51 protein-coding genes, 1 tRNA gene and 1 rRNA gene (1 of these 53 running past the window's edge) are annotated in these 57,671 nt (G+C 52.4%); 29 read left to right on the plus strand and 24 right to left on the minus strand.

Features of this window, described 5'->3' with window-relative positions; genetic code table 11:
* Nucleotides 1–58 precede the first annotated feature (58 nt).
* Together DDT52_RS16770 and rrf are read left to right on the plus strand one after the other, a co-directional pair.
* A tRNA-Thr gene (locus DDT52_RS16770) sits at nt 59–134 on the plus strand.
* Nucleotides 135–171: 37 nt separating this feature from the next.
* A 5S ribosomal RNA gene (gene rrf, locus DDT52_RS16775) occupies nt 172–287 on the plus strand.
* A gap of 167 nt (nt 288–454) precedes the next feature.
* Here the strand turns inward: rrf and pssA are convergent.
* From pssA to trxC, 4 genes are all read right to left on the minus strand, one after another.
* Nucleotides 455–1,810 (minus strand): CDP-diacylglycerol--serine O-phosphatidyltransferase, encoded by a 1,356-nt coding sequence (gene pssA / locus DDT52_RS16780; protein ID WP_136157376.1) that lies wholly within the window; start codon nt 1,808–1,810, stop codon nt 455–457.
* Between the two features lie 167 nt (nt 1,811–1,977).
* Nucleotides 1,978–4,626, minus strand: a complete 2,649-nt coding sequence (locus DDT52_RS16785; protein ID WP_136157377.1) for a bifunctional acetate--CoA ligase family protein/GNAT family N-acetyltransferase — start codon at nt 4,624–4,626, stop codon at nt 1,978–1,980.
* A 50-nt stretch (nt 4,627–4,676) separates the two neighbouring features.
* Entirely contained in the window at nt 4,677–5,375 is a 699-nt protein-coding gene (locus DDT52_RS16790; RefSeq protein WP_136157378.1) for a tRNA-uridine aminocarboxypropyltransferase, read from the minus strand.
* A gap of 150 nt (nt 5,376–5,525) precedes the next feature.
* Nucleotides 5,526–5,945 carry a thioredoxin TrxC gene (trxC, locus tag DDT52_RS16795; RefSeq protein WP_109055689.1) on the minus strand — a complete coding sequence of 140 codons (420 nt, stop codon included), beginning with the start codon at nt 5,943–5,945 and terminating at the stop codon, nt 5,526–5,528.
* 241 nt (nt 5,946–6,186) lie between these two features.
* On the opposite strand from trxC, the gene DDT52_RS16800 reads away from it, so the two are divergent.
* Complete coding sequence (locus tag DDT52_RS16800) at nt 6,187–7,347, plus strand: tRNA/rRNA methyltransferase (protein WP_136157379.1); 1,161 nt, start codon at nt 6,187–6,189, stop codon at nt 7,345–7,347.
* A 211-nt stretch (nt 7,348–7,558) separates the two neighbouring features.
* Here DDT52_RS16800 and emrB read toward each other — a convergent pair whose 3' ends face one another.
* The 13 genes from emrB to DDT52_RS16865 all read right to left on the minus strand — a co-directional run bounded on the left by emrB (nt 7,559) and on the right by DDT52_RS16865 (nt 21,757).
* A complete protein-coding gene (gene emrB, locus DDT52_RS16805) occupies nt 7,559–9,094 on the minus strand; it encodes a multidrug efflux MFS transporter permease subunit EmrB (protein WP_136157380.1) in 1,536 nt (511 codons plus the stop codon).
* 17 nt (nt 9,095–9,111) lie between these two features.
* Entirely contained in the window at nt 9,112–10,290 is a 1,179-nt protein-coding gene (emrA, locus tag DDT52_RS16810; RefSeq protein WP_136157381.1) for a multidrug efflux MFS transporter periplasmic adaptor subunit EmrA, read from the minus strand.
* 274 nt (nt 10,291–10,564) lie between these two features.
* Nucleotides 10,565–11,080, minus strand: coding sequence for a transcriptional repressor MprA (gene mprA / locus DDT52_RS16815; protein ID WP_136157382.1), 516 nt, complete (start codon nt 11,078–11,080; stop codon nt 10,565–10,567).
* 173 nt (nt 11,081–11,253) lie between these two features.
* Nucleotides 11,254–11,583, minus strand: a complete 330-nt coding sequence (ygaH, locus tag DDT52_RS16820) for an L-valine transporter subunit YgaH (protein WP_136157383.1) — start codon at nt 11,581–11,583, stop codon at nt 11,254–11,256.
* Nucleotides 11,580–12,380, minus strand: a complete 801-nt coding sequence (locus DDT52_RS16825; protein ID WP_247595576.1) for an AzlC family ABC transporter permease — start codon at nt 12,378–12,380, stop codon at nt 11,580–11,582. The genes ygaH and DDT52_RS16825 overlap by 4 nt, the downstream gene beginning before the upstream one ends.
* A 43-nt stretch (nt 12,381–12,423) precedes the next feature.
* Nucleotides 12,424–13,632, minus strand: a complete 1,209-nt coding sequence (locus DDT52_RS16830) for an MFS transporter (protein ID WP_136157384.1) — start codon at nt 13,630–13,632, stop codon at nt 12,424–12,426.
* Between the two features lie 165 nt (nt 13,633–13,797).
* On the minus strand, nt 13,798–14,799 hold the full coding sequence (proX, locus tag DDT52_RS16835) for a glycine betaine/L-proline ABC transporter substrate-binding protein ProX (RefSeq protein WP_136157385.1): 1,002 nt from the start codon (nt 14,797–14,799) through the stop codon (nt 13,798–13,800).
* Between the two features lie 185 nt (nt 14,800–14,984).
* Entirely contained in the window at nt 14,985–16,214 is a 1,230-nt protein-coding gene (gene proW, locus DDT52_RS16840; protein WP_136157386.1) for a glycine betaine/L-proline ABC transporter permease ProW, read from the minus strand.
* The gene (gene proV, locus DDT52_RS16845; RefSeq protein WP_109055699.1) at nt 16,207–17,409 is read right to left on the minus strand and encodes a glycine betaine/L-proline ABC transporter ATP-binding protein ProV; all 1,203 of its coding nucleotides are present in this window, start codon (nt 17,407–17,409) and stop codon (nt 16,207–16,209) included. The genes proW and proV overlap by 8 nt, the downstream gene beginning before the upstream one ends.
* A gap of 754 nt (nt 17,410–18,163) precedes the next feature.
* Nucleotides 18,164–18,550, minus strand: a complete 387-nt coding sequence (gene hpxZ, locus DDT52_RS16850) for an oxalurate catabolism protein HpxZ (protein WP_109055700.1) — start codon at nt 18,548–18,550, stop codon at nt 18,164–18,166.
* Nucleotides 18,550–19,953, minus strand: coding sequence for an AtzE family amidohydrolase (locus DDT52_RS16855; RefSeq protein ID WP_136157387.1), 1,404 nt, complete (start codon nt 19,951–19,953; stop codon nt 18,550–18,552). Before DDT52_RS16855 ends, hpxZ begins: the two co-directional genes overlap by 1 nt.
* Nucleotides 19,950–20,147, minus strand: coding sequence for an oxalurate catabolism protein HpxX (hpxX, locus tag DDT52_RS16860; protein WP_136157388.1), 198 nt, complete (start codon nt 20,145–20,147; stop codon nt 19,950–19,952). Before hpxX ends, DDT52_RS16855 begins: the two co-directional genes overlap by 4 nt.
* A gap of 23 nt (nt 20,148–20,170) precedes the next feature.
* Nucleotides 20,171–21,757: a gamma-glutamyltransferase family protein gene (locus DDT52_RS16865; protein ID WP_136157389.1), complete on the minus strand. Its 1,587-nt coding sequence runs from the start codon at nt 21,755–21,757 to the stop codon at nt 20,171–20,173.
* Between the two features lie 305 nt (nt 21,758–22,062).
* Between DDT52_RS16865 and DDT52_RS16870 the strand changes: the two genes are divergently transcribed.
* The 10 genes from DDT52_RS16870 (at nt 22,063) to DDT52_RS16915 (ending at nt 31,797) form a co-directional block, all read left to right on the plus strand.
* Nucleotides 22,063–22,902, plus strand: a complete 840-nt coding sequence (locus DDT52_RS16870; protein WP_136157390.1) for a MurR/RpiR family transcriptional regulator — start codon at nt 22,063–22,065, stop codon at nt 22,900–22,902.
* A gap of 320 nt (nt 22,903–23,222) precedes the next feature.
* On the plus strand, nt 23,223–24,008 hold the full coding sequence (locus DDT52_RS16875) for a transporter substrate-binding domain-containing protein (RefSeq protein WP_210732735.1): 786 nt from the start codon (nt 23,223–23,225) through the stop codon (nt 24,006–24,008).
* A gap of 11 nt (nt 24,009–24,019) precedes the next feature.
* A complete protein-coding gene (locus DDT52_RS16880; protein ID WP_136157392.1) occupies nt 24,020–24,688 on the plus strand; it encodes an amino acid ABC transporter permease in 669 nt (222 codons plus the stop codon).
* The gene (locus DDT52_RS16885; protein ID WP_136157470.1) at nt 24,688–25,341 is read left to right on the plus strand and encodes an amino acid ABC transporter permease; all 654 of its coding nucleotides are present in this window, start codon (nt 24,688–24,690) and stop codon (nt 25,339–25,341) included. The genes DDT52_RS16880 and DDT52_RS16885 overlap by 1 nt, the downstream gene beginning before the upstream one ends.
* A complete protein-coding gene (locus DDT52_RS16890; protein ID WP_136157393.1) occupies nt 25,322–26,065 on the plus strand; it encodes an amino acid ABC transporter ATP-binding protein in 744 nt (247 codons plus the stop codon). Before DDT52_RS16885 ends, DDT52_RS16890 begins: the two co-directional genes overlap by 20 nt.
* 121 nt (nt 26,066–26,186) lie before the next feature.
* Complete coding sequence (locus tag DDT52_RS16895; protein WP_136157394.1) at nt 26,187–27,431, plus strand: pyridoxal-phosphate-dependent aminotransferase family protein; 1,245 nt, start codon at nt 26,187–26,189, stop codon at nt 27,429–27,431.
* Nucleotides 27,428–28,687, plus strand: coding sequence for an allantoate amidohydrolase (gene hpxK, locus DDT52_RS16900; protein ID WP_136157395.1), 1,260 nt, complete (start codon nt 27,428–27,430; stop codon nt 28,685–28,687). The genes DDT52_RS16895 and hpxK overlap by 4 nt, the downstream gene beginning before the upstream one ends.
* 321 nt (nt 28,688–29,008) lie before the next feature.
* Nucleotides 29,009–29,365, plus strand: a complete 357-nt coding sequence (locus tag DDT52_RS16905; RefSeq protein ID WP_136157396.1) for a YdiL family protein — start codon at nt 29,009–29,011, stop codon at nt 29,363–29,365.
* A gap of 12 nt (nt 29,366–29,377) precedes the next feature.
* Nucleotides 29,378–29,941 (plus strand): shikimate kinase AroL, encoded by a 564-nt coding sequence (aroL, locus tag DDT52_RS16910; RefSeq protein WP_136157397.1) that lies wholly within the window; start codon nt 29,378–29,380, stop codon nt 29,939–29,941.
* Nucleotides 29,942–30,570: 629 nt separating this feature from the next.
* On the plus strand, nt 30,571–31,797 hold the full coding sequence (locus DDT52_RS16915; RefSeq protein WP_136157398.1) for an MFS transporter: 1,227 nt from the start codon (nt 30,571–30,573) through the stop codon (nt 31,795–31,797).
* Between the two features lie 15 nt (nt 31,798–31,812).
* Here DDT52_RS16915 and DDT52_RS16920 read toward each other — a convergent pair whose 3' ends face one another.
* Nucleotides 31,813–32,715, minus strand: a complete 903-nt coding sequence (locus DDT52_RS16920; protein ID WP_136157399.1) for a LysR family transcriptional regulator — start codon at nt 32,713–32,715, stop codon at nt 31,813–31,815.
* A gap of 754 nt (nt 32,716–33,469) precedes the next feature.
* Between DDT52_RS16920 and DDT52_RS16925 the strand changes: the two genes are divergently transcribed.
* From DDT52_RS16925 to DDT52_RS16945, 5 genes are all read left to right on the plus strand, one after another.
* The gene (locus tag DDT52_RS16925) at nt 33,470–34,705 is read left to right on the plus strand and encodes an MFS transporter (RefSeq protein ID WP_136157400.1); all 1,236 of its coding nucleotides are present in this window, start codon (nt 33,470–33,472) and stop codon (nt 34,703–34,705) included.
* A gap of 227 nt (nt 34,706–34,932) precedes the next feature.
* The gene (gene ydiB / locus DDT52_RS16930; protein ID WP_136157401.1) at nt 34,933–35,799 is read left to right on the plus strand and encodes a quinate/shikimate dehydrogenase; all 867 of its coding nucleotides are present in this window, start codon (nt 34,933–34,935) and stop codon (nt 35,797–35,799) included.
* 150 nt (nt 35,800–35,949) lie between these two features.
* A complete protein-coding gene (gene aroD / locus DDT52_RS16935; protein ID WP_136157402.1) occupies nt 35,950–36,705 on the plus strand; it encodes a type I 3-dehydroquinate dehydratase in 756 nt (251 codons plus the stop codon).
* A 265-nt stretch (nt 36,706–36,970) separates the two neighbouring features.
* The gene (locus DDT52_RS16940; protein WP_136157403.1) at nt 36,971–38,563 is read left to right on the plus strand and encodes an acyl CoA:acetate/3-ketoacid CoA transferase; all 1,593 of its coding nucleotides are present in this window, start codon (nt 36,971–36,973) and stop codon (nt 38,561–38,563) included.
* 21 nt (nt 38,564–38,584) lie between these two features.
* Entirely contained in the window at nt 38,585–39,736 is a 1,152-nt protein-coding gene (locus tag DDT52_RS16945; protein WP_136157404.1) for an acyl-CoA dehydrogenase, read from the plus strand.
* Between the two features lie 117 nt (nt 39,737–39,853).
* Here DDT52_RS16945 and DDT52_RS16950 read toward each other — a convergent pair whose 3' ends face one another.
* The gene (locus tag DDT52_RS16950) at nt 39,854–40,765 is read right to left on the minus strand and encodes an AraC family transcriptional regulator (protein ID WP_136157405.1); all 912 of its coding nucleotides are present in this window, start codon (nt 40,763–40,765) and stop codon (nt 39,854–39,856) included.
* 760 nt (nt 40,766–41,525) lie between these two features.
* Between DDT52_RS16950 and DDT52_RS16955 the strand changes: the two genes are divergently transcribed.
* From DDT52_RS16955 to fadK, 5 genes are all read left to right on the plus strand, one after another.
* The gene (locus DDT52_RS16955; RefSeq protein ID WP_136157406.1) at nt 41,526–42,290 is read left to right on the plus strand and encodes an electron transfer flavoprotein; all 765 of its coding nucleotides are present in this window, start codon (nt 41,526–41,528) and stop codon (nt 42,288–42,290) included.
* Nucleotides 42,291–42,312: 22 nt separating this feature from the next.
* Nucleotides 42,313–43,254, plus strand: a complete 942-nt coding sequence (locus DDT52_RS16960) for an electron transfer flavoprotein subunit alpha (RefSeq protein ID WP_136157407.1) — start codon at nt 42,313–42,315, stop codon at nt 43,252–43,254.
* Nucleotides 43,255–43,379: 125 nt separating this feature from the next.
* Nucleotides 43,380–44,669 (plus strand): FAD-dependent oxidoreductase, encoded by a 1,290-nt coding sequence (locus DDT52_RS16965; RefSeq protein ID WP_136157408.1) that lies wholly within the window; start codon nt 43,380–43,382, stop codon nt 44,667–44,669.
* Complete coding sequence (locus tag DDT52_RS16970; protein ID WP_109055720.1) at nt 44,666–44,959, plus strand: ferredoxin family protein; 294 nt, start codon at nt 44,666–44,668, stop codon at nt 44,957–44,959. Before DDT52_RS16965 ends, DDT52_RS16970 begins: the two co-directional genes overlap by 4 nt.
* Nucleotides 44,960–45,088: 129 nt before the next feature.
* Nucleotides 45,089–46,768 carry a medium-chain fatty-acid--CoA ligase gene (gene fadK / locus DDT52_RS16975; protein WP_136157409.1) on the plus strand — a complete coding sequence of 560 codons (1,680 nt, stop codon included), beginning with the start codon at nt 45,089–45,091 and terminating at the stop codon, nt 46,766–46,768.
* A gap of 11 nt (nt 46,769–46,779) precedes the next feature.
* Here the strand turns inward: fadK and DDT52_RS16980 are convergent, their stop codons facing one another.
* Entirely contained in the window at nt 46,780–47,547 is a 768-nt protein-coding gene (locus tag DDT52_RS16980; protein WP_136157410.1) for an amidohydrolase, read from the minus strand.
* Nucleotides 47,535–48,692, minus strand: a complete 1,158-nt coding sequence (locus tag DDT52_RS16985; protein ID WP_136157411.1) for a pyridoxal phosphate-dependent aminotransferase — start codon at nt 48,690–48,692, stop codon at nt 47,535–47,537. Before DDT52_RS16985 ends, DDT52_RS16980 begins: the two co-directional genes overlap by 13 nt.
* A gap of 166 nt (nt 48,693–48,858) precedes the next feature.
* On the opposite strand from DDT52_RS16985, the gene DDT52_RS16990 reads away from it, so the two are divergent.
* The 3 genes from DDT52_RS16990 to DDT52_RS17000 are packed head-to-tail and all read left to right on the plus strand — an operon-like array spanning nt 48,859 to nt 50,716.
* Complete coding sequence (locus tag DDT52_RS16990) at nt 48,859–49,473, plus strand: methylthioribulose 1-phosphate dehydratase (RefSeq protein ID WP_136157471.1); 615 nt, start codon at nt 48,859–48,861, stop codon at nt 49,471–49,473.
* Nucleotides 49,470–50,174 carry an acireductone synthase gene (gene mtnC, locus DDT52_RS16995; RefSeq protein ID WP_136157412.1) on the plus strand — a complete coding sequence of 235 codons (705 nt, stop codon included), beginning with the start codon at nt 49,470–49,472 and terminating at the stop codon, nt 50,172–50,174. Before DDT52_RS16990 ends, mtnC begins: the two co-directional genes overlap by 4 nt.
* On the plus strand, nt 50,171–50,716 hold the full coding sequence (locus tag DDT52_RS17000; protein ID WP_136157413.1) for a 1,2-dihydroxy-3-keto-5-methylthiopentene dioxygenase: 546 nt from the start codon (nt 50,171–50,173) through the stop codon (nt 50,714–50,716). The genes mtnC and DDT52_RS17000 overlap by 4 nt, the downstream gene beginning before the upstream one ends.
* A 50-nt stretch (nt 50,717–50,766) precedes the next feature.
* On the opposite strand, the gene mtnA is transcribed toward DDT52_RS17000, so the two are convergent.
* The gene (gene mtnA, locus DDT52_RS17005) at nt 50,767–51,795 is read right to left on the minus strand and encodes an S-methyl-5-thioribose-1-phosphate isomerase (protein ID WP_136157414.1); all 1,029 of its coding nucleotides are present in this window, start codon (nt 51,793–51,795) and stop codon (nt 50,767–50,769) included.
* 143 nt (nt 51,796–51,938) lie between these two features.
* On the opposite strand from mtnA, the gene mtnK reads away from it, so the two are divergent.
* Nucleotides 51,939–53,141, plus strand: a complete 1,203-nt coding sequence (gene mtnK / locus DDT52_RS17010; protein WP_136157415.1) for an S-methyl-5-thioribose kinase — start codon at nt 51,939–51,941, stop codon at nt 53,139–53,141.
* A gap of 29 nt (nt 53,142–53,170) precedes the next feature.
* Here mtnK and yajD read toward each other — a convergent pair whose 3' ends face one another.
* The gene (yajD, locus tag DDT52_RS17015; protein WP_210732732.1) at nt 53,171–53,521 is read right to left on the minus strand and encodes a YajD family HNH nuclease; all 351 of its coding nucleotides are present in this window, start codon (nt 53,519–53,521) and stop codon (nt 53,171–53,173) included.
* Between the two features lie 118 nt (nt 53,522–53,639).
* Nucleotides 53,640–56,087: an acyl-CoA dehydrogenase FadE gene (gene fadE, locus DDT52_RS17020; protein WP_136157417.1), complete on the minus strand. Its 2,448-nt coding sequence runs from the start codon at nt 56,085–56,087 to the stop codon at nt 53,640–53,642.
* Between the two features lie 332 nt (nt 56,088–56,419).
* Here fadE and lpcA point away from each other — a divergent pair, with 332 nt between their 5' ends.
* Together lpcA and DDT52_RS17030 are read left to right on the plus strand one after the other, a co-directional pair.
* Entirely contained in the window at nt 56,420–57,001 is a 582-nt protein-coding gene (lpcA, locus tag DDT52_RS17025; RefSeq protein ID WP_109055731.1) for a D-sedoheptulose 7-phosphate isomerase, read from the plus strand.
* A 37-nt stretch (nt 57,002–57,038) separates the two neighbouring features.
* A protein-coding gene (locus tag DDT52_RS17030) for a class II glutamine amidotransferase (protein ID WP_136157418.1) crosses the window boundary here: on the plus strand, nt 57,039–57,671 show its 5' portion. The gene runs 135 nt beyond the window's last position; only the first 633 of its 768 coding nucleotides appear in the window; its start codon is at nt 57,039–57,041; its stop codon lies beyond the right edge, outside the window.

A 57,671-nucleotide genomic window follows, 5' to 3' on the forward strand; every position in this document is an offset into this window, starting at 1 on the left:
CCCGAAGGGTGGATCATGAAATGATCCATAAACTGCCAGGCATCAAACACTTAGGTGCGCTGATATGGCTCAGTTGGTAGAGCGCACCCTTGGTAAGGGTGAGGTCCCCAGTTCGACTCTGGGTATCAGCACCAGTAATTGGGTTAAAGTTTTCGGCTTAAAAAGAATTTACCTGGCGGCAATAGCGCGGTGGTCCCACCTGACCCCATGCCGAACTCAGCAGTGAAACGCCGTAGCGCCGATGGTAGTGTGGGGTCTCCCCATGTGAGAGTAGGGAACTGCCAGGTTTCAATAAAAGCAAAAGGCCATCCTTTATCGGATGGCCTTTTGCTTTTCATGTATTTTATACCTGATCATTACCGTACCGTTCTTTTGCTGTTTTCAAACTATAACCGTCTTGGAATATAAAAAAGCCCCGGAATTTCCGGGGCTTTTTTATTGTATCGCGGGAGTATCAGAGAATTCGGCTAATCAGTCTGTCTATTCGAATACGGCGCAAGCGTCGAATGAGTTTGCGGACTTTTACCGGATATTGCGCAATACTTTCCAGTTCCATATAGCTTTTGACGACCTGAGTATGGACTCTGATGCTATCCAACTCTTCCTGGCGCTGCGCTAACAGAGACTGTTTGGGATCGTGAATTAATATGGCATTTTCCAGATCCAGACGCCAGGCGCGGGGGTTGAGGTTATTACCCGTCAGCAACTGCCATTTATCATCTATCCACATGCCTTTCAGATGGAAGCTGTTATCACCATCTTTCCATAATCTGACCACGAGCTGCTGATCATCAATATAGCGCTGTAGTCTGCTCAGGAAGCGGCGCAAGTTGATTTCATAAAGATAAGGCAATGCGCCGATGATTTTGAAGGGCTGATCTTCCGGAATATAAAAGTCATTGGCGGTCTTATCGCCAATAATGATTTCGACTTTCTTCCCTTCTCGCAGTAAACGGATAATATTCCGAACCAGCAGGGCCGGGAGATTAAAATACGGTGTGCACATCACCAGATGGCTGTCTGTGCAGTACATCAAATGGTGAATAGTTTTGTTCAGCGGGCTCTGTTTACCCAAACCAACCAGTGGCGTAACGGTCAGTTCATCGCTGGTGACATTGCAGTCGGGGGTTTTATAGGCCGTTGTGCGCAATGCCTGACGAAACTGCTTAGTCTCGTTTTTAATTTCCAGACTTCTGGGACGATCTACGCGATCCAGACGTTGGATCGCCGGAGCCGACAGAATGGTCTGGATATACTGAGCCATGGTATCAGCCAGTAACGGGTTACGAATCACCTGATAGCGATCGTAACGATACTTGTCATGTTGATGCAGATAGACGTCGTTCAGGCTGGCGCCGCTGTATATGACGGTGTCATCAATGATGAAACCTTTCAGATGCAGCACACCTAATGCTTCGCGGGTGTTAACGGGCACACCGTAGATCGGGAACTGGATATCCGCATATTTATGTGCCATGTCGCAATACCAGTCAGCGTTGGTATTCTCTGCCGCTGCCCCTATCCGTCCACGCTGGGCACGATGCCAGTCAACCAGAATGCGGATGTCAAGTTCGGGACACTGCCGTTTAGCCTCATATAACGCAGACAATATACCCATGCCGCCATCGTCTCGCTCAAGATACAGCGCCACCAGATAAATGCGTTTTCTGGCACTCAGAATAGCGTTTATCAGCGTTGTGCGAAAAAGTTCAGGTGTGTAAAGTGTCTGAACATCATCAGCTGTCTGAGGGATTTTTGGCAATTGTGCAAGGTGTTGTTGGTATTTATTGCGTTTAAATTTTGACAACATCACAGTGCGTTTCTTCTCTCATCAGTGTATGACCCTAAGGTCATCATCAAAAGTTAAGGAATAGCCGAATCGGGCGATAATACCATTACTTTCTAGCTGTTGTGAGCAAGTTTTACCATTGAGTGGCAGATCATTACCTGACGCGGGAGCTGAATCACGAAGCATGATTAATTTTTCAACGGCAATTCCAGCGCCACAATGCCCTCTTCCAGTTGCACATCAATGTTAAAACCCAGTTTCTTTGCCAGCGTAATCATGCCCTGATTATGTGGCATGGTGATACCATTCAGACGTCCCAAACCGTGAGTCTGTGCATAATGGATGAGCTTTTCCAGCAATCGCCTGCCCAAACCCAGCCCTTTTAAATCTGAGCGTACCAAAACAGCGAATTCAGCATTGGTATTGTCGGGGTCTGAAATTGCGCGCGTTACTCCGATTATCTCCGGCCCTTCCTCTGTCTGGCGTATAGCAATAAACGCCATTTCTCGATCGTAGTCAATCTGAGTCATATTGGCTAAGTCTTCATGATTAAATTCATTAATTTCGCTGAAATAACGGTAATAAAGGTCTTCTTTCGTCACTTTGGCAATGAATTTACTCAGCAGGGGTTCATCTTCCGGAAGGATGGGTCGGAACAGGCAGGCGGTATTGTTTTTTAGCATCACTGTCTCTTCCAGCTCCTGCGGATAGGGGCGAATCGCCAATCTCGACTGCGGATCTCCGCTGAAAGGCTCCAGATGTAGTGTGACATCCAATAATGTAAATTCATCTCCTGAAGCAAGCAGCGGATGAATATCCAACCGGGAGATTTCGGGGCAATCAAGAACCAGGTTGGAAACCTGTACCAGCAGACGGCTGAGTGCCGGGATATCCAAAGGCCGTAACGCACTGCTGCCGCGAATTTTACCGCCTTTGACGGCCTGTAGTACCAGATAACGCGCCAGCGTCATATTGAGCGGCGGCAGGGCGACAGCAGCTTGTTTTTCACGCCATTCAACGCCGCCTTCCCCCAGCATAATCAGCGGCCCAAATACGGGGTCCTGTTCAACCGCAATACGCAGTTCCTGAGCGCCGGCCCGGTTGGCCATCCCCTGAACCAGCAGGCCGTGAATTCTTGCCTGAGGATAGGTGCGCTTGACGCGATCGAGGATAGCGTCTGCCGCCTGCTGAACTTCTCTGGCCGTTTGCAGGTATAGCATAACCCCCTGCACTTCAGACTTATGGGGGATATCGGGGGAGCGTAGCTTGATAGCGACCGGATAACCGATTTGTTCCGCGATATGCACGGCTTCCGCACTGTCGCCGGCAATCCAGGTCGGCAGCGTATGTAAGCCGTAGGCTTGCAGGATGGGTTGAACCTCATGCGTATCCAACTGGGTGACGCCGTCTGACAGCGCCTGATGAATCAGTTCATGAGCCTGACTGGCATTGATGGTCAGGTCCTGCGGCAGAGCCGGCGTTTCCATCAGTTGTTTTTGGTTACGGCGGTACTCGACAATATGCATAAAGGCGGTGACGGCGCCTTCCGGCGTGCGGTAGGTAGGAATGCCTGCTTCGTTGAATAAACGCCGGGCCTCCAGCGAGGAGTATTCACCACACCAGTTTGTCAGCAGCGTAATTCGTTTGCCACGCGGGTGCTGTTGAAACAACTTGATCAACTGTTCGGCGCTTTCGGTGCCTGGCGCCGCCGCACTGGGAGCATGAATAATCAGCAGTGCATCAACGTCGTCGCTATCCAGCAGGATTGATATCGCATCCTGATAGCGTGCCGCCGTGGCGTCATCACGCAAATCGATCGGGTTACCTATGGTGACATACTCCGGTAACTTTTCCCGCAGCAGGTATTGAGTGGATTCGCTGAGTACGGCAAGTTTTCCTTGTCGGCTGAGTAACTGGTCCAGAGCCTGTGCGGCGGGGGAAGCCCCGTTACTGACAATCAGCAGACGTTCGCCGCGCAATGGCCGCAGGTGGCTCAGGGTTTCCACGGCTGAAAAGAGCTCATGGGTATCCCGCACCCGTAGTAGACCTGCGCGTTGAATCGCCGCATCGTAGGCGGCATCCAATCCGTGGCGCTGGCTGGTCAGTAGCCGTTGCGCCTGCTGGCTGCGCCCGCTTTTTATCACCAGAATCGGTTTGTTTCTCGAGGCGCTGCGTGCGGCCGAAAGAAAACGACGCGCATCGCTGATGTGTTCAAGATGCAGCAGAATCGCACTGGTTTTTCCATCTCGCGCCAGAAAATCGAGCAGGTCATCGACATCAATATCCAAACTGTCGCCCAGCGCGACGAAGTAGGAAAATCCGATACCTCGTTGCTGAGCCCAATCCAGAATCGTGTTGGAGACGGCGGCGGATTGGGAAATAAAGGCCAGTTTGCCTTTCATGATGGGAACAGGAGAGAAGCTGGCATTAAATCCTTGCCAGGGAGCGAGCAGACCCAGACTGTTGGGGCCCAATAAACGCATATTGTAGCGAACTGCGCAGGCTTTCAACTCGCTGAACTGTGACGGTGGCGCGGAAAGAATAATGACGGTTTTACAACCGCATTGTCCCAGTTCTTCCAGCAGCGTCAGGTTGCGGCTGGCGTTGGTGCAGATCACCGCCAAATCGGGCATTATTGGCAGGCTGACAACATTCGGGTAAGCCAGAACACCGCAGACGGCGCGATATTTGGGCGTAACAGGAAGCACCGGACCGCTGAAGTTACCGTCCAGCAGGTTTCTCATCATCAGAAAACCTGCCCGTCCCGCCTTTTCCGACGCGCCTAAAACCGCTATCGACTTAGGACGCAATAGTGCTTCCAATCCGCGCTGGCTCATAAGTCACTCCTGTAGGATAAGACTATTTGATACTAAACGTTTTCCGCCAATTATGCTGTGACGATGGGTAAAGTTTCCCGCAAGGTATGATGCGACTTCCCGGCCAGATAATGTTTTCTGAAACGGTCAAAGTGTGCAGATAGGCCATTTGCAGCCATGTCGTCCCCGGCTTGCGCGAGTAGGGCGATCGCAATTTCGGCGGTGCAATGCTGCCCGGCGCTGCTGGCTTCACGCAGCTGGTAGCGAGAGAGTGCATCCACATTCAGCGACAGAATAGGCAAGGCATCCAGATAAGGGCTTTTGCGAAACATTTTGCGTGCTTCCGGCCAGGTGCCGTCCAGCAGCACAAACAAAGGCGGTTTCCCTTGGGACGGTAACTGGCGCAAGACCTGGCGTCCGCTTTCCTCGTCGTCGGCCAGAAACACCAGATAAGGTTGATAATCCGGGTTGCTCAACGCGGCCAGCAATTGCGGATCTGGCGCTGTTCGCGACCAGAGAAAGGCCTGTGTGTCCGGTAAAATATCGGCGATTAACCGTCCGGTATTGCTTGGCTTTAGCGGTTCGGTATCAAACATCACCAGACAAAAACGGCTGCGGGAAGTATAGGGTTGAATGGTATGGCACAGGCAGGTGGGGACCGGCAGCAGGCAGCGTTGGCAGCGCACCACGCGGCAACCACGGGCGCGAAACGGTTTGGTTGACTGCTCAAGACGTTGCTGGCGCAGTTGAAGGACGGCGTTATTGATCATGAAGTTTGGGACGCTATTGAGTGTTGCCGAAAACCAGCCACATTTTTTCGGCCATTGTGGGCAAAACAGATTCAGAAGGATATCATTCTAATCGACTCAGCATCCGACCAAAAGATCCGGGGCCATAATGCCCCGAATTTCGGCTATTTTTTATAACGATTCATCCAGCCAGGCTTCAAAGGGAGCTTTAGGCAGGGCGCCGCCGAGAATATCCACCAGTTCCCCCTGTTTGAACAGCATCAGGGTTGGGATGCTGCGAATGCGGAAGCGGGTGCTGAGCTGTGGTTCCGACTCGGTATTCACCTTGATAAAGCGTATTTTTTCGCTGCGTTCTTGGGCGACGCTTGCAAACACGGGCGCAAAGTTGACGCAAGGTCCGCACCAGGGGGCCCAGAAATCGACAACAACCGGCAGATCGTCCTGTAGCAGTTTATCCAGCGTCGCTTCTGTCGCGTTCACGACTTCGCCTGTGAACAAGGGGTCTCCACAGCGTCCACATTTCGCGTGGTCATCGATACGTTCTTCAGCCAGGCGATTTGTTGTATGGCAGGATCCACATACCGTATTCATAATAAGGCCTCAGAGAAAAAGGGGCTAAAATAAAGGTGTTATTGATAAAGCATGTTGCGGGTAAGCAACGAAAGGTCAACAACATGTTACTTAATGGTGAATTAAGTATGGCGGGCAGGGGCGTGGTCAACAACGTGGTTTGCTCAATAGCTACAATAGCTGCTGGCTTTTACGACAAGCTGGTAGCTAAGCGGGTGTACATAAGGTAATCTTCGCGCCCAGCGCGTAGGTGGAGAGAACAATGAGCGATTCATTCAATAGTAAGAGCGGCAAAGTCCGTGTGATGTACGTCCGTAGCGATGATGAGGGCGATAAAGATAACAAAAACAAGCGTCCAGAAGACAAAGATCGCCGCGGTGGGAACGGCGGTGGTCGGCGCGATGGGAGTGGTTCACGGGATAAGCGTGACAAACCCCAGCATCCTCGTGATACGAATCCGCGTTATGCCCGTGAAAACCCGTCACGTGATGGTGACTCACGTGAAAAAAGCCCGTGGGGCAAAGAGCGCAACGATCGTGGCAGCGAGCGTCCTCGCCGCCCGCGTGACGAAGGCGGTATTTCCAATGATTCCCCATGGAAAACGGTTTCTCGTGCCCCTGCCGACGAGTCTGTGCCGGATCACGGCGGCATCAGTGGTAAAAGCCAGATAGATCCCGCCCAAATCCGTCGCCAGCGTCAGGAAGAAACGCGGGTGTATGGCGAGAACGCCTGCCATGCGTTGTTCAAGAGCCGTCCGGATGCAATTGTTCGCGCGTGGTTCCTACAGGAAGTTACGCCACGCTTTCGTGAGGCGCTGCGCTGGATGGCGGCAAACCGTAAAGCCTATCACGTCGTTGAAGATGAAGAGCTGATCAAAGCATCGGGTACGGAGCACCATGGCGGCGTTTGTTTCCTGATTAAGAAGCGTCAGGGTATGGATGTGGGTGAATATCTGCAAACGGCGGGCGAAAGTGATTGCGTGCTGGCGTTGGAAGATGTGGGTAACCCGCATAACCTCGGCGGGATCATCCGCAGTTGTGCGCATTTTGGCGTGAAAGGCGTGTTGATTCAGGATGCGGCTCAACTGGAATCGGGCGCGGCAGTTCGCACCGCTGAAGGGGGCGCTGAGTATGTTAAAGCGATCAATGCGGATGATTTCCTGTCGGTATTGGACGAATTCCGCCGTGCGGGTTATACCATTGTGACCACCTCCAGCCATAAAGGTACGGCACTGTCGAAAACCACGTTCCCGGCCAAGACGGTGATTGTGCTGGGACAGGAAAGCGATGGCCTGTCTGATAGCGCATGGCAACAGGGGGACGTCAATATTTCGATCGACGGCACCGGTAAGGTTGAAAGTCTGAATATTTCTGTAGCGACGGGCATTCTGCTTTCTGAATGGTGGCGGCAGAAACAGGCTTGATGAAGCCATAGTAAATTTGAAGTCATAGTAAATTGAAGAGGCGTCCTTGGGATGCCTCTTTTTGATCCAGCCTCGGGGCCTCGCAGAAAGTACCGCAGGTTTAGCCATGTTGGTACGGCGGTGAATCTTTGTGTCAAAGGACGACTGATCTTTTCCCCTTCAATCCGATCTGCATGACCTGTCTCCGGGGAAAATGCGTTTTATCGGCGGCTCAGTGCGCGCCTCCTCCTCTGCCTCCTGAGGTAAAGGGCGGGCGGGCAAACCACACCAGCACCAACAGCACCAGAAATACGCCGGCGGCGGCCCAGAATATTTCATTGGCGGAAATAATCAGCCCCTGTGCGGTAATCTCTTGCGCAATGTAGGCGGAAGCCTGAGATTGACTCATTCCCATTGCCTGTAACTGCTGATAGGTTTCCTGCGCTATCGGATTGTAAGGCGTCACCGATTCCGTCAGATGAGCATGGTGTAAGGATTCACGCTGCGTCCATAAGGTTGTGGTGATGGATGTACCGATCGAGCCTGCCAGCGTTCGGGTAAAGTTCGACAGGCTGGACGCCGCCGCCAGACGTTCAGGTGGTAATCCCGACAGCGTGATGGTCGTCAACGGCATGAAGAAACACGCCACGGCGAACCCCTGTACGAACTGCGGCCACGCAGATGCCCCAAAATCCATGCCTGGCTCAAAGGTGTAGGCGCGCCAGTAAAAACAGACGGCGTACATGATAAAGCTGAACGTGACCAGCTTGCGCATATCCAGACGCGGCGCGAACCGGCCAATGATCGGTGACAGTACCACCGGCATTATCCCCACCGGGGCTGATGCCAGACCGGCCCAGGTGGCCGTATAGCCATAGACCTCTTGCAGTAATTGCGGCATCAGAACGATGGCGCCGAAATAGAACATATAGGCCAGACTGATACACAAACAGCCGATGGTGAAATTACGCGATTTGAACAGTGACAAATCCACGACCGGGTGATCGTCCGTGAGTTCCCAGACGATCAGGAAAGCCAGGGCGACGACGGCAACCACCGTCAGGACAACGATCTCGTTGGAGTTGAACCAGTCGAGCTCTTTCCCTCTGTCGAGCATCATCTGAAGGCTGCCGATACCGACAACCAACAGAGCCAGCCCAATGGTATCAATGGGTTTGATTTCTGTTTTGGTTTCCCGTCCGCGCAGGGTTTGCAGGGTGATAAGGACAACGGCGACACCGAGTGGAACGTTGATGAAGAAGATCCAGCCCCAGTGATAGTTGTCGCTGATCCATCCCCCCAGAATCGGGCCGCAGATCGGCGCCACAACCACGGTCATCGACCAGAGCGCCAGCGCAATGCTGCGCTTGGCCGGAGGATAGTTACTGAGCAACAAACTTTGTGACAAAGGGATAAGCGGTCCGGCGACAATACCTTGCAGGACACGGGCAAAAATCAGCATCTCCAGGCTGTTGGAAACACCACACAGCCAGGAGGTCAGCGCAAACAAGGCGGTGGACCAGAGAAACAGGCGAACCTCGCCGAAACGTTTGGCCAGCCAGCCGGTAATCGGAATGGAAATCGCGTTAGCGACCCCGAACGAGGTAATCACCCAGGTGCCCTGTGAGTTAGATGCTCCCAGATTACCGGCGATAGTCGGAATGGCCACGTTGGCGATGGTGGAGTCCAGTACCTGCATGAACGTTGCCAGTGATAAGGCAACGGTCATCCAGGCCAGGCTGGCTCCCTTAAGCGGTTCTCTCGGCACGTTTATCTCCTGACAGATTAACCCGCGTTAGCCTGGATGATGCTGCTAATCATTTGGTTGACTGGCGAGAGATCCAGCGACAGGGCGTCACTGGTATAGGCTGGCGCCCCGCGTGGCGTTTCGGACAGCGCTTTACCGTCTCTGTTCGCGGTATCGACGTTAACCAGTGCTGACAAACCGATACGCAACGGATGTGCGGCAACCTGTTGTGGATCCAGCTCGATACGTACCGGCAGACGCTGAACAACCTTGATCCAGTTACCCGTGGCGTTTTGTGCGGGCAGTAACGAGAACGCGCTGCCGGTTCCCATGTCGAGACCGACCACCTTGCCCTGATAAACCACATCATCGCCGTAGATATCGGCGATAACGGTAGCCGGCTGGCCGATACGCATATTGGCGAGCTGCGTTTCCTTAAAGTTGGCGTCAACCCACAGGTGATCGGCAGGGACAACGGCCATCAGTGCGGAAGTGGTGGAAATACGGGCCCCCACCTGAACGCTGCGGCGCGACACGTAGCCATCAACCGGACTAACGATTTTGGTCCGCTGCAAGGCCAGCCAGGCATCACGCATTTCTGCGGCGGCCTGTTGTACCGTTGGCTGCTGTTCCAATGCGGTATCCATCACCATAGCCTGATTGGCAAGGTATTGCTGTTTGGCCACTTCCAGCGACGCTTTGGCGCTGGCGACGGCATCCCGGGCGTGCTGGACTTCTTCACGGCCAATGGCGTTAGCGCTGCCCAGCGCCTCCCGGCGGTTTAAGTCGCTTTGCGCTTTGTTCAATTCCGTCTGGCGCAGCTCAATATTGGCCTGATACTGCTTGCTGTTAATAATCAACTGATGCGTTTGACGCACGCTGCTGGCGAGTGCGGTTTTCGCTCGTTCAAGAGCCTGCTGCGCATCCGTCGGATCCAGTTCGACCAGTACGTCGCCCTGTTTAACAAAGTCGGTATTATCGACATTGACGCGGGTCACGCTGCCGGTTACCTGTGCCATCACCTGAATCTGATTACCGGCGATATAGGCATCGTCGGTGCTTTGGTGATGTCTGAGGATCAGGAACCAGTAAATAAACCAGGCGGCGCCGAGCACAACAAAGATAAAGGTCATCAGCGTCAGAATCTGTTTGCGCTGCCTTTTCTTGTTTTTCCGCAAAATCTGTTGAGGTGCCTGATTTTCCACGTTTTCACTCATGGGGTGCTCTCTTTGTTCTCTTTTTGCCGGATATCGCGATTGCTACTGCTGGCGATAACCCTGTCATGGTTAATGTTGCGCATCACGCTGCGGTTATACGCCGGAATGTCGATGACTCCGGCAACAAATCCGTTGTTGCGTTAACCCGCCGCAAAGTGGCCCGAAAACGCAAATTGATATTTTCTACAGAAAACACCGCCCCCCGATGAAATAATCATTGGGAAGTACCAGAGATAATGGGGGTAAGTGGTGTCTTGTTTTAAAAACTAACTGGTTACAGGTCTTTTATTTCGTCCATTTCATCCAGTCGGGTCAGCAGCTTGCGCATCAGGGTTTCCAACTGTTTTTGTTCGTCGCCGCTGAGCGTTGACCAGAGAAAATGGAGGCTTTTATGTTGTGGAGGAAGCAACCGATCGAGGAACGCCTTGCCTGCTTCCGTCATGTGTAAATGCAGGCAGCGGCGGTCACTACTGCTCTCACGTCTTTCTATCCAGCCTCTTTTTTCCAGATCGTCGGCAATGCGGGTGGCATTGGTACGGGATGAGCCCAGTGCGGCACTGAGTTCAGAAGGTTGAATACTGTAAGATTCTTGAGATTCCAGCGTAATTAGTGCCATAAACAGGGTTTCATTAATCCCTTGTTCTTTAAGCATTCTGTTTCTGTGTTCCAGAATTTTGGTCTGCATGTGCATACACAAACGCAGCAACAGCACTTCCTGATGAGGGAAATCAGGTTTACGTGAAGCTCGCAGACTCAGCATTTTTTCGATGGGGGTAAATGAACTATCCATTTTATGTGCACCTCATTAATCACGGCCTGCATAGTAACTAATGTTACTAAATAGGTAAATGAGAAGCGTGATTAATTCTGTGTCAGAAAGTAAGCAAAATGGCTCAGAAAAAGGAATCTAAATAAAATTATTCATTTAATATCATATTGTTATGTTTGCTTTTTATCAGTGTGTCAAAATAATTTAAACGCAATGCCATAGCACAAGGCGCCGAGCAGAGTGGAAAAAACGATACTGCGGGTTTTATAAAAGCAGAAGGTCAGCGTTGCGAACCCAACCAGCGTCGGCAGTAGTTTTTCGTTGTGGGCGAGAATGTCCGGTACGCTGGAAACAATCAGCAGGGCACAAATTGAAGCAATCCCAATGCTGTCCAGCAGCAAGGCGGCTTTGCCGCGTTGCAACGTGCCGGAAGCGCGAGATGAACCCAGCCGCAGCGGCAAATAACGAAAAAGAAAATTAACCAGACCAACCATCAGACCGATCAGAATAACTTGTGTGCTCATGGTGTTACCTGCGAAGGGGCGATAGGTTGGAAGAACGCGGCCAGACAGCCGCTGCCGATACCGATGAGTATCGCGGCCGGAATGGAAGAAATCAGCAGGCCTAACAGTGCGCCGCCCAATGCGCTGGCGACGATAAGACTCTGGCGGCGTTTAAATGAAGCCAGTAAAAAGCTCAGAAACAGGGCGGGCAGCATAAAAGAGAGCGCGGCCTCTACGGCAGGGTAATCATTCAACGGACCATTGCCGAAGAAGGCGCCGATAACGGTTCCGGCCACCCACGAAAGCCAGGCGCACAGCGCCACGCCCAACATCCAGTTTTCCGACCAGCGCCGATTATTACGTGCCAGGCGTGTGGTGGCCGCGGCAAACACTTCATCAGTCAGACCGAACGCCCACAGCGCCGTTTTACCGGTTGGCAGTCGTTGCAGGATGCGGTAGCGTAATGCGGGGCCATACAGAACATGCCGGATATCCATCGCCATAACGGTCAGGGCGGCAACCCAGATTGACATGCCGGCGCTTAGTAGCGCGGTAATGACAAACTGACTGGCGCCGGCATAGATGATGCAGGACAGAAAAATCCCTTCCAGCGGTGTAAAGCCCAGCTTTACCGCGTTCATGCCAAAGGCAAAGGCGACAGGGACATAGCCGATAACGATGGGTAAACTGTCAAATACGCCTTCGCCGAAGGATGCGCTGGCAGGGGCTTCTGATGAGGCCAGTATCTGCTGTTCTGATGTATTCACGGTATCCACAAAGTTGGTGACGGTTTTAAAACCCGACAGACCGATAACCATATCAAAGCGTTATCAGTATTTCACGTGTCTTCAACATGTATGCTTATTGTTCGGCGGGAGCGACTGCGCTCTGGCGTTCATAGTGGTGACCTTGCCACCAGACCAGCAGGTTCAACAGACTGGTAATACTGCCTGCCGCACACACGCCCAGCCAGCCCCAGTGCTGATAGGCCGATGCGGAAATCATCGATCCCAACGCGCCGCCAATGAAGTAGCTGGTCATGTAACCGGCGGTCAGGCGGTTACGTGCTTCCGGCATCATTCGATAGATCACGCTCTGGTTAGTGACATGGACCCCTTGAACGGCAAGATCCAGCGCGATGATGCCGATTAACAGCGCGATTACCGACTGAATACCAAAGGCGACAAATAGCCATGACAGCAATAACACCAGCAAACCGGCGATAGTGCTTTGCCGGGCTTTGCCTTGATCGACCAGACGCCCCGCGCGTGATGCAGCCAGCGCGCCCGCGGCGCCGACCAATCCAAACAGGCCAATTACGCCTTCGGAATAATTGTAGGGCGGAGCGGCCAGCAGAAAAGCCATGGACGTCCATAAGATGCTGAAGTTGGCAAAGGAAAAACAGCCCAGCAGTGCGCGGGTGCGCAAAAGTGGTGTCGTGGCAAACAGCCGGAAAATGGACGCTAACAGCTGCGGATAGTTCAGCGTGTTTTCCTGACGGATTCGCGGCAGAGTACGCCAGAGTATCAGTGCCATGATCGCCATCAGTGTGCTGGCGACCCAGTAGACAGTGCGCCAACTGCCCAGTGAGGCCAGCGCGCCTGCGACCGTTCGGGCCAACAGGATACCGAGCAGCAGACCGCTCATGATGGTGCCGACGACCTTACCCCGGGTTTCCGGCGTTGCCAGCGTTGCCGCGAGCGGAACCAGAATTTGCGCGACGACGGAGAACAGCCCCGTTAACGCGGTGCCGGTAATCATCAGCCATAGCGTGGTGGAAGAGGCGGTAATCAACATCCCGCCCGCGGCGAGCAACGTCATGCCGACAATCAGCGTCCGTCGTTCAAACATGTCTCCCAGCGGAACCAGAAACAGCAAACCCACGGCGTAGCCGAGTTGGGCGGCGGTAACGATAAAACCGGCCTGATTGACGGAGAGTTCAAATGCTCTGGCGATCGTTTCCAGCAACGGCTGGGCATAGTAATTACTGGCAACGGCGAGACCGGTTGCGATAGACATGATAAGAGTCAGAGACAGGCTGAGACCCGGCTGTTTCGGCTGAGATGGCATAGTTTACGGTAGTTAATGTAATGTTAATAATGCTGATCGTTGCGGATAGTATCAAACAGCTGATGACGAGATGCCAGAAGATATTGAGGCTATCGTGGGGACACGAAAAAAGGCGGCAAAGCCGCCTTTGATGATGCTGTTCTGGTTTAGTGAATGAAAAATGGTTTACTTCGCCGCTTCAGCCGCGGTTTTTACCCACTCGTCAAACTGCTGCTGGTGGGCGTTGATCCAACCATCCACATGACGTTCAATATCCTGCTGAGAACCTTGTCCTTCGTGCATACGCAGGTTCTGCGCATTGATATCGGCCAGTGGTAATTTCATGATGGAGAACAGTTTTGCTGCCGCCGGATTCTTCTCCGCCCATTCTTTATTGGCCGCAATTTTCATGTTGTTGACCGAGAAACCATAGTCAGCGCCGTTAGGCAGTTTGGTACTGACGCCTTTCATTTCTCCCGGTTGAGAAGAGAAAGGCACCTGTAGCCAGACGACGTCGCGTCCCGGAACCAGCACATCGCTGACCCAGTACGGTGTCCAGGTGTAGTAAAGAATCGGTTTGCCTTCTTTATAGCGGGTAATGGTATCGGCGATCAGGGCCGCGTAGTTCCCCTGATTATGTTCGACGGTGTTAGTCAGACCATAGGCGCTGATATGGTTATTGATCGCGGCTTCACAGCCCCAGCCCGGATTACAGCCGGTCAGGTCGGCTTTACCATCACCATTGGTATCGAACAGTTTGGCGATTGCCGGATCTTTTAACTGTTCAATATTGGTGATCTTGTATTGTTCCGCCGTTTTTTTATCGATCAGGTAACCCTGTGCGGCGCCGGACACATATTCACCCTGACGGTAGAATTTGGCGTCGCCGCCAGCGGAAGCGTACATGTCAGACTGAAGCGGATCCCAGTTTACGGCGATAAATGTTGCGTCACCGGATGCAATCGAGGTGTAAGCGACGTTATAGTCCACTTCACGAATCGGTTGCACCTCATAACCCAGTTTTTCCAGCGCTCTGCTGACTAACAGCGTCTGGAACGTTTCTTCGGAAATGGTGCTTTGCACCGGAATGACTCTAACGCCTTTACCGGGTAGATCGTCGGCGGCGTAAAGCGATGTACTCAGTAGCGCGGTGGTCAGGGCGGCTGCCCAGATTTTGGTTTTACCCATGATGGTTCCCCTCTTTTCTGTGTTGTGTTTCATCTTTCAAGTTGCAGGTGTGCGGTGTTCGCCATGTTGTTTGCGTTTATCCGTGTTTAAACGGCCTGCAATGATTGATGCCTGATGGAACAGGCGCTGAGTCTGGTATTGGAGTTACCGGTTGTCTGTTGTCGTCAGACAACCGGCGTACGGTGTTACTGCTTGATGAAAGGGCGAATGATCAGGCCGATAGGGCCGAAGGTATACCAGCTTTTGTTGCCCTTGCTGCGTCTGTCACGGCCCAGTGATTGGGTCAGACGGTCGAGAATGATGGCCAGAATAACGATACCGACACCCCCGATGGCGGCCAGACCCATATCCAACCGACCGATGCCGCGCAGTACCATTTGGCCTAAACCGCCTACGGCGATCATAGAGGCAATCACCACCATCGACAGCGCCAGCATCAGCGTCTGGTTTACGCCCGCCATGATGGTCGGCATCGCCAGCGGTAACTGGACTTTAAATAGCATCTGACTCGGACTGGCCCCGAAAGATTCCGCGGCTTCAATCAAATCAGCCGGAACCTGGCGGATCCCCAGAATGGTCAGGCGAATAATGGGCGGCAGGGCAAAGATGATGGTCACCACCACGCCCGGGACATTACCGATACCGAACAGCATAACTATCGGCACCAGATAAACAAACGCAGGCGTTGTCTGCATCGCATCCAGCAAGGGGCGGATCACTCTGGCGGCGCGTTCGCTGCGAGCCAGCCAAATTCCCATTGGCAAGCCAATCAGTATGCAGAAGAACAGCGCCGTCAACACCAGCGCCAGCGTAATCATTGCCTGCGACCACGCGCCGATGGCCCCGATAGCGATCAGGGAAATCAAGGTGGCGGCGCCCATACCCAGACTGGATATCTGCCAGGCGAACAGCGAAAACACCAGAATGGCGATTGGGGCTGGCATACCAAGCAGCAACTGTTGAAAACCGCTCAGCACGAAATCGACGGGCACGCGCACGCCCTGAAACAGCGGCCTGAAATGCAGTACCAGCCAGTCGATGCCGTGGGTGACCCAGCTATCCAGCGGGATCAGCGTATCTCTGAACGGATCAAGTAAATTAAAGTGTTCAGGCGCCGCCGGGGCGGCGCTGTTCAACCAGTCGCTGCTTTGCTGCGCTGCGTCTGTCGGCGCACTGTTCCACGCATCCGCACTGGCGGGAGCATCCTGTGCCGGCGCGCTGGTGGACCAGGGATCGGTTTGAGGCGCCGCGTCCTGTCCTGCCGGCGGCTGATCGGTTGGTGCATCTTGTGTAGTGGCTGACCAGGGATCGCTCTGTGCTGCGGCACCATTCTGGCTCTGGTTTGCTGCCTGATCGGTGCCTTGTTCATGTTCGATGGTCGTGTTTTCCCACGGATTCGGTGTTGATTTACTCATTGGTCACTCCTTCCTTATCCAGCGCCTGTAGCAGCATTCCTTTGGAAATGATGCCAATGTACTCGTTGTTTTCACCGATGACCGGGACCGCGCAAGGGGCCTGTGCAACCTGAGAAATCAGTTCATTGAGCGACATATCCGCAGGCACCGGGGCCGGATCGGAAAGCAACGCCTGTTCCAGCGGCTGTTGCGCTTTCAATGCTTGTTTCAGAGAATCAATCGACACGATACCAATAAATTTTTGTCCGCGTTCCAGCACGTAGCCATAATCACGGTCTTCATCCTGCAAAATTTTCAGTGCGGAACGCGGTCCGACGCCGGGTGTTTTGCGGATAAGCGTAACCGGACGGCGGCGTGCGATATCCTTGGCGCTAAAGACGTGGCTGATATCCACACCACGGAAGAAGGTGCGAACGTAATCGTTGGCCGGATTATTCAGAATCTCATCTGGCGTCCCCACCTGAATGACTTCACCACCGTGCATGATGGCAATGCGGTCGCCGATGCGCATCGCTTCATCCAGATCGTGCGAAATGAAGACGATGGTGCGTTGGTTACGGGACTGGAGTTTGATTAACTCATCCTGCATTTCTGCACGGATCAGCGGGTCAAGTGCAGAGAATGCCTCATCCATCAGCAGGATATCCGGGTCGTTCGCCAGTGCGCGAGCCAGGCCAACGCGCTGACGCATCCCGCCGGAAAGTTCATCCGGATAGGAATTGGCATAGGTTTCGAGCCCGACCTGTTGCAGCGCGCTAAGCGCTTTCTGTTCACGCTCTGCTTTCGGTAAACCGGCGAGTTCCATGCCGAACGCCGTGTTGCTGAGGATGTTCAGATGCGGCATGAGCGCAAATGACTGGAATACCATACTGATTTTCTTGCGGCGTACGTCGCGCAACGCGGCGTCGGATATCTGGGAGATATCTTCACCATCAATCAGAACCTGACCTCGGGTCGGTTCTATCAGACGATTGAGAAGGCGTACCATGGTGGATTTACCGGAGCCGGATAATCCCATGATGACAAATATCTCGCCTTCTTCAATGGCCAGACTGGCATCTTTCACACCGATAGTGAGACCGGTTTTTTCAAATATCTGATCCTTGCTCAAACCTTTATCGATCAGCTTGAATGCGCGGTCAGGATGCTCGCCAAATACCTTGTAAAGGTTTTTTACTTCAAGTTTTATTGCCATGAAATGATTGTTTTCCTATGGTCGTTTATAATTCTATAACATCATCCTGGTAATGGTTGAACGCCGTCTACCCTACCATAATGAGATTCTGAGACAACCCCTTGCCGTCTGAATAACGGTGTGAAAGGAGGAATGATTAATGTGATTTTCATATCATTTTTCGCTTTTTGCTCTTATGGGTTTTTCTAATTTTATGATGCATTTATTTCATTTAAATTTCATATTTAACAATGGGTTGTGAGTTTTTATTTTTGCTATTTAAATAATTTATTTCTATCGTCGCTTGATCGTTGATTATTCTGGTATTTATCCGATGAATATAAATTTGAATAATCGATGATTATCGGGTTATAGGCACCACAATAGGACGATTTATGTGCGTAAATTATTGAGCAGATCGTCGCCATGCAGATTCAGTATAGCAAAAATATATGTTATGGCCGTTCGGGGTGATTGGGGGGCGTTGGGGTAGTGAAAAACGGTGATATTGAAATCGTTATATGGTGTGATTCAGTTAACAAAATATCTTCTGCATTGACACCGGTTATTCGTCAATATCTTGCTGTATGTAAGGAGATAATTTCCGGTTCTTGCTAGTCGATCTCAACGCTTATTTTCCCCGATAACCAGACAATATTACCGACGATGATCGAGGGGCGCCGGCGAGGCAGGCACGACGCCCATATCGTGTAATGGTGAGGCATCGTGGCTACCGGCGGTGTACGGAAGGGGAATAAATGAAAGGCGCGCAACGCTATTCGCTCATCAGGCTGACGTGTGCGGCAACGATGCGCCAGCCTTCCGGCATCTTCACCCAGGTTTGCATCTGTCGCCCGGTTTTTGCGCTGCCCTCCCGGCGAAACTCGGTGCTGGCCACTGCCATATGCTGTCCGTAAGTGGTGATAACCGTATTCTGCAACTGGCGATCCAGCCCGGCGGATGGGCGGGCCAGACGAAACGCCCGGATTTCATCGATCCCGTACAGGTTTTCTCCCGCACCATAGCGAACGGTTCGGGCATCGTGCCAGAACAACTCATCCAATACGTCGATGTCATTACCGGTCAGCGCTTTTTCATAACGATGGAAGGCGATAGTGACTTCAGCCAGTACATCGGGCTGATTAATATCATCGTGCAACATTAACGTGACTCCTGAGAAAAAGAACAAACCCGTGTGATGCCCTGTCGCTCCAGCGCCCGGGCGGCACGCAGACAGAGATCTTCACGCCACGGTGCGGCGATGAGCTGAACGCCTATCGGTAAGCCGTTGTCTGTCATGACCGGTACCGTCACGACGGGTAAGCCGACGAAGGAAATCGGCTGCGTCAGCATTCCCATGCTGGCACGCACCGGCAGATCGGCGCCGTTGATGTGCATCGTCTCTTGTCCAATCAGCGTAGCGGTTACCGGCGTGGCTGCTGCAATCAGCAGATCGGTATGTTCAAACAGGGAGAGAACCTGTTGGCGGAAATGATTGCGGAAACGCTGCGCCTGTACGTACCAGGCCGCCGGGATCATGGCGCCGGCCAACAGACGTTCGCGGGAAAGCGGCTCAAACAGCTCCGGACTTTCACGCAGAGCAGGGAGATAGTGATTGCCACCTTCGCTGGCAGACATGATGAAGGCCGCCGTCCGTGCCAGACCGGCGTCAGGTAAGGTGAGGCTGGCCTGCGCATCGAGGGCGCTGGCGATTTGCCGAACGGCGGTTTTTGCCTCGCGACTGCTCCACTCAGAGAAATACCCTGCCAGAACCGTGCTGCGCAGGCCGCGAACGCCTTCTTCCAACAGGGGAACAGAAGGCGATGGGGCACGCTCCGACTGAAAACGATCCGTACTGTCCTGCCCTTGCAATGCATCAAAAACCAGCGCCAGATCTTCAGCACTGCGCGCCAGTGGCCCAATATGATCGAGGCTGGCGACAAACGGCTGGCTGCCGCTGCGTGACAGGCGGCCGAAGGTGGGTTTCAGACCAAAAATTCCGCACAAAGAAGCCGGAACGCGAATGGAGCCATTGGTGTCGCTGCCCAGGGTAAAATTGACCAGACCTGCGGCAACCGCGGCGGCAGATCCACCAGATGAACCGCCGGCAACGCGCTGTCTGTCGATGGGATTGCGCGTGGCGCCGTAGTAACTGTTCTCGGTGGTAAAGCCGTAGGCGTAGGCGTCCATGTTCAGCATACCGGAGAGCAACGCGCCCTGACGGGTCAGCTGCTGTATGGCGAACGCATCCTGTGAGGCGGGCGGACGCTGACTGAATAACTGCGCGCCAGCCAGCGTGGTTTCCCCTTTGACATCAAAGAGATTTTTTACCGCATAGGGAACGCCTGCCAGTGGCGGCAAGGTTTCACCACGCAAGCGCCGCTGATCCAGATGGTCGGCCTCATCCAGCATGCGCTGGTGGGTGACCTGCGTATAGGCATTAATGTCAGGGTTGATATATTCAATGGTATCCAGCGTCTGCTGTGCAATTTCTCTGGCGGAAAACTCGCCTGCCAGTAGGCCCTGTCGGATCTGTTTAATGGACAGAACTTGCCGTTCACTCATAGCCGATACACTCCGGCGATTTCCTGTCGATCATCAAGCGGGAAATCCATCAACGGTTGCGCCATGGCATGAATGCGGCTGAACTGAACCAGCAGCTCCTGGCGCCGTTCATGGCTGAGCTGTAGCGACTGTAGTGTTTCCATTTGTTGCAGATAGACGGTCAGTACATCGTTATCGATGGGTTTGATTGACATTTTTTTTCTCCCTGCCAGTAAAACTAGAACCCGACGGCACTGCCGTTGCTGCGGGGATCGCTCGCCCCTTCCAGCATGCCGTTGGTATGACGGACGATCGCACCGGCATGGCCTACCGTTTCGCTGAAGCTGCCGAGTAGCTCGACGTCGTGGCCGAGTGCCCGCAGCGCATCAATGGTCGCGGGCTTGAAGCGATCTTCAAGTTTCAGCGTATCGGAGGATTGCCCCCAGGTTCTGCCCAGCAGCCAGCGCGGAGCGGTGATCGCCTGTTGCAGTGGCAATCCCTGAAGCACATGACGAATAAACAGCGCGGCCTGCGTCTGGGGTTGACCGTCGCCGCCCATTGAGCCGTAGATCATGGTGCGGCCATCGGACAGGCGCGCCGCTGCGGGATTGAGCGTGTGGAACGGCTGTTTGCCCGGTTCCAGCGCCAGCAGATGGTGTGGATCGAGGCTGAAAGAGGCCCCGCGATTTTGCCAGAGTACACCGGTGCCGGGCAGAACGATACCGCTGCCAAATTCATGATAAATGCTCTGGATGAAAGAGACGCAAAGCCCGCTGCTGTCACAGACGCCCATCCACACGGTGTCGCCGGGGCCTTTCCCCGAGCCCCACGGCGCCGCCTGACGGGTATTGATTTGTCGGGCCATCGCCCCGAGGGCGTTGGGATCCAGCAATGCCTGCACATCCTGCGTTATTTGTTTGGGATCGGTAATGAAACGATCGCGCAGACCGAAAGCCAGCTTGGTGGATTCGACGATACGATGGATCGTCTGGCTATCGCTTAAATCCGCCATCTCAAGATGATCGGTCAGACCGAGAATGGCGAGGGAAACCAGCCCCTGAGTCGGCGGCGCGAGGTTATAAATATCGCCCTTACTGTGTCTAAGGTGTAATGGCGCTGTGCGTCTGGCGCGATAGTTCGCCAGATCCTCGCCGGTCAGCGGCATACCCAGTTGAGCCATCTGGGCTGCAAAGCGTTCAGCCAGCGTTCCCCGATAAAAGCTGTCGAGCCCTTCCAGCGTCAGCAGCGTCAACGTATCAGCCAGATCGGGTTGGGTGAAACGACTGCCCGCACGGGGGATGGCGCCTTGAGGTGCAAAAATTCGGCTGAATTCCTGAAACTCAGCCAGTTCGTGGTAGTGCTGCGTCAGCGCATCTTCCTGAGATTGGGTGACTGGAATGCCGTCCGCGGCATAACGAATTGCGTCAGCAAGCAAGCGGGCGAGCGGCAAAGGGGCGCCGCCAAGCGCCTGTGAGAACATCAGCGCTTCCTGCCAGCCGCCGACCGTGCCGGCAACCGTCAGGGCGGCCCTGGGGCCGCGATGCGGGATGTGAGCGTCTCCCCGATAAAAGTCACGGCTGGCGAGAGAACCTGCCGCGCCGCTGGCATCAATGGCGACGGGCTCGCCTTGAGGAGGCAGAATTAACCAGAAGCCGTCACCGCCCAGACCATTCATATGCGGATACACCACGGCCATGGTCGCCGCCGCCGCCACGATGGCTTCGATGGCGTTGCCGCCTTCACGAAGGACCGCCTGCGCGCTGGCGCTGGCCAAATGATGGGGCGTTACGGCCATGCCCAGCGGCGCGGTATTACTTTGTATCATGCCGTTGTTCCTTTTCTCTGTTCGGCTGTAGGGGAGGAGGTTAAAACGGCCGCGCTATCATTTTCGGTTATCGCCGTTTTTGTTATGCATCGTGACGGGCCGTTTCACCCTCGCTGCTTCAACAGCATGCCCGTACCAATGCAGTAGTGCTTTTAAGCAAACGCTGTTCCAGTTTTTTCATCACCAATGTCTATGGAGATAAAAATAGCTTAGCTGTGTTATGTTTCGATGAAACAAATGGCGGAAATGAAACAAAAGTTGCAGACTGATCCCGTAGCGGACGGGCGGCAATGAGGGATAGGGTTATGAAACAGATTGACGAACGGCTACGAGGCCGTTACAGCGAACTTTCTCCTCAGGAGCAACGCGTTGCTGATTTTATTTTTGATCACTTTGATGATTTGATTAGCTATAACAGCGCCGAACTGGCGCGGCTCAGCGGGGTCTCTAAGGCTACCGTGAGTCGTTTATTCAAACGGCTTGGCTACCCCAGCTACCGTGAAATGCGTGAGGAACTGCGCACGCTACGTCAGAGTGGCATGCCGCTGGCGGATAACCGCGATGCGGTACAGGGGAATACCTTGCTGGCCCGGCATTACAAGCAGGAAATGGCGAATCTGACGCAGTGGATGCATCAAATTGATCCGGTACGGTTTGGGGCGGTGATTGAGTCGATGATGCAGGCTAAGCGTCTGTGTATTGTCGGTTTGCGCAATAGCTATCCGGTGGCGCTGCATCTGCGTCAGCAACTGGTGCAGATCCGTCAGCAGGTCATGCTGCTGGCTCAGCCGGGACAAACGCTATCGGAAGAATTGGTGGACTTAAACGCGCAGGATTTGGCGGTGGTGGTGGCGTTCCGACGCCGTCCGCGGCTTATCCAACCCTTACTGGCGCAGTTGCATCAACGTCAGATCCCGACACTTTTGCTCTGTGAGCCGCAGGCCAATGCGCTTTTACCGCTGGCAAACTGGTCCCTGTGCGCGCCGTTGGACAGCGTGTCCGCCTTTGATAGCTATGCCTCCGCCATGAGCCTGGTGAATCTGCTCAGTAACGCATTACTGCATGAAATGCTGCGTGATGGACGTCAGCGAATTCATCATATTGCCGATCTCTACATTGAACTGGATGAGCTGGAACAGCGATAACGGGGCACGGTAATGGTGCTTTTGCACTCTTTTGGTTCAATTTTCGGTCTATAGCTGCCAGGGCCGGCCTCTCATATACCGGGTTGAACGCCTGCTTTCTTTTGTCTTTTATTTCATGATTCAAGAACAAAAATGAAGTGATGGATGCGCCTCCCGTGACGTAAAAAGGGCTGAACTTACCTATACCCCCACGTGATTTTGATACTGGCATGTTCCTTGCTTTATTTTGCAACGATAGTTTCAGTATTTACTTTTAAAGAATCTTTCGTTTCAATATCACTTAACTGGGGGCAGACACGATGTTGATCAAAAAGCTGAGCATCAAAAAACATTTACTGGCAATGGCAGGCGCGGTGTTGTTAATGGCGCAGGCGGGCAGCGTAATGGCTGACCAATTACAGGACATTGAAAAACGCGGGGTGCTGCGAGTCGCCGTACCACAGGATTTCCCGCCATTTGGTTCTGTGGGAACGGATCTTCAGCCACAGGGCTATGACATCGATATCGCGCGCTATCTGGCGCAAGAGATGAAACTAAAGTTGCAACTGGTGCCCGTAACCAGCGCCAACCGGGTGCCTTATCTGCAAACCAATAAAGTGGATCTGGTGATTTCCAGCCTGGGAAAAAATGCTGAGCGGGAAAAAGTGATCGACTTCAGCCGGGCCTATGCACCGTTCTTCCTTGGCGTGTTTGGTCCGGCAGCCGGCGAAGTCAGTACGCCGGAAACGCTGAAGGATAAAAGCGTTGGCGTAACGCGCGGCGCGGTGGAAGACATGGTGTTAACGGAAATTGCACCGAAAGATGCGCAGATTAAGCGCTACGAAGATAACAACACCACGCTGTCCGCCTACCTGTCTGGTCAGGTGGAATATATCGCGACCGGTAATCTGGTGGTGGCGGCCATTGCCGAACAGAATCCCGCGAAGGCGCCGGTCGCGAAGTTCATGCTGAAAGATTCTCCGTGCTACATCGGCCTGAAAAAAGATGAATCCGCTCTGAAAGCCAAAGTCGATGCGTTGATTGAGCAGGCGTTGAAAGACAATACGCTCAATAGCCTGTCTGAAAAATGGCTGAAAGCGCCGTTGCCAGACAGCATCAAGGCATAAGGGAGGGCGCCATGACCTATCAGCTTAATTTTGCCGCGCTGTGGCCGTTCTGGCCGGAACTGCTGGCGGGGTTGTGGGTGACCATTGAGCTGACGGTGATGGCAACCATCGGCGGTATTGCTATCGGTATCTGTGGTGCGGCGTTGCGCAGTGGCAAGCCCACCCTGCCGGGCAAACTGTGGGGTATCTATGTTGAATTGATACGGAACACGCCGTTTGTGGTGCAACTGTTTTTTATCGTGTTTGGTTTGCCGAGCCTGGGGTGGAAGCTGACCGCCGGCGAGGCCGCGTTACTGGCGATGTTGATTAACCTGGGCGCCTACAGCACGGAAATTATTCGCGCTGGTATTCAGGTGACGCCCAAAGGCCAGTGGGAAGCCGCCCGGGTGCTTGGGTTGACGCGCAGCCAGACATTTTTACGGGTCATTCTGCCGCCGTCATTACAGCGGATTTATCCGGCGCTGGTGAGCCAGTGCATCATCGTGATGCTGGGATCGTCGGTGGTATCACAGGTCTCCTATGAGGAACTGACCTTTGCCGCCAACCTGATTCAGTCACGGACTTTTTTAAGTTTTGAGGTGTATCTGGTGACCACGCTGTGTTATCTGGCGCTGTCCATCCTGATGCGCCAACTGTTACTGCTGGCGGGCCGGCGCTTTCTGGGGACTCCGCAACGATGATGACATTCACTGACTGGGATATTGTCCGCAATCTGCTGCTGGCGGCGCGCTGGACGCTTTTGCTGTCGCTGACGGCATTTATTGGCGGTGCGGTGGTGACGTTTCCGCTGATGCTGCTGCGGTTGACCCGGCGCAAATGGCCGACGCGGCTTATCCGGATTTATTCCGAGCTGTTTCAGGGCACGCCGCTGCTGATGCAATTGTTTCTCGCGTTTTTCGGGCTGGCGTTGTTCGGTATCGATGTCAGCCCGTGGACGGCCGCCGCGCTGGCGCTGACATTATTTACCAGCGCCTTTCTGGTGGATATCTGGTGCGGCAGTGTGGAAGCGTTGCCGAAAGGGCAATGGGAAGCGTCGCGCTGTCTGGGATTGAACTTTGGACAAACGCTCTATCGGGTGATTGCGCCACAGGCGATGCGTATCGCCATCGCGCCAACGGTGGGGTTTTCCGTACAGGTGATTAAGGGCACGGCACTGGCGTCCATTATCGGTTTTATCGAACTGACGAAGGCGGGAACCATGTTGAATAACGTGACTTACCAGCCCTTCAAGGTTTTTGGTCTGGTGGCGCTCGGCTATTTCCTGATGTGTTACCCGCTTTCCTATTACAGCCGCTATCTGGAGAAGAAATTCAATGCCGCTCATCACCATTAATCAGGTACAGAAGTATTACGGTCAGAACCATGTCCTGAAAGGGGTCGATCTGGATATTGAAATGGGCGAAGTCATTTCGATTATCGGCCGCAGCGGTTCTGGCAAAAGCACCTTACTGCGCTGTATGAACGGCCTTGAGGGGTATCAGGAAGGCAGTATCAAACTGGGGGGCATGACGGTGACGGACCGCGATTCGCAGGCGCGCGAGATCAGCCGCTCCGTCGGCATGGTGTTCCAGAATTTCAACCTGTTCCCGCATATGACGGCGCTGGAAAACGTGATGCTGGCGCCGCGCCGCGTGCTGAAGAAAAGCGAGGCGGAATGCCGTGAACTGGGCGAGCAGGTGTTGAACAAAGTGGGGCTGGGCGAGCGGATAAACTATTACCCGGCCAATCTGTCCGGCGGTCAGCAGCAGCGCGTGGCGATTGCGCGGGCGCTGGCGATGAATCCGAAAGTGTTGCTGTGCGATGAAATCACCTCCGCGCTGGATCCTGAACTGGTGGGCGAAGTGCTGAAAGTGCTGGAGCAGCTTGCCGCGGAAGGCATGACGCTGATTCTGGTCACCCATGAAATGAACTTTGCCCGGGAGGTCGGCGATCGGGTGGTGTTTATGCATCAGGGCAAAGTCTGGGAACAGGGCGACAGTAAAACGCTATTCGCCAACCCACAGACCGCTGAACTTAAGCAGTTTATCGCGTCGGTCAGAGGATTATCTGAAGCGTAATCCTTTTCTTTGTTTTGATGTCGGGCGCGTTCATGCGTTGACAGAGAAATATTGATTTTAATCGCGCACGAAATGATCCCATCAGCTAACCAGTAACGTAAAAAGTTTGGAGCAAACCATAATGAACAATGAACTGTTCGCCCAGATCAATCCCCCTCATCGCCTGCTGATGGGGCCGGGCCCCATCAACGCCGATCCGCGCGTGTTACGGGCGATGGCCAGTCAGTTGATTGGTCAGTACGACCCGGCGATGACCAACTATATGAATCAGGTGATGACGCTTTACCGTCAGCTATTCCGCAGCAATAACCGCTGGACGATGCTGGTGGATGGCACGTCGCGGGCCGGGATTGAAGCGGTTCTGCTGTCGGCCATCCGTCCCGGTGACAAAGTATTGGTGCCGGTGTTTGGGCGTTTTGGTCATCTGCTATGTGAAATCGCCCGTCGTTGCCGCGCCGACGTGCATACCATTGAGGTGCCATGGGGTGAGGTTTTCAGCCCCGGACAGATAGAAGATGCGATTAAAACGGTCCGCCCGCGCATCTTGCTGACGGTTCAGGGCGATACGTCCACCACGATGCTGCAACCGCTGGCGGAACTTGGCGATATCTGCCGTCGTCACGGCGTGCTGTTTTATACCGATGCCACCGCCTCGTTTGGCGGAAACGCGCTGGAAACGGATGCCTGGGGGCTGGATGCGGTATCGGCCGGGCTACAGAAATGTCTGGGCGGGCCGTCCGGCAGCTCGCCCATTACGCTCAGTCCGCAGATGGAAGCGGCGATCCGCCGTCGCAAATGCGTCGAACAGGGAATTCGTACCGATGTCCATCAGGATGGCGATGAAGAAATGATCTATTCCAACTATTTCGATCTCGGCATGGTGATGGACTACTGGGGGCCGGAGCGTCTGAACCACCACACGGAAGCCACCAGTATGCTGTTCGCCGCTCGCGAATGCGCCCGTATTATTCTGGAAGAAGGATTGGATCAATGCATTGCCCGTCACGAATTGCACGGTAAAGCGCTGGTCGCCGGTATTCAGGGGATGGGGCTGCACACCTTTGGCGATCTCAATCACAAGATGAATAACGTACTGGGCGTGGTGATCCCTGACGGGATCCACGGCGAACAAGTTCGTAAAATCTTACTGGATGACTTTGCGATTGAAATCGGCACCTCATTTGGGCCGCTACAGGGAAAAATCTGGCGTATCGGCACGATGGGCTATAACGCCCGTAAAGATTGCGTGATGCAAACGCTGAGCGCACTGGAAGCGGTGCTGAACCGACTGGGCTTCCGTTCTGTTCAGGGCGCGGCGCTACAGGCGGCCTGGGATTGCTATGCCGGCGATGAGGGGCGTGCATGAGTCATGCCCTGATGTCGGCGTCCGTTGCCTTTACCGCAGCGGAACGGATTATGGCGCGTTGCGACGCGCTGGCGGAAATCAGTGAAACCGCTGGTCAGCTTACCCGGGTGTATTTGTCCGCGGAGCATTTGCGGGCCAACGCGCTGGTGGGAGAGTGGATGCGCGAAGCCGGCATGCATGTCTGGCAAGACAGCGTCGGCAGCATTTGTGGCCGTTATGAAGGGCTTCAGCCGAATGCTTCTGCGCTGCTGATGGGGTCGCATCTTGATACGGTGCGTAATGCCGGACGGTATGACGGTATGCTCGGGGTGTTAACCGCCATTGAAACCGTGCGTTTTCTGCATCAACGGCAGATTCGCCTGCCGGTGGCGCTGGAAATTGTCGGATTTGGTGATGAAGAGGGCACCCGATTTGGCATTACCTTATTGGGCAGCCGTGGCCTGACGGGCACCTGGCCGGATAACTGGCTGGGTTGTCAGGATAGTCAAGGCATCACCGTTGCGCAGGCGCTGGACGCCGCAGGGTTGGATTGCACAGCGATTGCGCAGGCGGCGCGCCCGGTAAGCGATATTGTCGCCTATCTGGAACTGCATATTGAGCAGGGGCCTTGTCTGGAGCAGGAAGATCTGGCGTTAGGCGTCGTGACCGCGATTAACGGCGCCCGGCGGCTGAACTGCACCTTTAAGGGATTGGCCGGACATGCGGGGACGGTGCCGATGGCGCAGCGTCGGGATGCGTTGGCGGCGGCGGCAAGCTGGATGGTACAGGCAGAAACGCTGACTAAAGAAAGCGATCCTTATCTGGTTGCGACTTTCGGGACGTTACAGTGTTTGCCGGGCGCCGCCAATGTGATCCCCGGAGAAGTGAGATTAACGTTGGACATTCGCGGCCCGGAAGATGCGATACTGGATACGTTATTGCAACGCCTGTTGGTTTTGGCAAATGAGATTGCCCGCCAGCGCGGATGCCAGTTTGAGGCGGAGGAATATTATCGGATCGCGGCGACCCGCTGTGATCCCGTATTGCAACAGCGTTTGAGTGAGGCGGTGGTTCAGGTTCAGGGACGTAACCTGCTGTTGCCGAGCGGTGCGGGACATGACGCCATCGCCATCGCCGAACGCTGGCCGGTCGCCATGTTATTTGTGCGCTGTCGGAAAGGCGTGAGCCATCATCCTGATGAGTCGGTGATGACGGAGGATGTCGCGCTGGCGTTAAGGGCGTTGGGAAATATGGTACTGACGTATCGGAATAGGTAATGCGCCCGGTCTGTTTGTCCCCCGCCGTTTACCTGGGCAGGTACGGCGGGATGAGTGTATGTCATGCCGAAAAGAAATTAGATTAGCGTTGATGCCGTTTTACGTATCGCTTTCATGGTATGTCATATTCGAGCGCGCGCGATTCCCTTCCTCAATCCAAACATCTTTATGCTTTCCGATTTCCATTTTAAGGCGATAATCTTGAATTTCTTATCATCGCCGGCTCATTCCACATTATTGTGATAATGATCATACCGTCAGGGGAATCAGAATGCTATTTAGTCATCAATTCATCCAAATCATTCCTGGAGTCATCGTATTATGAACCATTTGGAACTACAGGCTCTACGTCAGCTTTTTTTTATGAGTATCGATGAAGCGGCAAATTATATTGCAGGCGATAAAAATACGGAAATGTGGCAGCGATGGGAAAAGGGCGAACAAGACATTCCTCCCTCTGTGATTGAAACCCTGACATTGATGAACAAAAAGCGAAAGGAAAGGATCAATGCCATCATTGAAAAAATAAATAACCGTATCGGGAATAACACCATGCGTTTTTTCCCCGACTATGATGCGTTTCGTTCCGTCTATACCGAAGGGGATTATTTAGAGTGGAAGATATATCAATCCGTGGCGACCGAACTCTATTCTCATAATCTGGAACGATTGTGCTAAAAGGATGAATTCATGATCAATACCATCATACTTGTCGGCCCTCGAGCGTCAGGTAAAACAACGGTAGGAAAGATTTTGGCAGCCCATTTGAAACTGGATTTCATCGATACGGATGAAGTCGTCCAGAAAAAAACCAACAAGACGATCGCGCAAATTGTCGATGAGCAGGGGTGGGATAACTTTCGGATGATTGAAGGCCAGATATTGAAAGAGGTCACGCTCGCTGGCTGCATCATCGCCACGGGCGGCGGCATGGTGATATCACAGGAAAATCGTAATCATATGAAAAACCGAGGTATCGTTTTTTATCTCTCAACCTCTGCCGAGACGGTGGTTAGCCGATTGAAGTCGAACCCGGCCGTGAGTCAACGTCCTTCCCTGACAGGGTTGTCGATTACCGAGGAGATTACCGGCATTATCAAAATGCGCGATCCACTCTATCAGGAAACGGCCCATTTTGTGATTGATGCGAATAACGAAAAAGAGCGGGTCGCACAAGAAATAGATGCCATTTATCACGCTTTGCTAAAAGATGCCGCTAACGACGCCATGGCGATACCTCCGTTAACGGAATAAGTTCATTCTCTGGCATGAACCTTATGACAGGCAGATCACGTCCTCGATTGCCGGAGCGTATCGGTAAATCGAGGCGGTTTATCCCCCTCCGTTTTATAGCGTGACCCATGTCATAAAAAATTAATAATATGTATCCTTTCTCACAAATTTAAAAAAATAATCATGTCGTAACATCTTGAGTATCGGTGACACGCTTATTTTTTTATGCATAGATGGTGCATTTAATATTGCGATCATATTGATAAGCTGATATTGCAAAGCGTGCCTCTTTGTTAACTCTCTCTCGTACATGTTGCAAGTGCGTTATTAACGTATTGAGGGAGAAGTAAATGGAAATGCCATCATAAAAAGATAATGAATAGAAACCATATTTATAAGATTTGTCTATAGAAGCAATCTATGAATTACTTTTAAAAAATGAATTATTTATTTTTGATGAGAATTGTTAGCATCGATAATACATTAATAATCTATTCCATCAGTGTTATTTGACTTGCCATATTGAATCTGCCGGTTTTTCAACAAGGTGTACATAATGCCGCGCCAAGGGGCCAGGCTTTTTGAAATCAGAGCAGGAAAGGAAATACCAACCGACGCTATTAAAAGATCCTTTTCTGAAAAGGTTTTATATGAAAAACAATTACATACCAACATCTGTCGGGCTGTATATCAATTATCTGGTTCACGGCATGGGCGTCATATTGATCAGTTTGAATATGCCTCATCTACAGCAACAGTGGCAAACTGACGCTGCCGGCGTATCGGTCGTTATTTCTTCATTGGGGATTGGCCGGCTGAGTATTCTGCTGGTGGCCGGCATGCTTTCCGATCGTTTTGGCCGGAAGCCCTTTGTCTATCTGGGAATGGTCTGCTATCTGGGGTTCTTTCTGGGCATTCTTAGTACGCAAAGTATCGCCGTCGCCTACTGTTTCGGTTTTCTGGCGGGCATGTCAAACAGCTTCCTCGACTCCGGCACCTATCCGACATTAATGGAGGCGTTTCCCAATACCCCCAGTACGGCCAATATCCTCATCAAGGCGTTTGTTTCCGGCGGTCAGTTCATTTTACCGATGATAATCAGCGTATTGGTCTGGCTCGACGTCTGGTTCGGCTGGTCGTTTCTGATTGCCGCCGGCATGATGTTTCTGAACGGGATCTACCTGTTTAGATGTCCTTTCCCTCCTCATGACTCTCTTGCCAGGGCAAAGAAGGTGGTACCGAGTGTCGGTGATGAACCGCCCGTGTCCAAAGATCAGTCGTGCTCAATGTTAGACCTCGCCAGTTTTACATTTTATGGCTACATTTCCATGGCCACGTTCTATCTCATCAGCCAGTGGCTGGCGCAGTACGGGCAGTTTGTAGTGGGGATGCCTTATACGATGTCGATCAAGCTACTGAGTATTTATACCGCGGGTTCTTTGCTGTGTGTTCTGATCACGGCGGGTCTGGTGAAGAAGACTGTTAGTTCGACCACGCTGCTGATGCTCTATACGTTTGTATCCTTCATCGCGTTGTTGACCGTGTGTTTGCATCCCACGGTGACGACCGTGATTGTTTTTGCCTTTGTGATTGGCTTTTCTGCCGCAGGCGGCGTTATGCAGCTGGGCCTGACGCTGATGGCAATGCGTTTTCCTCATGCCAAAGGGAAGGCCACCGCTATTTTTTATAGCGCGGGCAGTCTGGCTACATTCACCATTCCGTTGATCACCGCCAAACTTTCGCAGACCAGTATCGCCAGCATTATGTGGTTTGATACTGGTCTTGCGGCCGCCGGTTTCCTGACGGCGTTGTTTATTGGCTATCGCAGCATAAAGGCGCGTCGCTGTACGATAAAGATGAATCAGATTCAGGTATGAGGCGGAATGACCGCATTACCTGAACGGCATCATTTGGCAGGAACTGAAGATAAATTTCTTAAACGCCTGGGCGGCGGATGACAGCGTCTGGTCTTTATGGGTCGCCAGATAGATATAGCGGGTTGGGCCGGGATCCCTGATATGCATGACGTGAACGTTGGAGTGGGACAGCGTACTGATCCGCGGCATAATGGCGATACCGTAATTAATGCTCACCAGTCCAACCATCGCCGTATCTTCTTCGACATAACAAGCGATTTCAGGGATCAGTTTTTTCTGCATGAACATCTTGTCAATGAACGGGCGTAAGCCGCTCTTTTGCGAAAAGAAGATGAACGGATAAGCAATGGTATCCTCCAGCGCAATTTCGTTTTCATTACGTTGCGCCAATGGGTGATTGCGGGAAGTCACCAGCACCAGTTCCTGACTGATTAACGGGATAAACTCGACATCCGGTTCTTCCGGCACATGGGAACAGATCGCCAGATCGAACTTGCCTGCCTTCAAATCCTGAACAATCGATGAGGTCGTCCCCTGATAAAAACAAAAGCGTTTATTTTCATTTCCGGGGATATGAATAAAACGGTCGATCAACTGTGGAACCACCGTTTCCCCCATGGTGTAAATAAACGCCAGGCTGATGGTGTCATTTTGAGAACCGCTCATTTGGCGTAGCGCAAGGCGACCATTTTCCAGCTCAAGCAACGCGTTTTCCACATAGGGTAAAAATATTTTTCCGCACTGCGTTATCCGCACATTCCTGCCAGATTTTTCAAATAGCGTCACTCCCAACTCTTTTTCAAGCTCGGATATGGCATGGCTTAACGAAGGCTGGGCGATAAACAGACTCGATGCGGCTTCCGTGTAGTGCTGCTTTTCCGCCAGGCGCTTAAAATAGTGTAATTGTTTTAAATTCATTCAGTTTCTCGTGGCAGTGACAAACTATCCAAATTACTGCAAACAGGCAGTATGTGCCGCCGGTCAAGTCACATTACATAGCGGTGAGCGGTGTCTTGCCGCAGTCGTGCGATCGGTTACAGCAGCAGACATAATAACGTCATCACTCATCGTCAGATGGGCGATGTGCAAAATTATTATGCTGTTGTGCAATATAACATGCTCTTTTTGCCCGCTTGAGAAAGCGAATGGAGTAAACAGATTGTTAATTGATTACCGCAATAAGCAGACGCGGGGTTCATCGTTACTCATGAGTGTCGTTTTGTTCAGGTTGGGTAATGTCGGTTAGCTCACAGTAAGCCGGCTACTTTCTTATAAGAGAGCACGTTTCGAAAAACATGTTATATCATTTCTCTCTATGCAGATTAAATAAGTTTTAACTACCTCTCAAAATTAAAAAATTGTACCGCTATACCGATTTGCTTTCGCTTTATCCCTCGCGATGTATTCATTTTGTAAAATAAAAAACAACTCATCAACAAGGAACGTACGATCCCATTCTCGCGCTTTGCAATAAAATTGAAAACAAAAACTTTATATTACGTGTTAATCGTTGTCGCCGTTATATACATTAAATACAGCTAATAGTTTATTAATGTTTTATGACGTATGTAAGTTCGACGTAACTAAAAACGTAACTAAAAAATAGAAAAAAGAAGTAAGACGGCCTGCACAATCGATGTAATGAAAATATTAACAATAAACGGAGAAAAGCATGAGCCAGCTTAAGGCCTTCAATGCGCCATTTTTATTAGCCGCCATAGGTATATATCTGAGCTATTTTCTTCATGGCATCAGTGTTATTACCCTGGCGCAGAATATGACCCACTTGGCAGAGAAGTTTAACACTGATAATGCCGGGATTGCTTACGTGATTTCAGGGATAGGCCTGGGAAGGCTGGTCTGTATCCTGTTCTTCGGCATCATCTCTGACAAATTCGGCCGACGTTCTGTTATCTTTCTGGGCATAGCGTTATATGTTCTGTTCTTCTTTGGCATTCTCGTCAGCCCTAATCTGATCGTTGCGTTTATTCTGGCCTTCTGCGTCGGCGCGGCGAATGCGGCATTAGACACGGGCGGTTATCCGGCGTTGATGGAGTGTTATCCCAAGACATCGGGGTCTGCGGTGATCCTGCTTAAAGCGACGATTTCTTTCGGACAGATGTTCTACCCCATGTTGGTCAGCTACCTGCTGGTGAGTCACCTGTGGTATGGCTACGCCATGGTCATCCCGGGCGTCCTGTTTCTTTTGGTCACGCTGCTGGTGATTAAGAGCAAGTTTCCCAGCCAGACTGTCGATGCCGATATTGCCAAGGAATTGCCTCAGATGAGCAGTAAACCGCTGGCATGGCTGGAAGGCGTGGCCTCGGTGGTGTTTGGCGTTGCCGCATTTTCAACATTCTATGTGATCGTGGTCTGGATGCCGAAATACGCGATGGCCTTTGCCGGCATGGAGGAAGCCGAGGCGTTACAAACCATCTCCTACTATAGTCTGGGATCGTTGGTGTGCGTATTTCTCTTCGCCTTTTTGCTCAAAAGTATGGTTCGTCCGGTCTGGGCCAACGTATTTAATACCGGATTATCGGTTATTACCGCAGCCATTATCTATCTTTATCCATCTCCGCTTGTCTGTAATGTCGGGGCGTTCGTCATTGGCTTTTCCGCCGCCGGCGGGATATTACAACTCGGCGTTTCTGTTATGTCCGAGTTCTTCCCGAAAAGCAAAGCCAAAGTCACCAGCGTTTATATGATGATGGGCGGGTTAGCAAACTTCGTTATTCCTCTGATTACCGGCTATCTGTCAAATATCGGTCTGCAATACATCATATTGCTGGATGTGCTTTTTGCTCTTATCGCCTTTATTACCGCGATAGTCGTCTTTATTCGTTACTATAAGGTTTTCAAAATTCCAGCAAGCGATTTTCGCTTTGGCGAGCGATTCTTCCAATAAACTCGCGCTGAAAATAACCAGAGGCAGATTAATACAGCGATATCAGTATACGTATTTTATTCAAATACAGAATGAGGCCCTTATCTATTCTCCTTGTCGATAGATGCGGGCGTTATTGAAAATTAAATATACCCGCCATCTTTCAAGTTGCAGGTGGGTCGGCTTCCTGTAGCTTGAAATATATAGGGTATATCCGGGCATTATAATAATTTAGTGAGGAATTCATAATGGATGTTACTGCAAAATATGAGCTGATTGGGTTAATGGCTTATCCCATCAGACACAGCTTATCACCCGAAATGCAGAATAAAGCACTGGAAGAAGTCGGCTTGCCTTTTACCTATATGGCGTTCGAGGTGGACAATACGACCTTCGGCAAGGCAATCGAAGGGCTAAAAGCGTTAAAAATGCGTGGCACCGGCGTTTCCATGCCGAACAAACAGCTGGCTTGCAAATATGTGGATGAATTAACGCCTGCGGCCAAACTGGTTGGAGCCATTAATACTATCGTAAACGACAATGGTTACCTCAGAGGATATAACACTGACGGTACCGGACATATTCGGGCTATCAAAGAAACAGGTTTTGATATTAAAGGTAAAAAAATGGTGCTTGTCGGTGCCGGTGGCGCCGCTACGGCTATCGGGGCTCAGGCGGCAATTGAAGGCATCAAGGAAATTCTGCTGTTTAACCGCAGGGATGAATTCTATGAAGAGGCGCTCGCTTTTGCAAAACGCGTTAATGACAATACGGATTGCACGGTTACGGTGAACGACCTGGCTAACCAGAAAGCGTTCGCTAATGCGATTGCTAATGCCGATATCCTGACTAACGGCACGAAAGTGGGGATGAAACCACTGGAAAATGAATGTGTGGTCAGTGACAAATCCATGTTGCGTCCTGATTTGCTGGTCTCCGAGTGTGTCTACAATCCCCATATCACCAAGCTATTGCAAATGGCGACGGACGTTGGTTGTAAAACTGTCGATGGGTATGGAATGTTGTTATGGCAGGGGGCCGAGCAGTTCAAGCTTTGGACCGGAAAAGAGTTCCCTCTGGAATATATTAAAAAGGCTATGGGGTTCAACGCATAATTTTCCTGTTCGGATTATTTACGTCTCCAATCGCCAAAGTATGGCGCCTGACGGATTATTGCCGTCCTGGTTGTACGGCACATTGTCCAGGCGTGATTGGTATACACGCCGAATGGCGCCTGCTGTAAGGCATTAATTGAAGGGAAAAGCATGAAAACCGTAACGGTGAAAAATCTGGTGATAGGCGAAGGTGCTCCCAAAATTATCGTGTCATTGATGGGAAAAGATGTACCAGCGATTAAGTCGGAAGCGCAATATTACAAGGATTTTGACTTTGATATTCTGGAATGGCGTATCGATCATTTTGATGATGTGGAAAATATTGAGAGTGTTATCGACGCGGCGCGCCAGCTCAGAAGCATCATTCACGATAAACCGATCCTCTTTACCTTCCGCACGGCGAAAGAAGGGGGGGAGAAAGATATATCGCCCGATGATTATATTTCTCTGAATCAAAAGATCATTGATAGTGGTCTGGTAGACATGATTGACCTGGAACTTTTTACCGGCGATCAATGGGTGAGTGCGACGATAGAGCATGCCCATGCCAAAGGGGTAAAAGTCATCATGTCTAATCATGATTTCCATAAAACACCGCCTAAAGAAGAAATTATCAAACGCCTGCGTAAAATGCAGGAACTCGGGGCCGATATTCCCAAGATCGCGCTCATGCCGCAAAACAAAAACGATGTCGTGACTTTGCTGGCGGCTACGCTGGAAATGTATGAAAAACATGCGGACCGCCCCATTATTACGATGTCCATGTCGAAACCCGGCATTATTTCGCGCTTATCGGGTGAAGTGTTTGGATCGGCTGCCACATTTGGCGCATTGAAAAAAGCGTCTGCTCCGGGGCAGATAGGTATTCAAGACTTAAGATCTGTTCTGAATATATTGCATCAATAATAAAGCGGCGTTTATTTAAATATTAAAACAGGAATCTGTCAGGAATTCTGAATAAACATCCGTACCCGTTATCACTCAAGCGGCAGCTGTGTCGGTATTCTGTCTCTGGAAAATTATCGGGTATACAAGATTACCGTTCAAATAGGTAATGGGCGCTTTTATGTCATTTTTTGCGGTGGCTGCATTATCTGAGCCACGTTAATAACGACGAGTGTTTCACCTGTTGAATGGAGAAAAATCAATTCGGTCATGATTAGGAGTACCCATGAAACTGGAAAAACCGAAAAGAATTAATGGTAGAGTCCCGGTCTTATCTGCTGAGGACGCCGTAAAATATATCCCGGATGAAGCGACACTCTGTGTGTTGGGCGCCGGCGGGGGAATCCTTGAGGCAACAACGTTAATTACGGCATTATCTGAACGCTATAAAAGTACGCAATCGCCGCGTAATCTTTCTTTAATCAGCCCGACGGGATTGGGCGATCGGGCTGAAAGAGGGATCAGTCCTCTGGCTCAGGAAGGTTTGGTTAAGTGGGCGCTTTGTGGCCACTGGGGACAATCTCCGCGTATTTCCGATTTGGCCGAACAAAACAAGATTAGCGCTTACAACTATCCGCAAGGTGTTTTAACACAGGCTATTCGCGCCTCCGCGGCCCACCAGCCTGGCATTTTGAGCAATATCGGTATCGGTACGTTTGTTGACCCACGCCAGCAAGGCGGGAAACTCAATGAAGTGACCAAAGAAGAGCTGATTAAACTGGTGGAAATTGATAATCAGGAATATCTCTTCTATAAGGCGATAGCGCCGAGCATTGCCTTTATACGCGCCACGACCTGCGATAGTGAAGGCTATGCCTCCTTTGAAGATGAAGTGATGTATCTGGACGCGCTGGTTATCGCGCAGGCGGTACATAACAATGGCGGCATTGTGATGATGCAGGTCCAGAAGATGGTCAAGAAGGCGACCCTTCATCCCAAATCCGTCAGGATCCCCGGCTATCTGGTGGATATTGTCGTCGTCGATCCGGCGCAAACGCAGCTTTATGGCGGCGCGCCGGTTAACCGCTTTATTTCAGGCGACTTTGTGCTTGATGACAGTACCAAAATGGATATCCCCCTGAATCAGCGCAAGCTGGTGGCTCGTCGCGCGCTGTTTGAAATGCGCAAAGGCGCAGTGGGGAATGTCGGCGTCGGTATTGCGGATGGCATCGGCCTGGTTGCCAGAGAGGAGGGCTGCGCCGACGACTTTGTACTGACGGTTGAGACCGGCCCTATTGGCGGGATTACCACACAAGGCGTTGCTTTCGGCGCCAATGTTAATACGCGCGCCATTCTGGACATGACCTCTCAATTTGATTTCTATCACGGCGGCGGGTTGGATGTCTGCTATTTGAGTTTTGCTGAAATAGACCAGCACGGTAATGTCGGCGTCCATAAATTTAATGGAAAAATTATGGGCACGGGTGGATTTATCGATATCAGTGCGACATCGAAAAAAATCATATTCTGCGGAACATTAACCGCAGGCAGTTTGAAAACCGAAGTCGGCGAAGGGAAGCTGAAGATTGTTCAGGAAGGAAGGGTCAAGAAATTTATCAAAGAAATACCGGAAGTCACATTCAGCGGAAAAATTGCGCTGGAGCGTGGACTGGACGTTCGTTATATCACGGAGCGAGCGGTATTTACGTTGAAAGAAGACGGCCTGCATTTGGTTGAAATTGCGCCCGGTGTTGATTTGGAAAAAGATATTTTATCCCAAATGGATTTCAAACCCATTATATCCAGTGACTTGCAGTTGATGGATGAAAGAATGTTTTATGACAAAGTCATGGGGTTTATTTTACCTGAAGGTGAATAATAATAAATAGGAGTGCGGATTATGGATTTTGCTTTAACCGAAGAGCAAGAGTTGCTGCTTGCCAGTATTCGGGAACTTATTACCAATAATTTTCCCGAAGAATATTTCAGAACATGCGACCAGACAGGAACCTATCCCAAAGAATTCATGAAGGCGTTATCTGACAATGGTATTTCCCTGTTGGGGGTGCCGGAGGAGTATAACGGGATTCCGGCCGACTATGTGACGCAAATGCTGGCTTTAATGGAAGTATCAAAATGCGGTGCGCCTGCATTTCTGATCACTAACGGACAATGTATTCACAGTATGCTGAGGTTCGGTTCGCCGGAGCAGTTGCGGAAAACGGCGGAAAGCACGTTGGCCACCGGCGATCCTGCTTATGCGCTGGCCCTCACGGAGCCTGGCGCTGGGTCGGACAACAATAGCGCAACGACAACCTACACGCGCAAGAACGGCAAAGTGTATTTGAACGGCCAGAAGACCTTTATCACCGGGGCCAAAGAGTATCCCTATATGCTGGTACTGGCCCGGGATCCTGAACCTCAGGATCCGAAAAAGGCATTTACGCTCTGGTGGGTGGAATCGAATAGTCCAGGCATTAAAATCAACCCGCTGCATAAAATCGGCTGGCACATGCTGAGCACCTGCGAAGTTTATCTGGACAATGTCGAGGTTGATGAAAGCGACCGAGTGGGTGAAGAGGGGATGGGCTTCCTGAATGTGATGTATAACTTCGAGATGGAACGCCTCATTAATGCCGCCCGCAGCACCGGGTTTGCAGAATGCGCATTTGAGGATGCCGCCAGATATGCCAATCAGCGCATTCAGTTTGGCAAGCCAATCGGCCATAACCAGATGATTCAGGAAAAACTGGCGTTAATGGCAATAAAAATCGAAAACATGCGCAATATGGTGTTGAAAGTGGCATGGCAAGCCGATATGCATCAGTCGTTAAGGACCAGCGCCGCGCTTTGTAAATTGTATTGCGCCCGTACTGCGCTTGAAGTTATTGATGATGCAATACAAATCATGGGGGGACTGGGCTATACGGATGATGCGCGTGTTTCCAGATTCTGGCGCGACGTTCGTTGCGAACGCATTGGCGGCGGCACCGATGAAATTATGATCTATATCGCCGGTCGTCAGATTCTGAAAGATTATCAGAACAAGTAACCACATTGACAATCAGTTCACGCCAGGTGGGGTGAACTGATTGTCGTTCATTGATAACAGGATATTTCCCTATTCCATCAGCAATAATCGCCATTGTGTAAAAGCCGGTCATAAAATTCAAATTAACACTTCCGGGCGTTCGCCAAATTCTGTTATATATTCCAGCCCGTTAAGATCGCTTTTAAACTGTTTCCGGTATTCCGAGGGGGAACAGCCGACATGCCGAATAAACAATTTTGTGAAGTGATCGACATTTTCATATCCAACTCGGAAGGAAATTTCATTCAGACATAATTCCGTGTTGGTCAATGCAAATTTCGCTTCGGTAATCCGGCGCTTAATAACATAGTTGATAGGGGAGATGTGGTACTCTTTGGTAAACTCATGGCAGATATAACTCACGCTGGCACGGAATCTTTTCGCCAGCTGATCCAACGTGATTTTTTCTCTGTAATTATTGTTTAAATAAACCAGAATATCTTTTACCAGAACGTCTTTTATTATATGCCCGGCGTCGGTTCGATACGAAATTTTGAAATTTTCATAAAATATCACCGTAAGAACATAGCCAAAAGCATCATAGACTGATGACGAGAGGTTATTCTTTTGCTGAGGCAATAACAGGTTGATTTCTTGAAAAATGCTCTTTATCACCTCTTTATTTTTAACCGCGGAAACCACGGGACATGAGTTTGGCTGCATAATCCGATTTTCTTCCAGTCCCTTGATCTTAAAACCATAAACCGCGCAGGTACAGGTCGTTGCGGGTGATGTGATATCAGAAGCCACGGCGTGCAGGCTGCCGCGTTCAATGACAATGATATCTCCCGCCTGAGCGACATAGTTTGATGAGTCGATGGTGAGTTTGACAACGCCTGTTTTTACGTAGATCAGTTCGGTTTCGGCTTCATGCACATGATGACCGGATTCCCAGTTGGGGTCATCGCTAATGACATATCGGGATAGTTTGGGCGTTAGTCCATTTTCAAAAATGGCATCCGTTTTATTGTCAAACTGGCGCTGATACATGACTACCTCCACATTTAACCGTAAGATGTAAGCCAATTATTCGGGGATGCATATAGCAACCGATGACACTATATATAACACGGATTCAGCGTGCCAAAACAAGATTGTTTGTATGCTATGCAAGATAGTATGCCAACGTGAAAGGACAGTAAAACACGAAATCGTTACAGAGATTTACCCCTTAATTTTCTCTATGTCAGGAACTGATTTGGTTCATGCTATACAAAATTTAAACACTGAATTTACAACGAAATGTTAATTTTATTTTTTTATTGAACCATGATGGGTTTTTTTTCAAAAAAACGTCATATTTATGATGTATGTCACACACTATTTACCTTATTCTACCTTGCTTGTTAACTTCATGTTTAATGCTATTCCATCCTTCCGAACCGCATTGAAAGAACAAATAAAAATTAAATGATTAACCCGTCGCTATACTCCAGCGCTTTTTTTGCAAGATAGTTGGTAACTAAAACATATTATCATGTCGTTTTTTCTCCGTAACAATATCAATATATCACCATCAACTATATCTATCCTTCTGAGATAAATAGGTTTTATCGTCGCGACTTGAAACCTGTCGGGTATATATTTAACCGGAGAAAACCATGCGCCAACAAAAATCCTCTCCCTTTTGTTTACTGCCAGCAATCGGTATCTGCCTGAATCATGTTATTCACCCAGAGGGACATCGCCATTCAGGTTCAGAAACCTTTACTGCCAACCCAAATATTGGTTATTGCCGATAGGAGATACCATGAAAATCATAACCTGCTTCAAGCTGGTGCCCGAAGAGCAAGACATTGTGGTGACCGCCGAGCGGACGCTTAATTTTGAGCGTGCCGATGCCAAGATCAGCCAGTTCGACCTGAATGCTATTGAAGCGGCCGTACAGCTGTCTGGCGACGATGGTCAGGTCGTGGCGCTCAGCGTGGGAGGCAAGTTTTTAGAAAACACCAAAGTGCGTAAAGACGTACTGTCACGCGGCCCGCATGAACTCTATCTGGTTCAGGATACGCATCTGGAACAGGCGCTGCCTAAAGATACGGCGCAGGCTCTGGCGGCGGCGGCGAATAAGATCGGATTCGATCTGATACTGTTCGGCGAAGGCTCCGGTGACCTGTATGCCCAACAGGTCGGGCTGTTGGTTGGGGAGATGTTGCAACTTCCCACCATCAATGCCGTCAGCAATATTCAGCTTGTGGATAACGGCGTCCTGATTGAACGCACTCTGGAAGAAGAGGTGGAAGTGCTGGCGTTACCGCTGCCGGCAGTGCTCTGCGTCACTTCAGATATCAATGTTCCGAAAATTCCATCCATGAAGGCCATCCTGGGCGCGGGGAAAAAACCGGTAACGCAATGGAAGGCCAGCGATATCGATTGGACGCCGACCCAGCCCTATACCGAACTGACCCATATTCAGGTGCCGCCTCAGGCCGAGCGTAAACACATCATCATTGAAAGCGACTCGCCGGAAGCGATTGGTGAGTTGGCTGAACACTTGAAAAAAGTGCTGAACTAACCCGATACGGAGAAAAATGGCTATGAGTAAATTAACGAATGTATGGGTATTCAGCGACAACCTTGATCGCTACGCCGAATTATTGGCTGGCGCACGCCAGTGGGGAGAGCACGTCAACGCCGTGGTACAGGATGGCGACGCCGTGCCATCCGTTAAGCCGCTGGGCGCGGATACGCTCTATGTTCTGGGTGAAAAATCCGCCCTACAGCGCGTGGAAAACTATGCTGAAACCCTGGCTTCCATCATAGAGAAGTCTTCCTCCGCCACATTGATTTTGCTGTCTGCCACCAAGCGTGGCAAAGCGCTGGCCGCCAGATTGAGTGTATTGCTCGATGCGGCGATCGTTAACGATGTCACTTCACTGACCGTCGGTGATGACGGCACGTATGCCGAGCACCGGATGTACGGGGGGCTGGCATTTGGCAGAGAGAAAATCAATACGCCGATCGCCATTGTGACGTTGGCGCCCGGCGCCATTGAGCCCGTAGCGGCAAATCAATCTCATGACTGCCCTGTCTGTCAGGCGAGCTATGTCGCGCCTCGTCAGGAAATTCTGTGCAAGGAACGCCGCACCAAATCGTTGAGCAGCGTTGACCTGAGTAAAGCCAAACGCGTAGTGGGTATTGGCCGTGGTCTGGTGTCTCAGGATGATCTGCGCATGGTACAGGATCTGGCGACCGCGATCGGCGCGGAAGTCGGTTGTTCCCGCCCGATTGCCGAAGGCGAGCACTGGATGGAGCGTGAGCGCTATATCGGCGTATCCGGCGTGTTGTTGAAGTCCGATCTTTATCTGACGCTGGGTATTTCCGGACAGATTCAGCACATGGTCGGGGGCAATGGCGCGAAAACTATCGTCGCCATCAATAAAGATAAAAACGCGCCCATTTTCAAATATGCCGACTACGGCCTGGTCGGGGACATTTACAAAGTCGTCCCCGCCCTGATTGAACAATTGTCCCGTTAATAGTGAGCCGTTAACAACGCGAAAGTCCCGCCGCATTGTGCCCTATCGATTTCGAGGTGAAGGAAGCCAACGCACCGGCAACTTGAAAGATGACGGGGACCGCGGCGGGGCAGGGAGCCGAAACAATGTCGGAAGAAAAATTCGATGCCATCGTCGTCGGAGCTGGCGTGGCGGGTTGCATTGCCGGTTATGTCATGGCGAAAGCCGGGCTGGATGTACTGGTCATTGAGCGTGGTAATACCGCTGGCAGTAAAAACATGACCGGCGGACGTCTTTACGCACACAGTCTGGAAAAAATCATACCGGGATTCGCGCAGGAAGCGCCTGTCGAATGTAAGGTTACCAGGGAAAAAATCTCATTTCTCACTGACGAAAGCGCCGTCACGCTGGATTTCCATAGCGAGCAACCGGATATCCCGTTGAAAGCGTCTTACACCGTGCTGCGTAACCTGTTTGATCCCTGGCTAATGGAAAAAGCGGAACAGGCCGGGGTGCAATTTATTCCTGGCGTCCGGGTAGATGCGCTGCTCAGGGAAGGCAATCGGGTCACCGGTGTTCAGGCAGGGGAAGATTCGCTGGAAGCGAACATTGTCATTCTGGCGGACGGCGTTAATTCGCTCCTCGGCCGTTCCATTGGCATGGTGCCGCCATCATCGCCCCATCACTATGCCGTGGGCGTCAAAGAATTGATCTCCCTGTCGCCATCTCAAATAGAAGACCGCTTTGGCCTTCCCACCGGCGAGGGTGCGGCCTGGCTGTTTGCCGGTTCGCCGTCAAACGGTCTGATGGGCGGCGGATTTCTTTACACCAATCGGGACTCTGTCTCGCTGGGATTGGTGTGCGGGCTGGGCGACATCGCTCACGCCACCAAAAGCGTCCCGCAGATGCTGGAGGACTTTAAACAGCATCCTGCCATCCGTCCGCTTATTCAGGGCGGCTCCCTGTTGGAATATTCCGCGCATATGGTACCGGAAGGGGGGCTGGAGATGGTGCCGCAGCTGGTGGACGATGGCGTCATGATTGTCGGCGATGCGGCGGGGCTGTGTCTGAATCTGGGTTATACCGTCCGCGGTATGGATCTGGCTATCGCTTCGGCGGAAGCGGCTGCGCTGACCGCCATTGAAGCGAAAAACCATCAGGATTTCTCCGCCAATGAACTGATGAGTTACAGGAAAAAACTGGAGCACAGCTTTGTGCTCCAGGATATGCATCACTACCGCAAGCTGCCGGCGATGATGGAAAACCCACGGATGTTTACCCAATACCCCCGCATGGTCGCCGACATCATGACGGATATGTTCATTATCGATGGCAGCCCCAGTAAACCCGTGCGTTCGAAGATACTGAACCGGGCCAGACAGGTCGGGCTGATCAATCTGTTGAAGGACGGCATCAAAGGGGCGACTGCGCTATGAACAGTGAAAATACGGTAAATGTCGATGTAAAGCTGGGCGTCAACAAATTCCGGGTGGATGAAAGCAATCCGCACATTGTGCTGGTTGATCATCCGGACGTGGAACAATTCCGCAAGCTGGTCAACGCCTGTCCGGCCGGCCTCTACAAACAGGATAGCGACGGCAATATTCACTTTGACTACGCGGGATGCCTGGAATGCGGCACCTGCCGGGTGCTTTGCGGCGATACGATCCTTGAGAAATGGGAATACCCGCAGGGCACCTTTGGCGTTGAGTTCCGTTTCGGTTAATTCCTGTGGTCGGGGATATGTACTGGCCGACTACATTCTCCCTTTATGTCCGTTGCGGTTCGGCATGTCGGCGATTAATAACGATAAAACGACACCGCACAGTTGCCGTTTATAACAGAGATAAAGCGAATGACGGTTACAATTAAATTTAACGATGCACGCAGGGAGTGGTATCGGCAACAGGGTTACTGGGGAGATGCATCGCTTGCTGACTATTGGCATCAGTCGGTTAAGGTCGCGCCGGAAAAAATGGCCGTCCTCGACAATCAGGGAACGTCCTATACCTATGCCGAACTGGATCGCGCCGCAGGAAGCCTGGCCGCTTATCTGTTAGCATGCGGCATCCAGCCGGGTGACCGGGTGGCTTTTCAGCTTCCCGGCTGGTGTGAATTCACGCTGATCTATCTGGCCTGTCTGAAAACGGGAGCGGTTTCGGTTCCTCTGCTGCCCGCTTACCGCGAAACGGAACTGATCTGGACGCTTAACAAGAGTCAGGCCTGCGTCTTGTTCGTCCCGACGCTGTTCAAAAACACCAATCCCGTGGAAAGGATCGCCCCACTGCGTTCCCAGCTTCCGTATCTACGGCAGGTGGTGGCGGTCGATAAACTGGCGCCAGCCGCCACAACGCCAGCGCTCAGCCAACTGTTGCAAGACTATCCGCCGCTGGAAAATCCCGTCAAGGTGCATGGCGATGAACTGGCCGTGGTGCTGTTTACTTCTGGCACGGAAGGGGTGCCTAAGGGCGTCATGCTCACTCATAACAATGTCCTGGCCAGCGAACGCGCTTATTGCGCAACGCTGAATCTTAACTGGCTGGATACGATATTGATGCCTGCGCCACTGGCTCATGCTACGGGTTTTCTACACGGCGTCACGGCGCCTTTCATCATCGGGGGGCGTAGCGTGCTGCTGGATATTTTTAATCCGGCTGACTGCCTCACTTTGCTGACGCGGGAAAAATGCACCTGTGTCATGGGGGCGACGCCTTTTGTTTATGATTTGCTGTGTACCGTACAACAACAGGATTACGATCTGTCTTCACTGCGCTTCTTCCTGTGTGGCGGCACGACCATCCCCAAAAAAGTTACCCGGGACTGTTTGCAGGTCGGAATAAAATTGCTGAGCGTCTACGGTGCGACGGAAAGTTCACCTCATGCCGTCGTTAAACTCGACGATCCTCTTTCCCGCGTGATCAACACGGATGGCACCGCCGCCCCTGGCGTTGAAATCAAGGTCGTCGACAAAGCGCGCAAGACGGTTCCCCGCGGTGAAGAAGGGGAAGAGGCGTCTCGCGGGCCTAACGTGTTCATGGGCTATCTGGATGAACCCGAACTGACGGCTCATGCGCTGGATGAAGATGGCTGGTATTACAGCGGCGATCTCTGCCGGATGGATGAGGCGGGTTACATCAAAATTACGGGCCGGAAAAAAGACATCATTGTCCGTGGCGGCGAGAACATCAGTAGTCGGGAGGTTGAGGAGATCCTGCTGCAACACCCGCGCGTGCGTGACGCCGGCGTCGTCGCCATGCCGGATGAGCGTTTGGGAGAACGTTCGTGCGCCTATATCGTGCTGAAAGCGCCTTACCAGACGCTGACGCTGGAAGAGGTGATCGCTTTTTTCAGCCACAAGCGGGTGGCCAAATATAAGTACCCGGAACATGTGGTTATTGTCGATAGTCTGCCACGCACCGCATCCGGAAAAATCAAAAAGTATCTGCTGCGGCAGGACATTATCCAGCGGTTGTCCCTCTCCGCCGATGAGGATGATACCTGCCTTGATCCGCCGGCATTACGGTCTTCTTTATAAATCGCGGTCTTTTATAGCGAAAAACGATCCGCATCACGCCATGCCGGGAAGGATTCCCGGTAGCTTTGCAGCGCTTCCAGCGATAGTTCCGCATCCAGGCGGGCGGGTTGATTCGGCGGCGCTGAGGCCAGAATTTCCCCCTGCGCGTTGATGATCAGGCTGTCGCCCCGGTAGCTGTGACCGTTGCCGTCGATGCCGACGCGGTTACAGCCTGCGATGTAAGCCTGGTTTTCAATGGCGCGTGCGGCCAGCAGCGTCTGCCAGTGTGATGAACGTGGCGCTGGCCAGTTGGCGACATACAGTGCCAAATCGTAGTCCTGACGGTTACGTGACCACACCGGAAAACGCAGGTCGTAACAAATCAACGGGCAGATGCGCCAGCCGCGCCATTCAAGAATCAGACGCTCCGTGCCGGCCTGATAATATTGATGTTCGTCCGCCATACGAAACAGGTGACGCTTGTCGTACTGGTAAATCTCACCGTGCGGATCGGCCAACAGGAAGCGGTTCACTGCGCCTTTTGGCGTATGGACGGCAATGCTGCCGCCGATCAAGGCATTGGTTTTCTGCGCCCATTGATACAACCACGCCTCAACGGCCGACTGCTCCAGACTGTTCTTTGCGGCCTCCATGGCAAAACCGGTGGTAAACATTTCGGGTAACACGATCAGATCGCGGCCGGTGATATCGGCCAGCAAGGTATCAAAATGGCTCAGGTTGGCTGCGCCATCCAGCCATACCAAGGGCTGTTGCAATACTGAAATGCTCAAAGTCGACATAAACGCTCCGCGGCAGCATCTAATGTAGATTCCTGTTTGGCAAAGCATAGCCGAATTAATTTATGAGGAAACGGATCGGCGCAAAATACGGAAAGCGGAATGGCGGCCACGCCCACATGCTCGGTCAACCAGCGGCAGAAACTGACATCATCCAGATCGGAAATGGCGCTGTAATCGGCCAGCAGGAAATAGGTGCCTGCGCAGGGCAAGGTTTTAAAGCGGCTGTTGGAAAGAGCATTGATGAAGCGATCGCGACGGGCGCGATAAAAATCCGGTAGCTCACGCCAGTGCTGCGGCTGTTCACGTAACATGTCGGCAATCGCCAACTGGGCGGGCGTGTTTACCGAAAAGGTCAGGTACTGATGGATCTTGCGTACTTCCGCGCTGAGCGCCGCAGGCGCGACACAATAGCCGATTTTCCAGCCCGTCATATGGAAGGTTTTACCAAATGACGACACGGCAATGGCGCGCTGGCGTAAAGAAGGATGCTCCAGCACGCTGGCATGGCCTTCCTGTGCGAAGCAAATATGTTCGTAGACCTCATCGCTCAACACATAAATTTCGCGTTCAGCGATGGCCTGCCACAGCTGTTGGAAATCTTCTTTTTGCCAGACGGTCGCTGACGGGTTATGCGGCGTATTCAGGATCACTAATCGGGTGCGTTCACTGATCAAACCGGCGAACGCCGTCCAATCGACGCGAAAAGCCGGCGGTTGCAGCGCCAGACGCTTTAACTCGCCGCCGGCCAGCGCAACGGCAGGTGCGTAACTGTCATAGCTGGGATCGAAACAGATCACTTCATCGCCGGGACGCACCAGGGCGGCAATGGCCGCGAACAGCGCTTCCGTCGCGCCGGCGGTCACGGTCACTTCGCTATCCGCATCGGGCTTCCAGCCGTACAGCTCGTCCGTTTTCTCGGCAATGATGGTACGCAGCGGCGCCACGCCGGTCATGGGTGCGTATTGGTTTGCCCCCTGGCTTACATGATAGGCCAGACGCTGTTGCAGATAAGCGGGACCATCAAAGTCAGGAAAGCCCTGCGAAAGATTAATGGCCTGATGTTGCTGAGCCAGTGCGCTCATCTGCGTAAAAATGGTGGTGCCCAGTGACGGCAGTTTACTTTCGGGAATAAGCGGGATGCTCATGACGGGGTCGGACTCCTGCAAACCTGTATTGCTTGACAATATAACACGATGTTAGTATTTGGCAATCAAGACGCTTGGACGTTTAAACGGCTAAATGCCTTTAAGTGCTAAGTCATAACCAAAGGGACTAAGTACCCGTAAACGTACCAGTAACACGAGAAGCATGATGACTGAAAATCAGCAACTTACGGCACTGCTTGCCGCCTGCCATTGGATAGGGCAGAAAGGCTGGTGTCCGGCGACCGGGGGGAATATGTCCGTGCGCCTTGATGAACAACAGTGCCTGATTAGCGAATCAGGCAAGGATAAAGGCAGTCTGCTGGCGGATGATTTCCTGCTGGTGGATATCGCCACCAACCACGTACCCAGCGGTCGGACGCCGTCGGCGGAAACCGGGCTGCATACGCTGTTATATCGCACTTACCCGCGGGTTGGGGCGGTGCTGCATACCCATTCGGTCAATGCGACGGTGCTGTCACGGGTAGAAACAGGAGCCGATCTGGCGCTGCAAGGCTATGAAATGCAAAAGTCGCTGGCCGGACAGACAACGCATCGGGATCGTGTGGCGATCCCGATTTTCGATAACGATCAGGATATTCCGGCGCTGGCCGACCGTGTCGCGACGCGCGCAAGGCATGAGCCGCTGCGCTACGGTTTTCTGGTGCGGGGACATGGCCTTTACTGTTGGGGAGAGACGGTAAAAGAGGCGCGTCGTCATTTGGAAGGGCTTGAGTTTTTGTTTCAGTGTGAACTGCAACGCCGACTGCTGGAGGCCAAATGAACCAGACCCACGCCATTAAAGCGATCGTGACGGATATTGAAGGCACCACCAGCGATATCCTCTTTGTCCACAACGTGTTGTTTCCTTATGCCCGTGAGCGTCTAGCTGATACTGTGCGTCAACACGAGGACAACCAGGAAATCGCACAGGCGCTGACGCTGTTGCGTCAGGAACTGACTGCGCCCGATGCGGATGAGGATGCGTTAATTGCGGCGTTACATCAGTTTATGGATGAAGACCGCAAATCGACCGCACTCAAGCTATTACAGGGCATTATCTGGCGTACGGGTTATCACAACGGCGATTTTCGCGGACACCTCTATCCGGAGGTGGCTAAGCAACTGGCTGATTGGCGGCGGCAGGGCATTCGCCTGTATGTCTATTCGTCGGGTTCCGTTGAAGCTCAGCAATTGCTTTTTGGTTACAGCGAGGCGGGGGATTTACGTCCGTTGTTCCAGGATTATTTTGATACCCGCGTTGGCGCCAAACGCGAAACCGCATCCTATCGCGCCATTGCTCAGTCCATCGGTTTACCGGCTGAGCAGTTACTGTTCCTGTCGGATGTTCATCAGGAACTGGATGCCGCGCAAGAAGCAGGATGGCATACCTGTCAGCTCATTCGTCGTGATGCTGATGACTTGAGTCGTCACCCCCAGGTGGCACATTTTGACCAAATCGATTTACAGGAGTATTCCCAATGAGTGCACTGACTATCTTTAGCGACAGCGATGCAAGCCAACCGATTTGGCAAAGCCAGGATGGAGAAGCCATTCGCCAGCAGTTAGCCGGGATCGGCGTGCGTTTTGAGCGCTGGCAGGCAAGTCAAACGCTGAGCGATGCTCCCTCTTCCGAAGAGGTGTTGGCTGCCTATCGGCATGAGATCGATAAGCTGGTGGCCGAGAAAGGTTATCGGAGTTGGGACGTGATCAGTATGCGTGCGGACAACCCGCAGCGTGCGGAGCTGCGCACCAAATTTTTATCCGAGCATATTCATCACGAAGATGAAGTTCGATTCTTTGTTGAGGGGGCGGGGCTGTTTTGCCTGCATCTGCAAGGCAAGATTTTCCAGATCCTGTGTGAGAAAAACGATCTGCTGTCTGTGCCTGCTGGCACGGCGCATTGGTTCGACATGGGGCCGGAACCCCACTTCACGGCTATTCGGCTGTTCGATAACCCGGAAGGTTGGGTCGCGCATTTTACCGGCGATAAGATCGCGGATGCGTATCCGAAATTAGCGCGCTGACGTGCGGTTTAGGTCTTAAGGTAAGGGAGCGTCAGGCTCCCTTAATCTGGTCATTTCAGCGATGTCTGAAATATTCCCTCTTTCACCGCCTGCGGCGTCACCACGCCGGTATCCAATATCCAGCCGCTGATGAGCGCTGCCGGCGTGACATCGAACGCCGGGTTGTAGACGGGGGCGTTCTGCGGCGCCCACTGGCAATTGCCGAAACTGCCCGACACGCCGGTCACTTCCGCTGCGGCGCGCTGCTCAATCGGGATAGCATGACCGGCCGGACATGCCGGGTCGTGTGTGGTGTGCGGTGCGGCGACGTAGAACGGAATCTGATGATAATGCGCTAATACCGCCAGACTGTAAGTGCCTATCTTGTTGGCGATATCCCCGTTGGCGGCAATGCGGTCTGCCCCTACCCATACGGCATCCACCTTGCCTTGCGCCATCAGGCTGGCGGCCATCGAATCGCAAATCAACCGGTAGGGAATGCCCAATTCGCCCAGTTCCCAGGCGGTTAATCGTCCTCCCTGTAACAACGGACGGGTTTCATCGACCCAAACCTGAGCCACGTTTCCCTGCTGATGCGCTCGCAGCAGCACGCCGATAGCGGTGCCGATCCCGGCGGTCGCCAGTCCACCAGTATTACAGTGGGTCAGGAGTCTGCTATTCGGATTCACCAGCGTAGCGCCGTGGGCGGCGATCTGCTCGCACAACGCGCGATCTTCTTCGACCAGTCTCAGCGCTTCCTGCACCATGGCGTTGACGAATTGCGGCTGTGCCAGCGCTTGCTTCATCCGGTCCAGATTGTTCATGAGATTCACCGCCGTGGGGCGTGCTGCCCGCAGCGTTTCCAGCGACTGCGCCAGCTGGGGCTGGGAGAACCCTTCTTCAGCCAGCAGGGCAAGCAGCAGACTGGCGGATAAGCCAATCAACGGCGCACCGCGCACGCGTAATGTCTGGATATGTTCCACCAGCGAGGTAACGTCAGGGCAGGGACACCAGCGTTTCTCTTGTGGCAACGCCTGTTGATCGAGGATCCACAGCTGATTATCGATAATCTTCAGGCTGGTTGTGTTAAGTGTCTGCATGAGTGGTTAAATCCATGTTGCGTTATTGCACCGATTTTCTTATTCTGCCAATATGCGTAATGGATGTATAGACGTCCAAACGCTTTTATGTCTAAAAATGATTTTCTCACTATCGTGTGAGCGCAGAATAATGAGGGGTTGGAATGTCACTTTACCGCACCTTTACGGCGGATGATGCCGTAGAATACGCCCGCCAGTATGGCCGGGTGAGCGATCCGCACGCGCTGATCGCTGCTGAGGAAATTGGCGACGGTAATCTGAATCTGGTGTTTAAAATCCGGGATACTCAGGGCGTCAGCAGGGTGATTGTCAAACAGGCGCTCCCCTATGTGCGCTGCGTTGGCGAGTCGTGGCCGCTGACGCTCGATCGCGCCCGCATTGAAGCGGAAACGTTGCTGTCCCATGCCCAATTCTGTCCGCAACATACGGTAACGGTGCTGCACCATGATGCGGCATTGGCAGTGATGGTGCAGGAAGATCTTTCCGATCACCGCATCTGGCGCAGTGAGTTGATTCAGGGGGCTCACTACCCGCAGGCGGCGGCCCAACTGGGAGAATATCTGGCGCAGGCGCTGTTCCATCATTCCGATTTTTATCAGTCTCCTCACGATAAGAAAGCGGCGGTGAGCCGGTTTACCAACCCTGAGCTGTGTCAGATCACCGAAGATCTGTTCTTCACCGATCCTTATATTGACCACGAAAGAAATCGGTTTGATGCCGTGCTGTCGGCGGATGTGCAGGCATTGCGTGACGACCGGGCGCTGAAATTGGCCGTTGCCGGACTAAAACACCGCTTTTTAAGCAGGGCGGAAGCGTTGTTGCACGGCGATATTCATAGCGGTTCAATTTTTGTAGCGGAAGGCCGGCTGAAAGCAATCGATGCCGAGTTTGGCTTCTATGGACCGATAGGCTTTGATGTGGGAACCGCTATCGGGAATCTGTTGCTGAACTATTGTGGTTTGCCGGGCCTGCTGGCGCCGCGTGAGGCGGTAGCCAGTCGCGAACAACGGTTTGAGGATATCCGCACGTTGTGGCATACCTTCGCGACGCGTTTCCTGTCGCTGAGTCAGCACAGTAGCCGGGAGCCTTCGCTGGCGGAACCGGGTTATGCCGAGCTGTTTTTACAGCAGGTATGGCAGGATGCCGTCGGCTATTGCGGAACCGAACTGATTCGCCGCACGATTGGTCTGGCGCACGTCGCCGATCTCGACGGCATCCAAAATGATGAGGCCAGGGCGGGGTGCCAGCGTCAGGCGTTATCACTGGGCCGGACGCTGATTCTGGCTGCGCCGCATATCGCCAGCGTTGAAGCGTTGCTGGCGCGGGTACGGCAAAGCGGTGCATAAGGCTGAGGGATAGCGGATGATGGAACCCGCTATTTCTTGCCTTTTTCCAGCATCGCTTTCAGATCGGCGAAAGGGTTATGGGTGGCGAGGCCAACGTCTTTCTGGGCATCCTCTCCCGCGATCACGGTTGAGCCGTAAATATCCGCATCCGTATATTTTGAGTGCTCGTGATCGTGACAATACAGGCACAGCATTTCCCAGTTGCTGCCATCTTCCGGGTTATTACTGTGGTCGTGATCGATATGATGCACGGTTAATTCGCGCAGATTGGAATAAACGAATTCGCGCGAACAGCGACCGCAGACCCACGGAAAGAGCTTGAGTGCTTTTTCGCGATAGCCGCTTTCGAGTTTCGCGTAGTTTTTCGGGATATATGCCATGGCGTGGTGCCTTTTGGTGGAGGAAGCAGTCATTTTAACCCGGTTGACCAGAGGTATAAATGGATCGGGTAAAAAAGGCCGCAATCGCGGCCTTTCAGAGGGAGGTAGGCCGGCATCGTCACGCCGCCTCCGTCTTTCTTTGTGGTTCAGCGACCGCCTGCTGTCTGTTTGCCGCCAGTGCGTCCGCGGCGAAATCATCCACGTTGATCGAACGTAAACGGCTGGCTTCCGCTCTGGTTAACACGGTGGCTTCCTCTGCGGTTATCTTGCCTTCCGCCAATGCCTGTTCCGCCAACTGATCCAATCTCATAAACGGCAGGTGCTTACCGCTGGCTTTTGATAAGCGTTGGTAGATGGGTTCCGCTGCAATAATCTCTCCCAGCGCTTCTTCCAACAGACCGACCGGATTATGCTCACTGGCGACCCGATATTGTCCGCGTCCCAGACGGTTGCGCGTGGCCGATGGCGTTTGCAGCAGTTTCGCCACCTCATGATCCAGACGGTCAGATGGCGCATCGCTACGGCGGCCCAGGGGGAAGATGATAAACGTCAGCAGACCCGCGATTATGCGGTTCGGGAAATTACGTAACAGATCTGCTATCGCCTGCTCAGCCTGATGGAGGCTGTCTTGCACGCCCCAATGAACCAGCGGCAGATCCGCTTTGTGCCGGCCTTCCTCGTCGTAGCGTTTCAGCGTCGCAGAGGCCAGATAAAGCTGGCTGAGGATATCACCCAGACGTGCCGAAATGCGTTCCCGACGTTTCAGGCTTCCACCCAGCACGGCCATGGAAACATCTGCCAGCAGCGCCAGATTCGCACTGAGTCGATTCAGACGCTGATAATAATGACGCGTTTCGTCATTAACCGGCGCATGACTCAGTCGGCCGTTGGTCAGGCCCAGCCAGAAGCTGCGGATTTTGCTGCTGCCAATATGCCCGATATGACCAAATAGCGCGCGGTCAAAACGTGGAACATCCTTATCCTGCGCCGCCGCCATCTCTTCCAGTACATATGGGTGGCAGCGGATTGCACCCTGACCGAAGATAATCATACTGCGGGTCAGAATGTTCGCGCCTTCCACGGTGATGGCGATGGGGGAACCCTGATAGCTGCGGGCGAGGAAGTTGGAGGGGCCGAGGCAAATCCCTTTCCCGCCGGCAATATCCATCGCATCCAGCACGGCCCGTTGACCGCGGTGGGTACAGTGATATTTGACAATGGCGGACAGGACGGCAGGTTTCTCCCCCTGCATAATGCCGCTGGTGATCAGCGTGGACGCGGCATCCATGACATACGTGTTACCGGCGATACGCGCCAGCGGCTCTTCAATTCCTTCCATTTTACCGATGGACACCTTGAACTGACGACGAATATAGGCATACGCGCCGATACCCAGCGCGATCGATTTCAGGCCGCCGGTTGAGTTGGAGGGCAGTGTAATACCGCGTCCGACGGACAGGCATTCCATCAGCATCCGCCAGCCTTGGCCGGCCATTTTCGGTCCGCCGATGATGTAATCCAGCGGAACAAAAATATTTTCACCCTGGGTCGGTCCATTCTGGAACGGAATATTCAACGGGAAATGACGGCGGCCAATCTGCACGCCGTCGGTGTTGGTGGGGATCAGCGCACAGGTAATGCCCACATCTTCGGTTTCACCCAGCAGATGGTCCGGGTCATACAGTTTAAAGGCCAGACCGAGTACCGTCGCGACCGGCGCCAGCGTGATATAACGTTTATTCCAGGTCAGACGCATGCCAGGAACCTGCTCGCCGTGCCAGTTGCCGTAACAGACGACGCCGGTATCCGGAATGGAGCCGGCGTCAGATCCCGCTTCGGGGCTGGTCAGGGCAAAGCATGGGATCTCCTGACCCTGGGCCAGACGGGGCAAATAGTGATCTTTTTGCTCTTCCGTGCCGTAATGTTGCAGCAGTTCACCGGGGCCCAGCGAGTTAGGTACGCCGACGGTAATCGCCAGAATACTGGAGACGCCAGCCAGTTTTTGCAGAACCTGCGCCTGTGCATAAGCAGAAAACTCCAGACCGCCGTACTGCTTTTTGATAATCATGGCGAAAAAACGATGCTGTTTGAGAAATGCCCACAATTCCGGCGGCAGATCGGCGCGTTCATGAGTGATCTCAAAATCGTTTGCCATGCGACAGGCTTCTTCCACCGGGCCGTCAAGAAATGCCTGTTCTTCGGCAGTCAGACGTGGCTGCGGGTAGTTGTGCAGTTTTTTCCAGTCCGGTGAGCCACGGAAAAGATCGCCTTCCCACCAGGTAGTGCCTGCATCAATGGCTTCTTTTTCCGTATTGGACATCGGCGGCATAACCTTCTGAAACATGCGCAGAGCGGATGCGGAAAAAAGCCGGCGGCGAATCGGCAATACGTTAAACGGTATCAGCGCAATGACCAGCGGGACCAGCAGCCAGACGGGCCACAGCTGTATGGCGGACATGGCGGCAAAGTAGGCAACAAGAATCGCACTGCTGACAAGCAGGCTGATACGGTGATAGAACATGGCACCGATAATGATCAGTAAGAGAAGAATACTGACAGCAACCATAGTACGTCTCCAGAGTTGTCGTCGACTTAAAGAACCCTTTCATCCGCGTTTGGCTCCACATTGTGCAGTGGGAATGACGAGTGAAACGGCCATTGAGTCATAAGAGGTCTGACCTGTTGGTCTTTATTTGTTGTAGTGCATTTGCTTGTTTTTATCAATTCATTTACATCACAATTACAACTTAACTCACAAACCCGGTAGCCGTTCACGGTTTTCTGATTGGCGTCAGCGATCCTGCCAATCGTGTCATTGCGCGCTTCTCGCTGTTTGCGCGATCCGCTACACTGCATGGCAATATAGAATGATGTCACTCGACATAATGAGAGGATCCCATGTATCAGGACTTAATCCGTAACGAGCTGAAAGAAGCGGCAGAAACGCTAAATAACTTTTTAAGCGATGACGCAAATATTCAATCGATTCAAAACGCGGCGGTATTACTGGCGGATGCGTTTAAAGCGGGTGGGAAGGTGATTTCCTGCGGTAATGGCGGGTCACACTGTGATGCGATGCATTTCGCCGAAGAATTGACGGGACGTTACCGTGAAAACCGTCCGGGTTATCCGGCTATCGCCATTTCTGATCCCAGCCATCTTTCTTGTGTCAGTAACGATTTCGGCTATGACTTCGTGTTTTCCCGTTATATTGAATCGCTGGGTCGTGAAGGCGATGTGCTGTTGGGCATCTCCACATCGGGCAATTCAGGCAACATCATCAAAGCGATTGCGGCTGCGAAGGCAAAGCGCATGAAGGTGATCACGCTGACGGGCAAAGACGGCGGTAAAATGGCGGGGACGGCGGATGTGGAAATTCGGGTCCCTCATTTCGGTTATGCGGATCGTATTCAGGAAATCCATATCAAGGCGATTCATATTCTGATTCAATTGATTGAAAAAGAGATGGCTGGCAAATAGGAAAAGCGAACACGCGGGGGAGGTTAGGAGAGGCAAGATGTGTGAACTGCTTGGGATGAGTGCGAATGTGCCGACGGATATCTGTTTCAGTTTTACCGGACTGATTCAGCGTGGCGGCCTGACCGGGCCGCATCGGGACGGCTGGGGTATTACGTTTTATGAAGGGAATGGCTGTCGTACCTTCAAGGATCCGCAGCCAAGCTACAATTCGCCGATTGCCCGGTTGGTGCAGGACTATCCCATCAAGTCTTGCGCGGTGGTGTCACATATCCGGCAGGCCAATCGGGGCGCGGTATCGCTGGAAAACACCCACCCCTTTACCCGCGAGCTATGGGGCAGAAACTGGACATTTGCCCACAACGGGCAGTTGAAAGGTTATCGCTCGTTGAAAACAGGGATGTTTCGGCCTGTCGGTCAAACCGACAGCGAATTTGCTTTCTGCTGGCTGCTGCATCAATTGTCACAGCGCTACCCCCGCACGCCGGGTAATTGGTCGACGGTGTTCCGCTATATTGCAGAACAGGCCGGCGTATTGCGCAAGAAGGGCGTGTTTAACATGCTGTTGTCGGACGGCCACTTTGTCATGGGATACTGTTCGACCAAGCTGTACTGGATTACCCGCCGGGCGCCGTTTGGCAAAGCGACGCTGTTGGATCAGGATGTGGAAATC

Source organism: Brenneria roseae subsp. roseae, from assembly GCF_003115845.1.
GTDB classification, from domain to species: Bacteria; Pseudomonadota; Gammaproteobacteria; order Enterobacterales; family Enterobacteriaceae; genus Brenneria; species Brenneria roseae.

What these genes read in the sequence shown, in the direction of transcription:
- pssA (WP_136157376.1), bottom strand. Translation starts at nt 1,810, where the DNA reads ATGTTGTCAAAATTTAAACGCAATAAATACCAACAACACCTTGCACAA.
- DDT52_RS16785 (WP_136157377.1), bottom strand. Translation starts at nt 4,626, where the DNA reads ATGAGCCAGCGCGGATTGGAAGCACTATTGCGTCCTAAGTCGATAGCG.
- DDT52_RS16790 (WP_136157378.1), bottom strand. Translation starts at nt 5,375, where the DNA reads ATGATCAATAACGCCGTCCTTCAACTGCGCCAGCAACGTCTTGAGCAG.
- trxC (WP_109055689.1), bottom strand. Translation starts at nt 5,945, where the DNA reads ATGAATACGGTATGTGGATCCTGCCATACAACAAATCGCCTGGCTGAA.
- DDT52_RS16800 (WP_136157379.1), top strand. Translation starts at nt 6,187, where the DNA reads ATGAGCGATTCATTCAATAGTAAGAGCGGCAAAGTCCGTGTGATGTAC.
- emrA (WP_136157381.1), bottom strand. Translation starts at nt 10,290, where the DNA reads ATGAGTGAAAACGTGGAAAATCAGGCACCTCAACAGATTTTGCGGAAA.
- mprA (WP_136157382.1), bottom strand. Translation starts at nt 11,080, where the DNA reads ATGGATAGTTCATTTACCCCCATCGAAAAAATGCTGAGTCTGCGAGCT.
- ygaH (WP_136157383.1), bottom strand. Translation starts at nt 11,583, where the DNA reads ATGAGCACACAAGTTATTCTGATCGGTCTGATGGTTGGTCTGGTTAAT.
- DDT52_RS16825 (WP_247595576.1), bottom strand. Translation starts at nt 12,380, where the DNA reads ATGGTTATCGGTCTGTCGGGTTTTAAAACCGTCACCAACTTTGTGGAT.
- DDT52_RS16830 (WP_136157384.1), bottom strand. Translation starts at nt 13,632, where the DNA reads ATGCCATCTCAGCCGAAACAGCCGGGTCTCAGCCTGTCTCTGACTCTT.
- proX (WP_136157385.1), bottom strand. Translation starts at nt 14,799, where the DNA reads ATGGGTAAAACCAAAATCTGGGCAGCCGCCCTGACCACCGCGCTACTG.
- proW (WP_136157386.1), bottom strand. Translation starts at nt 16,214, where the DNA reads ATGAGTAAATCAACACCGAATCCGTGGGAAAACACGACCATCGAACAT.
- proV (WP_109055699.1), bottom strand. Translation starts at nt 17,409, where the DNA reads ATGGCAATAAAACTTGAAGTAAAAAACCTTTACAAGGTATTTGGCGAG.
- hpxZ (WP_109055700.1), bottom strand. Translation starts at nt 18,550, where the DNA reads ATGTTGCACGATGATATTAATCAGCCCGATGTACTGGCTGAAGTCACT.
- DDT52_RS16855 (WP_136157387.1), bottom strand. Translation starts at nt 19,953, where the DNA reads ATGAGTGAACGGCAAGTTCTGTCCATTAAACAGATCCGACAGGGCCTA.
- hpxX (WP_136157388.1), bottom strand. Translation starts at nt 20,147, where the DNA reads ATGTCAATCAAACCCATCGATAACGATGTACTGACCGTCTATCTGCAA.
- DDT52_RS16865 (WP_136157389.1), bottom strand. Translation starts at nt 21,757, where the DNA reads ATGATACAAAGTAATACCGCGCCGCTGGGCATGGCCGTAACGCCCCAT.
- DDT52_RS16870 (WP_136157390.1), top strand. Translation starts at nt 22,063, where the DNA reads ATGAAACAGATTGACGAACGGCTACGAGGCCGTTACAGCGAACTTTCT.
- DDT52_RS16880 (WP_136157392.1), top strand. Translation starts at nt 24,020, where the DNA reads ATGACCTATCAGCTTAATTTTGCCGCGCTGTGGCCGTTCTGGCCGGAA.
- DDT52_RS16885 (WP_136157470.1), top strand. Translation starts at nt 24,688, where the DNA reads ATGACATTCACTGACTGGGATATTGTCCGCAATCTGCTGCTGGCGGCG.
- DDT52_RS16890 (WP_136157393.1), top strand. Translation starts at nt 25,322, where the DNA reads ATGCCGCTCATCACCATTAATCAGGTACAGAAGTATTACGGTCAGAAC.
- DDT52_RS16895 (WP_136157394.1), top strand. Translation starts at nt 26,187, where the DNA reads ATGAACAATGAACTGTTCGCCCAGATCAATCCCCCTCATCGCCTGCTG.
- hpxK (WP_136157395.1), top strand. Translation starts at nt 27,428, where the DNA reads ATGAGTCATGCCCTGATGTCGGCGTCCGTTGCCTTTACCGCAGCGGAA.
- DDT52_RS16905 (WP_136157396.1), top strand. Translation starts at nt 29,009, where the DNA reads ATGAACCATTTGGAACTACAGGCTCTACGTCAGCTTTTTTTTATGAGT.
- aroL (WP_136157397.1), top strand. Translation starts at nt 29,378, where the DNA reads ATGATCAATACCATCATACTTGTCGGCCCTCGAGCGTCAGGTAAAACA.
- DDT52_RS16915 (WP_136157398.1), top strand. Translation starts at nt 30,571, where the DNA reads ATGAAAAACAATTACATACCAACATCTGTCGGGCTGTATATCAATTAT.
- DDT52_RS16920 (WP_136157399.1), bottom strand. Translation starts at nt 32,715, where the DNA reads ATGAATTTAAAACAATTACACTATTTTAAGCGCCTGGCGGAAAAGCAG.
- DDT52_RS16925 (WP_136157400.1), top strand. Translation starts at nt 33,470, where the DNA reads ATGAGCCAGCTTAAGGCCTTCAATGCGCCATTTTTATTAGCCGCCATA.
- ydiB (WP_136157401.1), top strand. Translation starts at nt 34,933, where the DNA reads ATGGATGTTACTGCAAAATATGAGCTGATTGGGTTAATGGCTTATCCC.
- aroD (WP_136157402.1), top strand. Translation starts at nt 35,950, where the DNA reads ATGAAAACCGTAACGGTGAAAAATCTGGTGATAGGCGAAGGTGCTCCC.
- DDT52_RS16940 (WP_136157403.1), top strand. Translation starts at nt 36,971, where the DNA reads ATGAAACTGGAAAAACCGAAAAGAATTAATGGTAGAGTCCCGGTCTTA.
- DDT52_RS16945 (WP_136157404.1), top strand. Translation starts at nt 38,585, where the DNA reads ATGGATTTTGCTTTAACCGAAGAGCAAGAGTTGCTGCTTGCCAGTATT.
- DDT52_RS16950 (WP_136157405.1), bottom strand. Translation starts at nt 40,765, where the DNA reads ATGTATCAGCGCCAGTTTGACAATAAAACGGATGCCATTTTTGAAAAT.
- DDT52_RS16955 (WP_136157406.1), top strand. Translation starts at nt 41,526, where the DNA reads ATGAAAATCATAACCTGCTTCAAGCTGGTGCCCGAAGAGCAAGACATT.
- DDT52_RS16960 (WP_136157407.1), top strand. Translation starts at nt 42,313, where the DNA reads ATGAGTAAATTAACGAATGTATGGGTATTCAGCGACAACCTTGATCGC.
- DDT52_RS16965 (WP_136157408.1), top strand. Translation starts at nt 43,380, where the DNA reads ATGTCGGAAGAAAAATTCGATGCCATCGTCGTCGGAGCTGGCGTGGCG.
- DDT52_RS16970 (WP_109055720.1), top strand. Translation starts at nt 44,666, where the DNA reads ATGAACAGTGAAAATACGGTAAATGTCGATGTAAAGCTGGGCGTCAAC.
- fadK (WP_136157409.1), top strand. Translation starts at nt 45,089, where the DNA reads ATGACGGTTACAATTAAATTTAACGATGCACGCAGGGAGTGGTATCGG.
- DDT52_RS16980 (WP_136157410.1), bottom strand. Translation starts at nt 47,547, where the DNA reads ATGTCGACTTTGAGCATTTCAGTATTGCAACAGCCCTTGGTATGGCTG.
- DDT52_RS16985 (WP_136157411.1), bottom strand. Translation starts at nt 48,692, where the DNA reads ATGAGCATCCCGCTTATTCCCGAAAGTAAACTGCCGTCACTGGGCACC.
- DDT52_RS16990 (WP_136157471.1), top strand. Translation starts at nt 48,859, where the DNA reads ATGACTGAAAATCAGCAACTTACGGCACTGCTTGCCGCCTGCCATTGG.
- mtnC (WP_136157412.1), top strand. Translation starts at nt 49,470, where the DNA reads ATGAACCAGACCCACGCCATTAAAGCGATCGTGACGGATATTGAAGGC.
- DDT52_RS17000 (WP_136157413.1), top strand. Translation starts at nt 50,171, where the DNA reads ATGAGTGCACTGACTATCTTTAGCGACAGCGATGCAAGCCAACCGATT.
- mtnA (WP_136157414.1), bottom strand. Translation starts at nt 51,795, where the DNA reads ATGCAGACACTTAACACAACCAGCCTGAAGATTATCGATAATCAGCTG.
- mtnK (WP_136157415.1), top strand. Translation starts at nt 51,939, where the DNA reads ATGTCACTTTACCGCACCTTTACGGCGGATGATGCCGTAGAATACGCC.
- yajD (WP_210732732.1), bottom strand. Translation starts at nt 53,521, where the DNA reads ATGGCATATATCCCGAAAAACTACGCGAAACTCGAAAGCGGCTATCGC.
- fadE (WP_136157417.1), bottom strand. Translation starts at nt 56,087, where the DNA reads ATGGTTGCTGTCAGTATTCTTCTCTTACTGATCATTATCGGTGCCATG.
- lpcA (WP_109055731.1), top strand. Translation starts at nt 56,420, where the DNA reads ATGTATCAGGACTTAATCCGTAACGAGCTGAAAGAAGCGGCAGAAACG.